We start from the raw sequence: 57,671 nt of genomic DNA on the forward strand, positions 1-57,671 counted from the left end.
ATGAACAAAACTGCTCAATCAGTATGGGAAAACTGTTTGTCTTTTATTAAAGACAACATTCAGGATCAAGCTTTCAAAACTTGGTTCGAACCGATCAAATCAGTTGAACTTACCGATAACGCATTATATATTCAGGTTCCTAGTAAATTTTTCTACGAATGGTTAGAAGAGCATTATGTGAAATTATTAAAAGTTGCTTTAACTAAAGAACTTGGTAAAAACGCAAAGTTACTCTATAAAATCAAAATGGAAAACACTTATGGTAATAAGCAACCCTTTACGGAGCAATTGCCTAGTTCAAATCGTGTTCCCATGAAACCACAAGAAGTTGATGCTCCTTTTAAAAACCTAAACCCAGAATTAAAAAATCCTTTTGTTATTCCTGGTATTAGAAATTTAAAAATTGAATCGCAACTTAATGCCAATTACAGTTTTGATAATTTCCTTGAAGGAGATTCTAATAGACTAGCTCGTTCTGCAGGTATGGCTGTTGCCAATAAACCAGGTGGGACTTCCTTTAATCCATTATTGATTTTTGGTGGTGTAGGTTTAGGAAAAACCCATTTAGCGCATGCTATTGGTGTAGAAATAAAAGACAAATACCCTGAAAAAACAGTTTTATATATTTCAGCTGAAATTTTCACACAACAATATATTGATTCGGTTAAGAAAAACAATAGAAATGATTTCATTCATTTTTATCAGCTTATCGATGTTTTAATAATTGATGACGTTCAATTCCTTTCTGGAAAATCAGGAACACAAGATGTGTTTTTCCATATCTTTAACTACTTGCATCAAAACGGAAAACAGGTAATCCTGACTTCTGATAAAGCGCCTGTAGACATGCAAGATATTGAACAACGTTTATTATCACGTTTCAAATGGGGATTGTCTGCTGAATTACACCAACCTGATTATGAAACTAGAATTTCAATCCTGAAAAATATTCTGTATCGTGATGGAGTTGAAATTCCTGAAGAGATAATTGAATATGTTGCTCGCAACATTAAATCAAATGTGCGTGAATTAGAAGGAGCAATTATTTCTCTTATTGCACAATCTTCTTTCAACAAGAAAGAAGTGACCATTGAATTGGCCAAAAGTGTAGTTGAAAAATTTGTGAAAAATGTAAAACGCGAAATTTCGATCGATTACATTCAGAAAATTGTTTCGGACTATTTTCAATTGGATTTAGAAACGCTGCAGTCAAAAACCAGAAAAAGACATGTCGTTCAGGCAAGACAACTGGCTATGTTTTTCGCCAAAAAATTCACTAAAGCCTCTTTAGCAAATATTGGTTCTCAAATTGGAGATCGTGATCACGCTACTGTTTTACACGCTTGTAAAACTGTTGACAATTTAGTTGCAACCGACAAACATTTCAAGAAATTTGTCGAAGACATTCATAAAAAATTAACGCTATAAACGCATCATGCCCGTAAAAATATTAATGGTTTGTTTAGGAAATATATGCAGGTCTCCACTTGCTGAAGGTATTTTAGCTTCAAAACTTCCTAAAAACAAATTTACTGTAGATTCCGCAGGAACTGGTCCATGGCACGTGGGTAAATCTCCCGATGCCCGTTCCATTGCTACAGCCAAAATAAACAAACTAGACATTTCAAAACAAAAAGGGAGGCAATTCAAAACTACTGATTTTGACACCTTTGATTATATCTATGTTATGGATAAATCCAATTATGATGATGTAATTGAACTGGCTAAAAATCCCGAACAAAAAAACAAAGTACAAATCATCCTGAACGAATTATTTCCAAAAGAAAATGTAGATGTTCCTGATCCTTATTTTGGATTAACAAACGGATTTGATATTGTTTACGACATGCTTGATGAAGCTTGCACCATAATTGCTGAAAAGTTAATTGCCAAGCATTCCTAAATTTTCACAAATAACATTCTAATTGAAGCCTTCTGGCTATCTTATCAAATAGAAACATAAAATCATACTTATGAAACCAACTACTTTATTAGGAAAACTTTATTTAATCCCAACTACAATGGGTGATTGTGATCCTATGGATGTGTTACCACAAACCATAAAAAGAAGTATTGATTTCATTGACCATTATATTGTTGAAAACGAAAAAACAGCTCGTAAATCAATTAAGCTTGTCAGTCCAGATAAAAAACAATCAGATTTAGTGCTTTTTGTATTAAATAAACGTACCGAAGTAAAAGAGCATCTAGAATTCATTAAACCACTATTGGAAGGTAAAAATGTAGGCTTAATGAGCGAAGCAGGTTGCCCCGGTGTTGCTGATCCTGGTGCCGTAATTGTTAAGTTAGCACACGAAAAAGGAATTCAGGTGGTACCTTTAGTTGGCCCATCCTCTATCCTACTTGCTATGATGGCTTCTGGAATGAATGGTCAAAGTTTTACTTTTCATGGATATCTGCCTATTGAAAAAGGGGAGAAAAAAACAGCCTTAAAGAATTTAGAAAAAACATCTCAAGACAAAAATCAATCTCAGATTTTTATTGAGACTCCGTATAGAAACAACAAAATGCTAGAAGATATTCTACAGGCTTTAAATCCTGAAACTTATCTATGCGTTGCCACAGATATTACTCTCCCTACTGAGTATATTAAAACAAAAAGAGCCTCTGCTTGGAAAAAAGAGACAGTCGATTTGCACAACCGACCAACAATATTTATCATTCATAAAATGTAACGTATTAGTTTACTTGATCCATTCATTGAATTTAAAGCACGAAAAAGGCAAATCTCGATAATTAGAAATCTCTTAAGTTTTCTTAATTATCGAGATTTTTTTTATTTATAAAAAAAATCTTCCAACAAATAAAACAACATAAAGACTGATTATCAGTATTTTATACCTAAATTTAACATCCCAAATCTTACACAAAATCATTAGTATAAATTTTAATCTAAATTTAATTATGAAAAACAAGATTTTAAAGGGAGGATTGGTACTGGTTATCATTTCTTTAATGCTAGCCTGTCAAATAAAAGAGGCTCCAGTAGTTATAATTGACAAAGAGGCAATTAAAACAGAAATTCAAGAATTGGAAAATGCTTTTGCTAAAGCCTATAATGAAAGAAATACTGATGGTATTATTTATTATGCTGAAGATGCAATTAGTTTTTCAAACGAAAAAAAACCTTTAGAAGGTAAAAAAGCAATTCATGAATCAATGATGGAAGATCTAAAAACTTTTCCAAAGGATGCAAAAATAAGTTTTGAAACCAAAGAAATACACGTATCAAATGATGGAAATCAGGTTGTTGAAATTGGAGGATACCAGGTTGATGACGCTAAAAATTCTAAAATGATGAGCGGAAACTTTATGAGTCTATTTGAAAAAAGGGACGGAAAATACATTTGCATTAGAGATATGGGCAATTCAGATATGCCAATGCCTAAAAAATAATATTCTACTAGTAAAGCACTTTATTTTATTTGGAGTGCTTTTTTTCTTTTCGAAGATATTCAGTTTTTATTATAGATAACTCATAAAGAAACAAAAAAAACCTAAAAAAACACTACTCTTACACAATCGTCTTGCACTTTTATCATATAATAATGTAATTTTTTAACTACAAATTAAATGTTTTTTCTATTTTAGCCAAACTAATCTTTGAACTAATTAAAATGAAAATAACTAAAAGAGACATTAACGTATTTGTATTAGGGATGCTTGCCTTCTTAGCTTTCGAAACTATCTACAATTGGGAAGAATCGAAATCTGAATTTATGAGAGGATGGAATGATGGCGGTAACACATCAGAGACCAAATCAAAGTAAAGAGATACTTATTTGAAAATCTATTATTATCATTAATTCTAATTATAAAATACTTAATTTTATAATTAGAATTAATGATTTTTTTTATGAGTAAACTTCCAAATATTGGCACAAGTATCTTTACGGTAATGTCTAAAATGGCAACCGAATATAATGCCATCAATCTTTCGCAGGGATTTCCAAATTTCCCTGTTGATGATCGATTAACAACTATTGTGGCCAATTTAGCCAAAGAGAATGTACATCAATACCTTCCTATGGCGGGCTACCCTCCTCTATTATCTAAAATCGCACTTCTTATTAAAAAATCATACGGAAGAACTGTTTGGCCGGAAACAGAAATTCTGGTAACAGCAGGAGCCACTCAAGCTATTTTTACCACGATTCAAGCATTAATCAAAACAAATGACGAAGTGATCATTTTAGATCCAAGTTATGATTGTTATGAAGCGCCTGTTTTATTATGTAATGCTAAACCGGTTCGTGTTGCTTTGAATGATGATTACACGCCCAACTGGGAAACCATAGAAAAAGCCTGTTCTTCAAGAACTAAAATGATTATTATCAATAATCCGCATAATCCTACCGGGAAAATCTTAACCGAATCGGATTTTGAGGCTTTAGAAAAATTATTACTGAAATTCCCTGAAATCATCGTACTCTCGGATGAAGTCTACGAATACATCACCTTTGAAGAGAAACACATTTCTTCACATACTCGCAGTCTACTTTTAAATCGTTGCGTTATGGTTTCCTCTTTCGGGAAGACTTTTCATATTACAGGTTGGAAAATAGGGTACCTAATTGCGCCGGAACATTTGATGATAGAAATCAAAAAGGTGCATCAATTTTTAGTATTTAGCGTAAACAGCCTGTCTCAGGTTGCCATAAGTGAATACCTAGATGTAGTTTCTGTTGAGGAAATTGGGAGTATGTATCAGGAAAAAAGAGACTATTTCCGCAATTTACTAAAAAACAGCCGCTTCAAACTTATGCCTTGTGAGGGGACTTATTTTCAGGTAGCCTCTTATGCTACTATATCAAATGAAAATGATGTTGATTTTTGTAAAAGGTTAATTACTGAACACGGAGTGGAAGCCATACCCATATCTACTTTTTATGCTGACGGGAAAGATTTGCATTTAATTCGGTTTTGTTTTGCAAAAGACAACGCTACTTTGGAAGAAGCTGCCAAAAGATTGTGTGCCATATAATCATCGGAATATTTATTTTATTATGCGTGCATACTATTTTATTTTTATTATATTTACAACTCTAAAAATTAATACGATATGAATTATACAGATAAAATGTTACGTGACGATGCCTTAAAAGGCAAAGTGATTGTAGTGACTGGTGGTGGTAGTGGTTTAGGAAAAGCAATGACACGATATTTCCTTGAATTAGGAGCTAATGTTGCCATTACATCCAGAGATTTAGAAAAACTAAAGAATACAGCAGCTGAATTAGAAGCCGAAACAGGCGGAACTTGTTTGCCTTTACAATGTGACGTTCGTCATTATGAAGAGGTAGAAAATATGTTGCAAGGTGTATTGAAAGCTTTTGGAAAAGTAGATGTATTGTTAAACAATGCTGCCGGAAATTTCATTTCACCAACAGAACGATTATCGGCTAATGCATTTGACACTGTTATTGATATTGTGTTAAAAGGAACCAAGAACTGCACACTAGCTTTTGGTAAACACTGGATCGACACTAAACAAACCTCTTCTACAATATTGAATATCGTGACTACTTATGCTTGGACAGGATCAGCTTATGTAGTGCCTAGTGCTACTGCAAAAGCAGGAGTTCTAGCAATGACAAGAAGTCTCGCTGTAGAATGGGCAAAATACGGAATCCGTACTAATGCTATTGCACCTGGACCATTTCCTACTAAAGGAGCTTGGGAAAGATTATTGCCGGGTGATCTAGCCGAAAAATTTGATATGGCTAAAAAAGTGCCATTAAAACGTGTGGGAGACCATCAAGAACTTGCCAATCTAGCAGCTTATTTAGTATCTGATTTTTCTGCTTATGTAAACGGGGAAGTTGTGGTTATTGATGGAGGTGAATGGCTGAAAGGCGCAGGACAATTTAATTTATTAGAGGCAATTCCAGAGGAACTTTGGGACCAACTTGAGATGATGATAAAAGCGAAAAAGAATAAATAAGTAAGATCTGAATTCTTTTTAAGAGAGAGAGTCGTTTAATCGGCTCTCTCTTTTTGTATTTAAAGGTTACAATCAAAGTCAATTAAAATTCTCCTTAGCCCAAATGGTAGTGTAAAGCTTTGCGGCTTGAAACGCTATTTTTTCTTGTCCTGAAAGAGCGACCAAAGGAAGCTCCTTTCAGGACTATAGAAAAAAAGTGTTTTATGCAAGAACTTCAAACAGACAGTTGGATTAGCTCCAAATGAAAACGCACTAAATCATTGAAAGATTTCCTGAAAAACAAAATCACTCCCGATTAAATTCCTATTTTTGTGGTATCAATAAAAAACACTCACATTTTATGCTTATTATAGGGATTGCAGGCGGAACAGGAAGCGGTAAAACAACCGTAGTTCATCAGATTATGAATGAATTACCGGAAAAAGAAGTGGGAATCATTTCCCAAGATTCTTATTATAAGGAAACCTCGAATTTGAGTTTTGATGAACGCGCATTAATCAATTTTGATCACCCTCGCGCGATTGATTTTGAATTATTAGTAAAACATCTAAAAGAGCTGAAAGAGAATAAAACAATTCATCAGCCCGTTTATTCTTTTGTGACTCACAATAGAACCGAAGATACTATCACAACCCACCCAAGAAAAGTGATGATTGTAGAGGGTATTTTAATTTTGTCTAATCCCGAATTAAGAGAATTATTTGATGTAAAAATATTTGTTCACGCTGACTCAGACGAACGCTTAATACGCCGTTTAAAAAGAGACATTGCGGAACGTGGTCGTGATATGGAGGAGGTTTTAAACCGTTACCAAAACACGCTAAAACCAATGCACCAACAATTTATTGAACCTACAAAAGCATTTGCAGATATCATTATACCAAACGATAAATACAATACAGTAGCCATAGATGTGGTCCGAGCGGTAATAAATCAAAAAATTCTATAATTTTATTGTATTTTTATAGCAATACCAGAAATTAATAAAAAAATCATTTCTAACGAAAATAAGAATTAGGAGCTATTTCCCGCTTTCGCCTTTATCCACGTAAAAACGTGGGATATCGGCTCTATCGGGGCTAAAAAAATAAAAAATGACGAATCCTTATAAAGGCAAGCCATGGTTTAAAATCATAGGAAACAAATACATTTGGGTCCTGTTGTTTTTTGTAGTTTGGATGATTTTCCTAGACAACTACTCTTTTTTTGACCATCGCTATTTAGACAATGAAATTGTTGAACTCGAAGACAACAAAACCTATTATCAAGATGAGATAAAGAAAGATGAAGAGCAAATAAAACAGCTCAAAAATCCAGAACAAATAGAAAAATATGCTCGGGAGAAATACTATATGAAAAAAGATAGTGAAGACATTTATATCATCGAGTTTGAAGGTGATACCTTAGAAAAAAAATAATAATTACCCAATTATAAAAACCAACAATAAAATGGCTACTAATCTATTTGAAGATTTCGAACCAGTAAGCTCGCAACAATGGAAACAAAAAATCCAGTTTGAACTAAAAGGTGCCGATTATAACGAAACTTTAATCTGGAACTCGCCCGAAGACATCAAGGTAAAACCTTTTTATCATAAAGACGAACTTTCTAAAGTACTAGCAGTAAACACTAAGGTATCGAACTTTAAAATATGCCAAAACATTTTTGTTTTTGACATTGAAAAATCAATCGAAAGAGCTTTAGACACCCTGAATCGTGGTGCCGAAAGCCTTCGTTTTACAATTGAAGATGAAAATTTAGACATTGTAAAACTTCTTGAAAAACTACCTCTAGAAAATGTAGCGGTTTATTTCAACTTAAGTTTTTTTTCAATCGATTTCGTGAAAAATATTGATGCTTTAGCCAAAGAAAAAAAGACTAAATTCTATTACAACCTTGACCCAATAGGTCAACTAGCCAAAGACGGAAACTGGTTTAACACTACAGAAAAAAACAATTTTGACAGTCTAAACTTGCTAACTTCAGCAGTAACAGACAATTCAGTAATTAGTATTGACGCAGGTTTGTATCAAAACGCCGGGGCTAATATGGTTCAGCAAATTGCTTATTGCCTAGGACAAGCCAATGAATACTTTAATAGAATTCCTATAATCAGTCAACCCATAGTTTTTCAGGTTTCGGTAGGGACTAATTATTTTTTCGAAATTGCAAAACTACGCGCTATTCGAATATTATTTAAACTTATAGCCAAAGAATACAACCACAATTTAGAATGTCATATCATTGCATCACCTACAAAACGCAATAAAACATTATATGATTATAATGTCAATATGCTACGTACTACTACTGAATGTATGTCTGCTATTATAGGCGGAGCAGATGCAGTAGCAAATTTACCTTATGACTCCTTGTATCATAAAGACAATGAATTTGGAGATCGAATTGCCCGAAATCAACTGTTGGTTCTTAAAAACGAAAGCTATTTTGACAAAGTAAACAACCCAGCTGACGGAAGTTATTACATTGAAAACATAACAAATCAATTAGCCGAAAAAGCATTGACTTTATTCAAGGACATTGAAGCTACTGGTGGATTTCTAAAACAATTAAACGAAGGAATCATTAAAAGAAAAATTCAGGAAAGCGCTGACAAGGAACAAGAATTATTTGATTCAGGAAAAGAAGTGCTTTTAGGAACTAATAAATATCCTAATAAACAAGACAGAATGAAACAGGATCTAGAGCTGTTCCCTTTTGTAAAAATTAAACCAAGAAAGACCTTGATTACTCCTATTATAGAAAAACGTCTGGCAGAGAAAACCGAACAGGAACGTCTCGCTTCAGAATAATTTCAATTCCGTAATCAATTACAATTTAAACGTGCAAATAAGAGTCAAATGATAAGAAATGACCTCAAACATATTCAATTAGAAAGTTCGAATCAAGATATAGACATTCAAGAATCTATCGCTGATGGCTTTTTAACAGCTGAAAACATAGAACTGAAAGCTACCTATACTGCAAAAGATATTGAAAAACTCAACCATCTTGATTTTGGTGCTGGCTTTACGCCAAATTTACGTGGTCCCTATACTACTATGTACGTTCGTCGTCCTTGGACAATACGTCAATACGCAGGATTTTCTACTGCAGAAGAAAGTAATGCCTTTTATAGACGAAATCTAGCAGCTGGGCAAAAAGGACTTTCTATTGCTTTTGATTTACCTACCCATCGTGGTTATGATTCTGATCATGAACGCGTAGTTGGTGATGTGGGAAAAGCAGGAGTCGCTATCGATTCTGTGGAAGATATGAAAGTACTATTCGATCAAATTCCACTAGATGAAATGTCAGTTTCGATGACTATGAACGGTGCCGTTTTACCTATTATGGCCTTTTATATTGTCGCTGCCGAAGAACAAGGTGTGAAACCTGAATTTCTTTCCGGTACGATACAAAATGACATCCTTAAAGAGTTTATGGTGCGTAACACTTATATCTACCCACCAACCCCTTCGATGAAAATCATAGCTGATATATTTGAATTCACGAGCAAGAAAATGCCTAAATTCAATTCGATATCAATCTCAGGTTATCACATGCAGGAAGCTGGTGCGACAGCCGATATTGAATTAGCATACACCCTAGCCGATGGTTTAGAATACATTAGAACGGGATTAGCGACAGGAATGAAAATCGATGAATTCGCCCCTCGCCTATCATTTTTCTGGGCAATAGGAATGAATCATTTTATGGAAATCGCAAAAATGCGTGCCGGTAGAATGATATGGTCCAAGTTAGTCAAACAATTCAACCCAAAAGACGAAAAATCACTGGCATTAAGAACACATTGTCAAACCAGTGGATGGAGTTTAACGGAACAAGATCCATTCAATAATGTAGCTCGTACTTGTATAGAAGCAACTGCAGCCGCTTTTGGAGGAACACAGTCCTTACATACAAACGCTTTAGACGAAGCAATTGCTTTACCAACGGACTTTTCAGCAAGAATTGCCAGAAACACGCAAATATATTTACAAGAAGAGACTAAAATTACTAAAACTGTTGACCCTTGGGCAGGTAGTTATTATGTTGAAAGTCTAACCAATGAAATTGCAGAGAATGCTTGGAAACTTATCGAAGAGGTAGAGGAACTGGGCGGAATGACAAAAGCTATTGAAGCTGGGATTCCGAAATTACGTATCGAGGAAGCTGCAGCTAGAAAACAAGCCCGTATAGATAGCGGACAAGATGTTATTGTAGGGGTTAACAAATACCGTCTTGAAAAAGAAGACCCATTGCAAATACTTGATGTAGACAACCAGATGGTGCGTAAGCAACAACTGGAGCAACTAGACCATATCAAAGCAACAAGAGATTCTGAAAAAGTACAGCAATCTCTAAAAAAACTAATCCATTGTGCTCAAACCGGAGAAGGTAATTTACTTGAAATAGCAGTAGATGCAGCTAGAAACCGAACTACATTGGGAGAAATTAGTGATGCTTTAGAAACGGTTTTTGGGAGATACAAAGCACAAATTAAATCCTTTAGCGGTGTGTATAGTAAAGAAATAAAAGACGACAAAAGCTTTGAAAAAGCAAAACAACTAGCCGATGCCTTTGCTAAACAAGAAGGTCGTCGCCCTAGAATTATGATTGCCAAAATGGGGCAAGACGGTCACGATCGAGGCGCTAAAGTGGTAGCTACCGGTTATGCCGATGTTGGTTTTGATGTGGATATAGGTCCGTTATTTCAAACCCCAGCAGAAGCTGCAAAACAAGCTGTAGAAAATGATGTTCACATTTTAGGTGTGTCTTCACTTGCTGCAGGACATAAAACATTAGTTCCTCAAGTAATAGAAGAGTTAAAAAAATACGGACGCGATGATATTATGGTTGTTGTAGGTGGGGTTATCCCAGCTCAGGACTATCAATATTTATTTGATGCAGGAGCAGTCGCTGTTTTTGGCCCTGGAACAAAAATTAGTGAGGCCGCAATTAAAATATTAGAAATTTTGATTCAAGAATAGCAGAACAATTTATATATTAAACAATTTTAAAACACTAGTCTTCAGGCTGGTGTTTTTTTTATATATAAATTTCCTTATAAATCTAAAAGCGTTTATTCCTGTTAAATATTAAATAAAAGGCAGTAAAACATTAACAAAAATTACATACTTAATTAACTATCAGCACCTTACAATTTCACTACCTTTACTTAAGCCAAGGCATTAATGTAAATGCAAAACTCCAAATCACAATTTTATAACATTCTGTCAACCATTGATATAAACTAATTCAAGTTAATAAAAAGGGGAAGAAAAAAAATATGCCTTAGAATTAATTATATTAAATTATATATTAATCATAAAAACAAAACATCATGAAATCATTTCTTATTTGGTTGTTAGTTCTAGGATTAACAACAACGTCATATTCGCAAATTAAAACTGATACAAATCCTCCTAAAGAGGGACCTATGAGCATCGAGAATTTACCTGGAGTAGTTATTAAAAGCGCAGGGAAGGATTTCTCCGTATATGTTCCGGACAGGAATACTGATCCAAGTGTAAGGAATCTTGAAGACACCTTCATTGCTTACGATCTTGGAAAAGATTACGAAGGATACGAAACTTATTTAGTGGTTATGGAAATCGAAAAAGGTTCATTGGCCGCAACGTATAACGAAAACGGAAAATTAATGAGTGTAGTTGAAAACTATAAAAATGTAAAATTGCCAAGTCAAGTTATATATTCAGTATATAAAAAATATCCCGGATGGGAAATTGTGAATGATAAATATCTCTATACACAAGAGGATGGAGATGTAATAAAAAAACAATACAACCTTAAAATAAAGAATGGCAAAGAAACACGTAAATTAGTGGTTCATGCTAATGGGGACATCTTGAAAGGATAAATAAATTTAATATTATATAATTATCTAGAAACTAAGAGGCTCTCAATACAATTTTGAGAAGCCTCTTTTTCTTAAAATAGAATCTGCTTGAAGTAAAATTACCTAATCAATAGAACCACCCCAAAAGAACAATACATAGTAGCTAGTAGCAATGTAAAATCTAAAAAGGAAACTACTGACTATTCATTTAATTATTTTTAACTTAATTAATTTAATACTAAATATCATGAAAACACTTATTGTAACTTTGTTAGTACTAGGACTGTCCTTATCTTCATTTGCACAGGTTAAGCCAATGAAGGATATGGATAAAATGAAAATTGAAGAATTACCTGCAGTTGTAATTAAAAGAATTGGGAATGATTTCTCGGTTTATTTACCAGACAATAACCCAGACAAAGATGTAAGAAATATCCAAGAAAAATTCATAGCTTATGATTTAGGTAAAGATTACGAAGGAGCGGAGACCTATTTATTGGTAATGGAAACTAAAAAAGGGTCTCTATCTGCCACATATAACGAAAAAGGAAAACTCGTTCGAGTAGTTGAAAATTATAAAAATGTAAAATTACCCATTGCAGTAATGATTTCCGTTTATAAAAAATATCCAGATTGGACCATTGTAAACGATAAGTTTTTATATACACAGGAAGAAGGAGATGTTCTTAAAAAACAGTATCAACTTAAAATTAAAAAAAATAAAGAAACACGTAAATTAACAGTTCGTCCAAATGGAGAAATTTTAAAGGAAAGGTAATTTATAAATCACCAAAAATAAAAAAGAGTCTTTTCAAAGTAATTTGAAAAGACTCTTTAAGATTATATATTCTAATTGTTATAAACTTACAATCGCATTATTATTTGCTATTATTAGTGAGGTATCATAACCCCCAAATGCTTTCATATAACTACTTATTGAAGTTCCGTAAGCATCTTTGATGAATTTCTTTCCTTTATACCTAAAGAAACGTTTTACAGAACCAGCTCCACCTAAATGTGCGGCAGCCAAAATTCCGGATTCGGTAACTGTAATACCGTTAATAATCACACCATCATATTTTTCGATTATATCCTGCAACTCCCATTTGTTTTTCTCCAAAAGGGCTACAAAAGCCTTTTCTTGCATTTTGGGACTGCGTAAAAAAGAAGCGACATCGTAAACGCCTACAGATTTAAGTGTTTCCACTCCAAACTGATACTTTCCTAAATAACCTAAAGAATTAATTTTTTTGTATTTTCCTTCTGACTCCTTGAAAGCTAACGCTTCTTTGAATCCTATGAATAAATTCCCAGTAAAAGGAATATGCATATTGATGTACTCTTCTTGATCCTGAGATGGAAATACGTAACCTACTTCATTTGCATTTTTAATTAGAAACCATTGGTTTGTTTCTAACTCGAAAGGTCTAAAACCTGAGCTTAAATAAGCTATAATAATAGCCAAACTTGTATAAAAATACCATTTTCTTACCATAAATTGTTTTTCTTTTAAACGCTGTCCCGTTCAAAAATTTCTGCCCGCAAAGATACATAAAAATAAACAAACCTGAATATCAGGTAGTTAAAGTTATCTAAAAACCAAAAATACATTCTTTAAACCTCTCGTTAGAAGTACTTTCCGCAAGTAGTTTAGGAATTTAAATGTTGCAAAAAAGAACTAAAAATGATATGAAAAAAATCATATTTTGATACAATTAAAGCCTGAAAATAAAATAATTTAAAATAAAACGAACAATTTTGACACTCTTATTGAATAAAATCATCCCCAAAATGAAAAGATCAATCTTACAAAATATTAATTCCTGTCAAACTTTTTTCTGCAATAGCTTTATTAAAGACAAATAATATCTAAAACTTCTTTTATTAATGAAGTTTTTAAAAGTTTATACCAAAATAATATAAAAGCAGGAAAAAATAACTAAAAATAGATTAAGTGCCACTTTAACTTGTTAAAGTGCTGAAATTCAACAGTTGGAGCTGGTATTTTAACAGTATTCAACACTGAAAAGAGGGTTTTCAAAAAGTGCGATTTCGTTTCTATTTTGGTCAGATCTACATCTAGGCTTAAATAAAGCTGTCTGTATCTTTCTGTATTTGTAGCCAAAAACAAGGTGCTTTCACCACGATTTCCGCTTATCATTCCTTCTCCTCCATAACCAATTGCAAGATTTATCCATTTTGGGATTTTTGAGTTTTTGGAAAAGGAATGTAAATTGGCCGAAAGCCAATAAGTTTGTCCGTTATAATCTTTAAGTATTTGTTCGCTTAATGAACTCCCTAATACGTTGGGTCTGTATTTTGGGTATTGAGTTGTATGAAATGAAAATTTCGGAGTTAAGCGTTGTTCTTTCCATATCAACTCTTGTGAAACATATAAAGCCGTTCCTGAAGCATTTGCCACTACATCCCCTAATGAAGCTCCCCATTCAGATGAAAAGCCGTCCATAACCTCAACAGCAGTCAAAAAAGCAAAGCCTATTCCTGCTCCATAAATTAACTGCTCCTTTTTACTAGCCCCGCTCCAATTCAGCATTTCTGAACCAAATCTTCCTAAATGATAAGCCGAAAAAGAATGTCCTACTTTATCCATCTGCAACCACTCCGAATTGTCATTTATAAAATGAAAATCTGATTTAGGGTAATCGGCATACCAAAGTTGGTTTAAGCCTATCAAAGTTGCTGATGCCACTACAGCTTCAGAAATGATAACGGCATTTCTTCTTTTGATGTTTAAAGAATCGGATGGTTTTAGAAAACTATCTGAATTACTTTGGGCTATAGAAACAAACTGCCCAAACATTAGCAGCAGTAAAAAGAATCCTGATTTTTTATAATTCAAAACTATCTTTTTACCCCTTGACTGTTGATCCAATCCGAATATTTTTTGGCATTTACATTATGCTCTTTTAAAGTTGCTGCAAATTCGTGGTATCCAAAACGATCCACACTGGCACAGAAATAAATAAAATCATTCTTCTCAGGATCTAGCACTGCTTCCAAAGCTGTAATATCAGGCATCGCTATTGGTCCTGGAGGAAGTCCAATATTCATATATGTATTATAAGGTGATGACATCGTTAAATCTTTATAAAAGACTCGTTTGATAACTTGTTCAAAATCATCAGCCTTCTTTTTGATTGCATAAATCACTGTAGGATCTGCTTGTAAAGGCATTCCTATTCTCAAGCGATTTAAATAAACGCCAGCAATTCTAGGTCTTTCATCTTTCTTTACTGATTCTTTATGAACTATTGATGCTAAGATTGTTACGTCTATTGGAGTCAGCCCTTGTTTCTCCGCTTTTGCCAGACGTTCTTTATTCCAGAAATTGCGGTATTCTTTTATCATTTTATCCCTAAACTTTAATGCCGATGTATTCCAATAGATTTCATATGTATTAGGTATAAACATTACCAAAACATTGTCTTCATTAAAATCGTTTTCTTTCAAAAACACAGAGTCTTTTATCACTTTAAGTAATGATAAACTATCAGCTTCAATTTGGGAACCAATACGACCAGCAAAATTCTCTAAACGTTCTTGATTGTTGAAGGCCAGATTTACCGGCACATTCATCCTTAAAGATTTTACTAATTCGTAGCTATTCATTCCTTTAGTAAATAAAAAACGTCCCGGTTTCACATTTTCGGGATAATTCCTTTTATTAGCCACCATTTCAAAGCGATTCATATGTTCAATGTATGGAGCAATTAAAACTTTCACCTCTTCATATGTAGCTCCAGTAGGAACATAAACATATAATTCTTTCTCTGAAAACTTTGTGTTATCTGTAAATATCTGTCTTAGTAAAACAAAACCGTAAACAATTAAGATAGATATTAATGCAATAGCACTGATCGATATAATTTTCTTTAAATTCATAAGTGGGTTTTTACTTTTTTATTGGAAAAAGAATCTACGCTTTTCCCATTTAACTGTGTTTTGATTCCTGTCGAAAGCAAAACTTCTCAGTTTGATTATTTTTTAATTAATTGGAAAACATCTTCATCCTTATAGATTCCGTTTACAAGTATCCAATCTTTTTTTGTTCCAATTTTTTGAAAGCCAAATTTAGTAAAAAGAGCTTTACTTGCTTCATTTTCGGAACTTATATTTGCATACAATTGATGTAAATTAAGATGTCTGAAAGAATACTTAATTAGTAACTCTAAAGCTTCTGAACCAATCTTTTTATTTCGATTGCCATTTGCCTGAATTACAATACCTATACCCGCTCTATTGTTCTTTGGATCAAATTCGAATAAATCAATTAAACCAATGGCCGGAAAATCCTCGTCTTGACAAATTGCTAATCGCAATTGTTTAGCCTCATAGATATCTTGATTAGCATTCTCTAGATATTGCTTTACTAAAAAACGACTATAAGGTGTCTGGGTGTTACTTACATCCCAGATATTTTCATCATTTTCCATAGCGTATACAAACTCCAAATCATTGGGTTCTAAAGCGCGTAAGTAAATCGTATCCCCTTTTAAAGTTATCATTTTTAGATTTGTAATTTTATTTATACTATAATGGTTCCTTCGAAAACAAATTTGGCAGGTCCTTTTAGATAAACATTAGTATACTGATTGTCCTTTTTATCAAAAGAAACCACTAGTTTCCCACCTTCTACATTCAAATCGATAGATGTTGACTGTGTAGCTCCCGTGGCATTCATCGCTATTGCCACAGCTGTTGCGCCAGTCCCACAAGCCAATGTTTCATCTTCTACACCTCTTTCATAAGTGCGAAGAGAAAAAGTATTATTATCTACTTTACTGACAAAATTAATATTACTTCCCTCTTTACCGTATAAATCACCGTATCGGAGAGCAGCTCCTTCTTCTTTTACATTATATTGTTTCAAATTATCCACTAATTGCACGTGATGCGGCGAACCTGTATCAAGGAATGAATAATCAGGATTGATATTAATAGAAGACACGTCTTTCATTTGTAAAGAAACAAATCCATCATCAGCAATTGTGGCTTTATGCAAACCATCTGTTGCTATGAAAATTGTACTATCTTGAATAATCTGAAGCTTTTTGGCGAAAGCCACTAAACATCTCCCTCCATTACCACACATAGAACTTTGGTTCCCGTCAGAATTATAATATACCATTCGGAAATCAGTTTCAGCATCATTTTCTAATAGAATAAGACCATCTCCGCCTATCCCGAAACGTCTGTCACATAAATGTGCAATAAGCTTTATGTTCTCTTTTGGAAAAAAACCCGTACGATTATCAATCATTACAAAATCGTTTCCTGTTCCTTGGTATTTATTAAATTCTATTTGCATCCTATTATTATTGTGTTCTACAAAAGTACAAACTATTAATGAAATGTTAATCATTGTTAAAGAGCGTTAAACTCTTTTTTACGGTATAATTTTAGCTTTATTTTTACTCCACAAATAACATAAAACCGACTCTACTATGAAAAGATTATCTAACTTATTTTTGGTTTCCTTATTGAGTGGCGCCACTACCTTAGGTGCTTACAAATTATTATTTGAGAGTAATGGTTATTTTTCGAATAACAAAAACTCCCTAACAACTCTAGCAACTGATTCTTACGGTAAAAAAGTAGGGCTGTCAGCAGGAATACTTGATTTTACTGAAGCAGCCGAAACTACTATTCACACTGTAGTTCACGTAAAAAATGTTTCTTATAAAAGCACAAACAATCCCATACTCGAATATTTTTACGGATACAAAGGAGGACAAACCCAAGAACAAATTGGGACGGGTTCCGGAGTTATTATTTCTGAAGATGGCTATATCGTGACAAACAACCACGTTGTAAAAGATGCCTCGGAAATCGAAATCACACTCAACAACAAAAAATCATACAAAGCAAAACTCATTGGAACCGATTCTAAAATGGACATTGCTCTTTTAAAAATCGATACAGGAGAGAAACTGGTTTATTCCACTTTTGGTGATTCAGATAATGTAAAAGTTGGAGAATGGGTACTGGCTGTTGGAAATCCGTACAACCTTACATCAACGGTTACAGCAGGAATAGTTTCGGCTAAAGCGCGAAATATTGGCACAAGCGGAATACAGCCTTTCATACAAACAGATGCCGCAGTAAATCCTGGAAATAGCGGAGGCGCCTTAGTGAACACAAGAGGAGAACTTATAGGCATTAATACTATGATCTCATCAATGACGGGATCTTATGTAGGATATTCATTTGCCGTTCCTTCTAATAATGCTCGAAAAATAATCGAAGACATTATGGAATTTGGTAATGTACAAAGAGGAATTCTAGGTGTTGAAGGTGGTGAATTGAACGCTACGGCTTCTAAGGAATTAGGAATTAATATCACCGAAGGCTTTTATATAAACAAGGTAAACAAAAATACTGGTGCCGAAAAATCAGGTCTTGAAAAGGGAGATATTATAATAAAACTGGATAATCAAAAAATTGCGACATATGCTGATCTTTCTGGTTATATAAATACAAAAAGACCCAATGACAAAGTTCAGCTGACATACATCAGAAACGGACAAAATAAAGTAGTAACTGTAACGCTGAGTAAAAACGAGTTTTTCAGTACGGAATTTAAAGGCATCGAGTTAGAAAATATAGATGCAGCTGACAAAAAGAAATTCCGACTCAATTATGGCGTGAAAATTAAATCCATCAACAATGAAAATTTAATGCAGTACAATGAGGAGCTAATAGGCAATATCATTTTAAGTATCGACAATGTAAAAACCACTGATATAGAAACAGTAAGTAAATTATTAGACAAAAAAGACGAAAAACAGAGTGTAAGAATCGAAATGGTCAATAAAAACGGGGAAATCATTCGAATTATCATCTAATCTTTTTAACCTTAAACGATAGAGAAAGCCAGCTTGTAAAAACAAGTTGGCTTTTTTATTGAAAATAAATCACAAAATAGTTTACGAAATCGATTGAAATGGGTATTTTTGCGGCAAATTTTAAAAAAATAACTACATAATTTTTACAAATTTTCACCTTATGAGCAACACAACTTTGTACCAACAAGAAGTTTCATTTCAAGTCGACAGACGACGTGCTGGAGTCGAATTAATCAAAATTATCAGTGATTTATGGTATGATAAATCCATTGAAATGGTTTTATTCAAAAACCAATTACTTGATAAAAATGTAAATGACATTATCAACTTGCATCAATATGCGGGTGAATTTGTTGGGAAACCTATCAATGTATTCTCTTCAGTTGAAATCGCAAGAGAGATTTTATCTATCGAATTACCACCATCAAAATTAGATATTGGTAAATTGACATATGAGTACCTTCTAGAAGAAGACAAATATCCAGACGCAAGACATTTTGTATTGGACAAATTGAAAGATGCTAAATCATCTGAGGAAATTCAACCTAAAGATGTAGTACTATACGGTTTTGGTCGTATCGGTCGTTTATTGGCACGTGAATTAATGTCTAAAACTGGAAAAGGAAATCAATTAAGATTGAGAGCCATTGTAACCAGAGATAAAAATGACGCTTCAAGCCTTGAAAAAAGAGCTTCATTATTGCGTTATGACTCTATCCACGGTGATTTTCAAGGTTCAGTTACTGCTGATCCAGAAAACAATGCACTTATCATAAACGGTACTACTGTTCATATCATTACAGCAAATTCTCCTGAAGAAATTGACTATACTGCTTACGAAATTAACAATGCTTTAATTATTGACAATACAGGTGCTTTCACTACAGAAGAGGCTTTAAGTCGTCATTTGACTTCAAAAGGTGCTGACAAAGTGTTATTGACTGCTCCAGGTAAAGGAGTTCCAAATATCGTTCACGGTGTAAACCATAATGAATACAATCCTGACGAAGTAAATATTTTCTCGGCAGCTTCTTGTACTACTAATGCTATCACACCTATATTAAAGGCTGTTGAAGACACATTAGGAGTTGTAAAAGGACACCTAGAAACGATTCACGCTTATACTAATGACCAGAACTTAGTGGATAATATGCACAAAAAATACCGTCGTGGTAGAGCTGCAGCACTTAATATGGTTATCACTGAAACAGGTGCAGGAAGTGCAGTTGCAAAAGCATTGCCATCTTTAGCTGGAAAATTAACATCGAATGCTATTCGTGTTCCTGTTCCAAACGGATCTTTGGTAGTTTTAAACTTAGAGGTAAGCAGAGAAACTTCTGTTTCTGAGCTTAATGCTATTATGAAAAAATACGCATTAGAAGGAGAATTAGTAGAGCAAATTAAATATTCAATGAATAACGAACTAGTATCTTCGGATATTGTTGGGACTTCTGCTCCATCAATCTATGACAGTAATGCTACTATCGTTTCAGCTGATGGAAAAAACATCGTTTTATACATTTGGTATGATAATGAATACGGTTACAGTCACCAAGTAATTCGTTTAGCTAAATATATTGCTAAAGTAAGACGTTTTACGTATTACTAGCCAATAGCTTACAGGTTGTCGCAAGCCATTTTTAGTTTTTAGTTTTAGTTTTAGATTGAAAATACCAGCAAGCCAACCTGGATTAAATAGAAAATCCGTCCCGTTATTATAACGAGACGGATTTTTTTATGTTTACCAAAAAGAAAATAGAAGCTAGAATAAAGAAAATAGATAGCATCAGATACAGCGCCTTCTCTACGCAATTCATTTTTGTTCTCTTTATTCTTTCCTCTTTATTCTTTTCTCTTTATTCTTTTCTCTTTCTCCAAAAACTACTCCTTCGCTTTTGTTAAATAATACACTGGAATCCCAAGTAGCATTATTAAAACACCCCAACCACTCGTACTTGTTTTAGTATACAACAAAGCAACACAAATAGCGCTAGCAACAACTATATAAAGTCCCGGTAGAAAAGGATAAGCAAAGGCTTTATAAGGTCTTTCGGCATCTGGCATTTTCTTGCGCAGAATGAAAATTCCAAGAATCGTAAGTACGTAAAATATTAAAACAATTATTACCACAAAGTCTAATAAGTCACCGTATTTCCCTGTCAAACACAAAGCTGAAGCCCATAAACACTGTACCCAAATAGACCAAGCAGGAACGCTGGCTTTATTCAATTCGGCCGCTTTTTTGAAAAACACACCGTCTTTGGCCATTGTATAATACACTCTGGCACCCGCCATAATCAATCCGTTATTACAAGCAAAAGTCGAAATCATAATCATAATAGCAATGATGTAAGTTCCTATAGAGCCAAAAATATTATTAGCTGCCACTACAGCCACACGATCTGATTCGGCCGTGGCAATATCCTGCAAAGGCACAACGGCCAGATACATTAAGTTTGCCAATACATAAATTATACTTACTGTTAAGGTCCCTAAGAATAAACTTAGACCCACGTTGCGTTTTGGGTTTTTAATTTCACCAGCTATAAAAGTCACACCTTCCCAAGCCACACTTGAGAACATCGATCCCACTAATGCAGCTGATATTGCAGATATCAATACTGTTCCGCTGATAGGCATCCAAGAACCACTCGTCACATCCATTGATTGTGAAACCCAAGCATTAGTCCAGTTAGCATCCCAAACCTCAGCTTTGGCAGCCATAAATCCAAAAATGATTAGCCCTGCTAACGACAGAATTTTGACAACAGTTAAAACGGTTTGTAAAATCTTAGAGTTCTTCACCCCGCGGCTGTTGATATAACTCAGTAAAACAATCGTTACAATCGAAACAATTTGGGCCGCGTTAAGCTTAAAATCTCCAATTTCATAGAGTATATTTTTATCACTAAACGATGGAAATAAGTAAGCCGCAAATTTAGAAAAAGCAACCCCTACAGCAGCAATCGTACCGGTTTGAATCACGGCAAAGAAACTCCAGCCATATAAAAAACCAATTAGCTTTCCGTAAGCTTCCTTTAGATATACATACTGACCACCAGCTTTGGGAAACATAGAACTCAGCTCGCCATAACTCACAGCAGCAATCACCGTAATTAATCCGGTAAGTACCCACATCGCGATAAGCCATCCTGCAGAACCCAGTTGGCGTACCATATCAGAACTCACAATAAATATTCCTGAACCTATCATCGAGCCTGCAACGAGCATGGTCCCGTCGAGAAGGCCTAACTCTCTCTTAAAATCTTCTTGGTTATTGTCTTCCATTTTTTTGGTTTGGTTATTAGTTGGCTAAAGATATACTTTTTTTCGAAAAAGAGTAAACCAGAAATAAAAGTTCCGATTAATCTTTTAAACTCTTGGCTGCCATAAAAATAATCTACTAAGAAGTTCCTAATTAATGGTATTAAATGCTCTCTAAGATTTTATTCGAAAATAGGATACACACATTAAACTATTTCATAATAATGATATCTAACTTGTGTAAATCCAAAACTGTACGTGCAAATGAAATACAAGATATCTCTATTAATAATTTTAGCAATTGCTACAATGCTATCTTTATATTCTTGTTCAAAAGATGAAAATAGTCATTCAACTATAAATACTTCAAGTTCGCCAAATATAATTTTTATAATAGCTGATGATATGGGTTGGGATGTATATGGAAAATATCCCGGTATATCAGGAATTAAAGCCACTACCCCAACCTTAGATTCCTTGGCAAGAACTGGAATAACATTTACTAATTTCTGGTCAAGTCCAGTATGCGCACCTACCAGAGCTTCTATTCTTACAGGTAAATACGGATTCCGTACAGGTGTAGGCGGTGTTCAAACTCCAAGTACTGCAGTTCTACAAAGTAACGAAACCATAATACAAAAATATATCAATGATAAAACTGTCAATAAATATGCTACAGCAATAATAGGCAAATGGCATGTAAGTGCGGCAAATCAGCTTGATGCTCCAGAGAGTTTTGGCGTGGGGTATTATTCCGGGATTTTTACTGGCGGTGTCCCTAGTTACACGAATTGGACTCAAACAAGTGGCGGTAAACAACAAAACAACACTACCTATACCACTACTCATCTTGTAAATCAATCCGTAAGCTGGATTCAACAACAAACAAAGCCCTTCTTTTTATGGCTCGCTTTTAATGCTCCTCATACCCCATTTCATAGACCACCACTAAACCTCATTACAGATCAAACTTTATCAGATAATCAAGCTAGTATAAATTCAAACCCATTTCCATATTATTTAGCATCAATTGAGGCAATGGATAAAGAAATCGCACGGCTTATTAAGTCCCTAACAGCAGCACAAAAAGAAAACACGGTTTTTGTATTTATAGGCGATAATGGAACTCCAACACAAGTTGCACAGACTCCTTACAAAACAATTGGATCAAAAGGCACTTTGTACCAAGGAGGAATCAACTCTCCATTACTAATCAGTGGAAAAAATATAACTCGAAAAAATACAGTGGAAAATGCTATGGTTCAAGGGCCTGATTTGTTCACTACTTTTGCTGATATAACAGGGGCAAGTAGTGCAAACTATCAAGACGGAATAAGTCTGAAACCTCTTTTCACCAATGCTAATGCATCAAAAAGAACCTTTGCCTATAGCGAACAATTTGGGCAATCTTCCCCAAATTCTGATGGCTATACCATAAGAAACATCAATTATAAATTAATCCATTTAGAAAACAATTCGGAAAAATTATATAATTTAAGCATTGACCCTTTTGAAGAAAAAAACTTATTACAAACCACATTAACAACAGAGGCTCAACAGAACTTGGATGAACTTCGAAAAATAAAAGCTAGTTTATAAATAAAAACCAATACAATATGAACACAATTCAATCGATTATCAAAGGATTCGCATTTAGCACAATTGCCGTACTAAGTTTTTCTAATTGCAGTAAAGACGATACTACGTCCCCAACACCCATAGGATCAACTACTATTCCTGCGGTTTACACAAAAATATATGGTGCAAACAGCATAACAACTGATGGTACCTATATAACTATAAAATCGAATGGTACTCCTGATCATAAAAGCCCTTATTATGCTACTTCAAACGCATTATATGAAGCCTATAGTGGAACAACTTTTACCGGTGTAACTTTTATGAAAAATCCTAATATCATAACCACCCAATCGTTCACGTTCAAGATTCCGCTTAATCCAAGTGTTACAGCATCACACACCCCTACAGGACTAGGCCCAATTGGAGTTGCTATAAACGGAGTTCCTTTTTACAATCAATACGCGGGGCCAAACAATCAAGAACTAACAGGAGAAATAGCCAGTTTTGACAAATACTATGGTCATCCACAACAATCAGGTCAATATCATTATCACGTAGAACCTATATATTTAACAACTATAAAATCAACTAAATCCGGATTGATGGGGTTCCTATTAGATGGCTTTCCCGTTTATGGACCACAAGATGAAAATGGAACTACAGTAACCAGCAATGCTTTAGACGCATATCATGGACATACCCACGCTACAATAGACTACCCTAATGGCACATATCACTATCATTTTACCAGCGATAGTCCTTATTTAAATGGAAATGGGTATTATGGTTCAGCCGGAACAGTATCTCAATAATGAAGTATATTCTATTAATTTTTGTATTATACTGTATCGTTTCTTGTAAACAACGCGATGAAGAGAATATACCAACCGAACAATCGAATATTGTTCCTAAAGTGTATGTTCTTATTTCATCCAGTAATATTGTTTATAAAAATGATATCGTATTTATAGATAGTCAAAAATATTCTGGATTTATCTATCAACTTTCAAACACTAATGACACTCTTGAAATTGATGGTTATGCAAATGGAAAATTACATGGGGTTTCTAAAAAATGGTTTCCCAGCAAACAATTAAAAGAAATTCGCTATTATAATAATGGTGCAAAAGAAGGAAAACAAGAAAGTTTTTGGGAAAACGGAAATAAAAAATTCTCCTTTGTTGCTAAACAAGATTATTATGAAGGTGAATTGAAAGAATGGGATGAAAACGGTAAATTGTACCATTTAGCACATTACGAAAAAGGACAAGAAGAAGGAGTCCAAAAACTATGGTATGACAACGGTAAAATAAGAGCCAATTATGTTATCCTAAAGGGAAAAAGATATGGATTATTAGGAACTAAAAATTGTAAAAATGTATCGGATAGTATTTTTAATAATCAGTAGCGCACTACTATTAAGTTGCAACAACAGCAACAAAGACTCAATTAATTTACCTTATTATAACGAACCCACTTTCACTCCAGTTTTTATTACTGATGAGGCTGAAATAGCAACGAAAATCACCCATAAAATTGAAGATTTTAAATTCTTAAATCAAGACAGTGTTTTTGTTTCGAATAAAAACATCGAGGGAAAAATTCATATCGCCAATTTTATTTTCACTACTTGTGGTAGTATTTGCCCTAATATGACTCGCAATCTAAAGGTGGTGAATGACAGTTTAGGAAATGATAGTCAAATAGTATTTCTATCTTATTCCGTTACGCCTTGGATAGACAAACCACACGTTTTAAAAAAATACAAAAATGAATATGGAATTGAGTCAAAAAACTGGCATTTTCTAACAGGAAATAAAAGCGAAATTTACAAGTTAGCTAGACAATCCTATTTTGCTGAAGAGGACATTGGCTTTTCCAAAGATGGCTCAGAATTTTTACATACTGAGCACTTTTTATTAATTGACAAAAACAAAAGAATAAGAGGTATTTATAACGGAACACTCCTTTTAGAAATGTATCAATTAATTGATGACATTCGCACATTAGAACAAGAAAATTTTGATTAATGAAAATGCAGCTTTTTTATATTCTTAGAAGAAAATAGTATTCTCTATTTCATTTTCATTGGTGGTAAATCGAATGCAGCTGATTCGTGTTCGAAACCGTTACGGTGTGAAACGTCACAAAAAGGTTTGTTAGCAGATAATCCACAACGACAAAGCCCCAAAGCCGTTCTTCCTTCTAATCCATATACATTCCCTTCGCAGTCTGTTATTTCAAAATCCCCTTCTATTTTTATAGATCCATTGCGATTGATTACTAGTTTTGTTTTGCTCATAATGCTGTTTTTTTTTTATGATTCAAAGTCCTAATTTACATTAATTACTTAGAAAAAAGAAAGTGTTTTTATTTTGAATCAACACAATTCAAGTTATCTGAATAATTCTTTTTTACCAATTCTAAGGTTTTAGTGTAGGGATAACTTCCTCCAAAACCAAGATTTTCAAGGTTTATGGAATAGAAACAATTAAATGATATCACACTGTGGACTTTTAAATCATTCGGATTATTATATTCATTGACTAAAGCATTACATCGCGTTTGGGTAAGATCACTGATCACTTCTTTTAGAATGTAATCAACATCAACATTGTACTCTTTAGCTAAAGATTTATCCAAAAAATCAAGGTATCTACCGCTAGGCTGCCCTTTTCTATAAATAGAATCAGGTCTTATCGTAAATTCGTCTAAGTAAAACGATTTAATACTGGCAATTTTAACGAAATTCGGATTATGCTCAAAATCTAATTTTCGATATAATTCTGTAAATGTTCTATTTACAGCGTCAAAATAAAGCGGTATTAAAGGCTGCCTTGTTTTATCAACCCATATTTCGTGTGTTAAATGCTCAAACCCCCATAAAACTCTCCCCTTCTCGCTGGCAAATTTAGAGCAAACCATAGTGACATCTGCAGACTTGGCCAATAAATAAACTCCAGCTTTTTTACTTCCCGGTAAAGGAATAAAATAAGGCTGTGCTAGTTTCCATTGCCCCTCAAAAGCACTTGCCGGGCAATATTCTTGGACTTCATCCTCATTTAAAAAACCCAAATCAATCGTTTTATTTTCTTCAGTATTATAAAAAGAACTTAAAGGATGTTTATCATTGGAGCCTAATGAATCAGTTCCCGTAAGGGTGTGATTCCTCATGAAAATATAAACTAAGAGAACTCCAATAACCAATACCAGAAAAATCAAAGTACCAATCATTTTTTTTGGAAATTTATAAGAACTGCTTTCTTTAGCAATTTCTCTATTGTTTAATTCCTTCTTTAACTGCTTGGTTTCTTTTAATAGGTTTTTGTGTATAATTAATTGTTCAATGTTTCTTATCGACCTCATGTACATCCCCTCAGTGGCTGAACCTGAAATCAATTTACTGAACTGGCTGGGACTGATACATAAATCAGAAGCAATTTCTCCAAAAGAAGACGTCCCGAACTTAGACGTAATAGGCTGGTAACCACCATATAGTTCTTTTAATTTCTCTTTAAAGCTGTCATTCAAATTCTCCTCCATTTATGGCGTTTTTTCTATTTTAAAATCTATTAATTGAAGTGTAAACGGGTGTAAAACCAAACAAATTAATGTAAAACAGTGTAAAAGCATAGCTTTGAAACCGAAACAAATTTTACATTAGCCGAGATAAAAAAATGAAATAAAATTTACTATCTATTTTTTTATTGTTAAAAACATACCAAATATTTAAACAATAATCCAAAACTAAACTATTTACTTATGAAACCAACAACCTTTGTTTTTATTTTACTCTTTATTTCTAATTTATGCTCCGCACAGAGTGACAAATTAAAAATTAATCTGGACGAATCAGGAAAAACCTATATAAAAGGATACATTAGGGGACAGTTTTGGGGTCGGTATAATGACATGAATCCCGGGACCACAATTAATGGCGAACCAGTAACGAATAAATTTGATTTTTCTATACGAAGGTTACGTATGGGAGTCACTGCACAACTGAGTCCCAAATTATATGTCAATTCATTATTTGGCGGAAATAACATTAATCTCTCGAACGAAAAGGCATTTGCTTTTGATGTTTTAGATTTAAATGTCGAATATGCCTTCAGCGATCAATTTGCTTTAGGAATGGGTGAAAGTTCATGGGATGGATTGAGCAGATGGACAACCAGAAGCAGCAAAACATTGATGAGTATGGACGCCCCATTGTTTTCATTACTAACCATTGATAAAAATGATGATTTAGGAAGAGGTTTAGGAGCTTGGGCAAAGGGCCAAATAGGAAAGTTTGACTATGTGTTGTCTTTAAAAAACCCTATTAGTTTTGGTGTTGAAGCCAAAGAAGGCGTAACTGATTTTGCTCTTAATAACCCAAGAGTGAGAACTTCCGCATATGCAAAATACGAATTTCTTGACAACGAAAGCAACAAAACTGCCTATAGCGGAGGAACAGGAACTTACATTGGAGAAAAAAAGATTTTCAATTTAGGAGCTGGTTTTTTATACCAAGCGAAAATGACCTCTAGCCTTAACAATGGAGTCACAAAATATTATGATTTTAAAAACTGGGCAACCGAACTATTTTATGATGTCCCTTTAAATAAAGAGAAAGGGACTGCAATTACTTCTTATTTAGGTTATTTCGACACCGATTTTGGGCCAAATTACATCCGAAACCTAGGAGCAAATGATTACACCAGCGGAGGAACTTCATTTAATGGTTCCGGTAATGATTTTCCAATGATGGGAACTGGAAATACCGTATTTTTTCAGTTTGGTTACTTACTTCCAAAAAACTTTTTGGGGAAGGAAAATTTAATTGGCAAAATACAACCCAACATTGCTATACAATATTCCAACTTTGAAGCCTTAGATCAGTCAATGCTAGTTTACGATATAGGGGTGAATCTCTTTTTTAAAGGACATTCAAACAAGCTGACTTTAAACTATCAAAACAGACCTATTTATTTAGCAAATACATTAGGAGAACTTAAAGTTGACGAAAGAAAAGGGCAAATCGTATTACAATATCAAATAGAAATTAACTAAACAAACAGCAATCATGACAGATACAGATTCAAAATCAAGCGTAAATTATAAAATTATTATTTTAGGGTTGGTCATTTTTACTTTAATGGTTAGCTTTTTAGATTTAGTTCCGGGTAACAAAGGAGTCACAATTACTGCCGCAATAGCCGTTTTGATGGCTATATGGTGGGTGTCTGAAGCCCTTCCAATAGGAATAACAAGTTTATTACCAATTATTCTATTTCCTGCCTTTGGGGTGTTAGATGGCAAGACCATTTCAAATGCTTATATCAATGATGTTATATTTTTGTTTTTAGGAGGCTTTTTTATGGCGTTAGCTCTCGAAAAATGGGGTTTACATAAACGTATCGCTCTAAAAATATTATCTAGTTTAGGCGGAAGCCCTTTTAAAATACTGTTAGGATTCATGTTAGCCTCTGCCTTTTTATCCATGTGGATGTCTAATACGGCTACTGCCATGATGATGTTACCTATCGTTTTTTCTGTAACCACAGCATTAGAAGACACTCATGGGGAACAAAAATTAGGGAAATTTACCACTGCCATATTACTCGGGGTCGCTTATGCTTGTTCTATTGGAGGGATTGCTACATTAGTTGGTACGCCTCCCAACCTATCCTTTATAAGAATATTTGAAATAATCTATCCTAGTGCTCCAGAAATTTCATTTGGACAATGGTTAATATATGCGCTACCGTTAAGCATACTGATGTTTGTTTTTGTTTTGGTGATTTTGTATTTTTTATTTCCTCCACAAAAAGATATTGAAGTATTAAACAAATCCTTTTTTAATGAAAAATACAAAGAGCTAGGAAAAGTTACCCTAGAACAAAAAAGAGTTTTTGTTTTGTTTGTATTACTGGCTTTGCTATGGGTATTTAGTAAGACATTGAGTATAGGTGAATTCAAAATTCCAGGATGGAGTGGTTTATTTCCGGAGCCTAAATTCCTAAACGACGGCACAATAGCAATATTCGTTACTATCCTCTTATTTATCACCCCTTCCTCTAAGAAAACAGAAGGATTATTGACTTGGGAGATTATAAACAAAATCCCTTGGGGAATCGTATTGCTTTTTGGAGGAGGATTTGCTTTAGCCAAAGGCTTTGTTGATTCCGGATTATCGTCATACATAGGTGAACAACTTGTGTCTGCGGGAAATTTAAGCAATATGAGTTTACTATTTACAGTTACTGGACTAATGACCTTTTTAACTGAATTTACCTCAAACACCGCAACAACAGAAATGATGCTTCCTATTGTGGCTGGACTTACCAATCAAATCCAAATCAATCCCTTATTTCTAATGATTCCTGTAACTATCGCAGCTTCTATGGCGTTTATGTTCCCTATAGCTACGCCTCCAAACGCAGTAGTTTTTGGTTCTGGAAAATTAAAAATGATGGATATGGTAAAAGCAGGTTTCATAATAAATATTGTAGGGGTTATTTTAGTCGTTTTAATATCCTATTACTGGGGCGCAATAGTATTTGACATTGACCCTAATGTTATGCCAGAATGGGCAAAAGACATTAGACTAGGAGCAACTCTTAAGTAATACTATTACTGCGATAAATTAGCAAACCTCTAGTTAGGTTTCAGGATATGCCAGCACAAATTAAAATCCGTGCTGGCATATCCATTATTTAATAAACTTCCGCTTAACCATCCACCTGATTCAACAAATTAATGCAAGTTTTAGAAAAAAAAGACGCTTTTTTAAAGAACACACTACAAATAATACATTACTATGAGCAAAGAAAAATTAAGAAGGGAAGCTTTGGTTTACCATGCCAAACCGCAACCGGGTAAGATAAAAATTGTACCAACTAAACCGTACGCAACCCAACGTGATCTGGGACTTGCTTATTCTCCAGGTGTTGCCGAGCCTTGTTTAGAAATACATAAAGATGTAGAAAACGTTTATAAATATACCGCTAAAGGAAATTTAGTAGCAGTAATTACTAACGGCACAGCTGTTTTAGGATTAGGAGACATAGGCCCTGAGGCTTCGAAGCCTGTTATGGAAGGGAAATGCTTGTTATTTAAAATTTTTGCAGATATTGACAGTATTGATATTGAATTGGACACTAAAGATATTGATAAGTTTATTGAAACGGTAAAAATTATGGCTCCTACTTTTGGAGGAATTAATCTCGAAGATATTAAAGCTCCGGAAGCTTTTGAAATTGAACGAAGATTAAAAGAAGAATTGGATATCCCTGTAATGCATGACGACCAACATGGAACAGCAATTATATCGGCTGCAGCCCTGTTGAATGCATTGGAAATAACTAAGAAAAAAATTGAAGATGTACGCATAGTAATAAGTGGCGCAGGTGCTGCTGCTATTTCTTGTACCCGATTATATAAGGCTTTTGGTGCTTCTGGAAAGAATATTGTTATGATTGACAGCAAAGGTGTAATCCGAAGTGACCGAGAAAATTTATCGGTAGAAAAACTTGAATTTGCCAGTGCCAGAAAAATTGATACCCTTGAAGAAGCAATGGTTGATGCTGATGTTTTCGTAGGACTTTCTGTAGCCGACGTGGTAAATCCTGCTATGTTAATTTCTATGGCAAAAGATCCTATTGTTTTTGCAATGGCAAATCCTGACCCAGAAATTGCTTATGATTTAGCAGTGAGCACAAGAAAAGATATTATTATGGCCACAGGAAGATCCGATCATCCTAATCAAGTCAATAATGTTTTAGGTTTCCCTTTTATTTTTAGAGGAGCATTAGACGTAAGAGCGACTAAAATAAATGAAGAAATGAAAATGGCGGCCGTAAAAGCTTTGGCTGATTTAACCCGAGAAGCTGTTCCCGAGCAAGTAAATATTGCTTACGGTGAAACCCGTCTCACTTTTGGAAGGGATTATATCATTCCAAAACCATTTGATCCTCGATTGATTTCTTCAATACCTCCGGCGGTTGCCAAAGCTGCCATGGAAAGTGGTGTAGCCAAAATGCCGATTTTGGATTGGGACAAGTACAAAGAAGAATTGTTACAGCGTTCGGGCAACGATAATAAAGTGGTTCGAATGTTACACGAAAGAGCCAAAGTACATCCTAAAACAATAGTTTTTGCAGAAGCAGATCATTTAGATGTATTGAAAGCAGCACAAATTTCTTTTGACGAAGGAATTGCAGTTCCTATTTTATTAGGACATAGAGAAACAATTTTAGAATTAAAAAAGGAAATTGAATTTGATGCCGATCTTATAATAATTGATACTCATGCTGAGGAATCAAATGCTGCAAGAAATGATTACGCCACCAAATTCTGGAAAATGCGGGAAAGAGATGGTATGACACTTTATGGCGCTACTTCAAAAATGAGAGACCGCAATTATTTTGGGGCTATGATGGTTCTTGAAGGAGATGCAGACGGAATGATTTCTGGGTATTCTAGAGCCTATTCTACTGTAGTTAGACCTATTTTTGAAGTCATAGGAAAGGCCCCAAATGTAAAAAAAGCGGCAACGGTAAATATCATAACAACAGAAAGAGGTCCAATGTTTTTAGCTGATACAGCTATAAATATCGACCCAACTGCTGAAGAGCTGGCCGATATTACCAAAATGACTGCTAGTGTGGCTAAAACATTCGGTTTCAATCCTGTCATAGCTATGCTTTCCTATTCAAATTTCGGGTCTTCAACGCATCCACATGCACTTAAAGTAAGACAGGCCGCTAAAATTCTACACACTAATACACCGGAATTAGTTGTAGACGGTGACATTCAATCTGATTTTGCTTTAAATTTGGAGTTGTTACAAAGTAGATTTCCGTTTTCAAAATTAGCGGGTAAAAAAGTAAATACCCTAATTTTTCCAAATTTAGAATCGGCAAATATCACCTATAAATTATTAAAAGAACTCAACAAGTCTGATTCAATTGGTCCCATAATGATGGGGCTTAGTAAATCAGTTCATATCCTACAATTGGGCGCCAGTGTAAATGAAATGGTTAATATGACTGCAGTTGCTGTAATTGATACGCAAGAGCGTGACAAAAGAAAAAAAGCTAAATTGAATAAGTAATATAAATGTTTGAAATGTGTTTCCACAAAACCTGAGGATAATAAAAATGAAATTTACACTCTCGCAAGACAATCCTCTTCTACTGAGAAAGAAATTGGTTTTTCTAAAGATGCCTCAGAGTTTTTACATACTGAACACTTTTTATTAATCGACAAAAACAAAAGAATAAGAGGTCTATATAACGGAACACTACTTTTAGAAATGTATAATTAATTGAAACCTTCCGTACATTGGAACAAGAAGATTTAGATTAATAAAAAAGCTGCATTATTGAAAAATGCAGCTTTTTTATAGTGTATGTAGAATATAGAATTCTCTATTTCACTTTCATTGGTGGTAAATCGAATGCTGCTGATTCGTGTTCGAAACCGTTACGGTGTGAACCATCACAAAATGGTTTGTTAACTGATAATCCACAACGACAAAGTCCCAAAGCCGTTCTTCCTTCTAATCCATATACATTTCCTTCGCTGTCAGTTATTTCAAAATCACCCTCTATTTTTATAGATCCATTGCGATTGATTACTAGTTTTGTTTTGCTCATAATGCTGTTTGTTTTTTTTAAGAGTTCAAAGATTGCAAAATATATGCTACTCCCTTAGTATAGACGTGCTTTTTTTAAGAATCCATATCTAATTTACATTAATTCTATTTTAAGGAAATAAATAAAAACTAGGTTTTATTTATTTCTTTGAGAGCACACCCTTATTGAGGAAATTTGTCTTTATAATTAAAATTCCATAAAAGAAGTATGCTGTTACGGTTTCCCGTAAAGAAACTAAAAAAAGTAGTTATAGTTTTACTTTTTCACAAACAATAAGAAAAACACAAAATTAAAAATCTTGTTATTAACTCAATATAAAACAATAAAATATGAGACAATTAATCTACAAAATAATTACTCAAATACGCACTTGCAAAATATGTGGAAAATCAGAAAAAGAATGTGAGTGCTGGTTTGGAGGAAGCTATGACAATTAAAACACTTCCTTTAAAAAAAAACGTCAGGGATAATTTAATTCTTACGCTCTAATGTTTTATGTTAATATTGAGAAACAGAGATGAATTTCCATAAAAAAACTCTCAAGTTTCCCTGAGAGTTTTTTTATTTGTTTTTATAGAACCCCTAGTAGAATATGGCTATAATTGTTCTAATACTCTATTCACCTGAGCAAAACTTTTGCTGTAATAATTTTCTTTTATTGAAGATATAATTACTCCTCCATGATTAGAAGAATGAATGAATTTTATCTCTCCATCTGTAACATCAACAACCATCCCTACATGATTAATGCGTCTTCTTCCATTCGTTTTAAAGAATATTAAATCCCCTTTTTGAGCTTCGCCTGTACTTATCACAGAACCGAAATTTGACATCTCTATAGACGATCTAGGCAACTTAATATCGAAACCTCCATAAGTGGAAACTATCAATCCAGAACAATCAAAACCTGATTTAGAGGTTCCTCCCGTTCGGTATCTTGAACCAATATTATCAGAAGCAGCTGATACCAGCTGATCTAAAAAGTTCATATCAGTAATTGATTTCCTTGAAGAATTTGGAGTTGCACTTATCTCTTCTTTAACAACTTCTGCCACAACAGCTGTTTCAGTTTTCACCTCAATACCGCGAATAGTTAAAACGGAACCTACTAAAAGTTTTTTGGCAATTTTAGGGTTTTGCTTTTCTAATTCTTTAACTGTAATACCGTATTGTTTTGCAATAGAATATTTAGTCTCCTTTGCTAATACTTTACGAGAGAATGAATCCTCAACTGTCACAGGAGTATTTACCACTAATTCTGTTTTTGATACTTGCTTATCAATTGCAACTTTATTATCAGCTGTCTTTACAACTTCTTTCCCTTTTACAGGAATTGTAATAACCTGTCCTACTTTCAAAGCCTCCGTTTCTAGAATAGGATTAGCCTTATCTATTTCAGCAACTGTAATTCCGTATTCTTTAGCAATTGCATATTTGGTTTCTCCTTTTAAAACCTCACGTGAAATTTCTTGAGTCGTCATTTCATTTTTAACTACTGCAACTTCAGTTACTGGAGCACTTGCTTTTGATATTACTTTTTCTTGGGATTTTGTTGTTTTTAATTCTTTTTGTGGCTCAGAAGTAATTGCCTTTATCTTACTGTTAGCTGCCGTTCCTGGAATTTGAATTTTTTGTCCAGTTTTTAAACCTGTTTTCTCTAACGAAGGATTGACTTCATACAATTCAGCCACACTTATTCCGTATTCTTTTGCAATACCATAAGGCGTTTCTTTAACTAGAACCTCATGCGTTGTTTCAGAAAAAGTTGTTGAATTATTTGTGGTAGTATTAGTGTTTTGAGAAACAACTGTAGGAATCAGCAAAACGGAATTGAGTTTCAAGAGTTTCTTGGCTTGTGGATTTAGGTCGTAAATTGCTTTTGGTTTTACATTGTATTGTTCAGCAATTTTGGTAATTGTTTCCCCTTTCATTATGGTATGCTTTATTTGTTTTTCTTGCGAAAAACCATAAAAACTACCTATAAAAAACATCGCTACAATCCAACTATAATTTCTCATAAACTTTATTTAAACACTAAATTTCAATCTATTAACCCTGAATTTCTTATTCAGAAAATAAATTTATATTACTTCTAAACTTCAAAATCATCAAAAAAGTATTTAGAAAAGCGAATTTAACCTATAAATACAAATGTCGCGCTTTTTTAACAACTCTTTATATCCATTTTAACATATTCGCTAATATTAAAAAATACTGCAATTATTCGGCGCTTGGGCACAGCAATTTAAAACTTACCAACCCACAAGCAAGTTTAAAATATTTTTCACTTTAAGTAAAATTCATATCAATTGCAAAATGAAACAGTTTTAATAAAATCCAATAGCTCGCATATTTAAATTCTACTTATATTTATATTACTTTTCTTAAAACACAACAAAATGAAAAAAACCTTATTAGCTTTAATACTCCTTACCAATATAGCTATTGGTTATTCTCAATTTGAAGAAACACCTAAATATTACAAAAAAATTGTCTTTACCTATCACCAAAAATCCACTATCCATATTGACAACAGAGGAATTTACGCCGACACCTTACTTTTAAACCATTATTTTCCAGATTTAAACTTCCAAAAGACAACACTTCCTCAAAATGACATAAGAACTGGAGGATTCATACAAATGAATCAATTATCAGAAGCTGATAAAAACAAACTTGTCGCCATTATTTCTAAAAGAACATATAAAATTGAAGGAAAGTACAATCTAAAAAAAAACAAGACCACTTTAAGATGTAGTAGAATAGAAATCAATGATACAAAAGCTCTAATAAAAAAACATTTAAACAAATCCTATAGAGACTTTTACTTTAAAGATATAATCGACTATAAAAAGAATAGAAGATCTGTAAACTATCAATATACAGGAATCACAGAAAACTTTGATATAGAAAAAAACAAAATTGAATGGACAACGACTGACCCCAGCATTGGAAAGTATAACACAACAAAGAACAACTTGACTTACACCAATATTGTTTTAATAAATCCAAAACTAGAAAAACACATCTCTCCAATTGTGTTATTTGGTAATTGTGAATCTGGAATCGAAAAAATTACAACTTTTGATTATACAGCAGAACTTATTTCGATTTCTTATCAATAAAAAAAAGCTCCTCTTTATCAGAGAAGCCTTTTAGAAATATATATTTTAATTATTATGCTTTACCTGCAGCAATTAAGTTTAATGCTGAACCGGCAACGAACCAACCAATTTGCCCTTCGTTGTAGGTATGGTTAGCCATAATTACATCCTTAGACCCATCAGCGTGAACGAATTCTAATGACAATTGTTTTCCTGGAGCAAAATCTACTAAATCAATGAAGTTGATAGTATCATCTTCTTGAATTTTATCGTAATCAGCTTCATTAGCAAATGTCAATCCTAACATTCCTTGTTTTTTAAGGTTTGTTTCATGGATACGAGCAAATGATTTGACTAATACTGCTTTCACACCTAGGAAACGAGGCTCCATAGCTGCATGTTCACGAGAAGACCCTTCTCCATAGTTATGATCCCCAACAACAACAGTAGGGATTCCAGCTGCTTTGTAAGCACGTGCTACAGCAGGAACTGCATCATAAACACCGGTTAATTGATTTTTAACTGAATTTGTTTTTTGGTTAAATGCGTTTATAGCACCAATCAACATATTATTTGAGATATTATCTAAATGTCCACGGAAACGCAACCAAGGTCCTGCCATAGAGATATGGTCAGTCGTACATTTTCCGAAAGCTTTGATTAACAATTTAGCTCCTGAAATATTTTTTCCGTTCCAAGCTTCAAAAGGTGCCAATAATTGCAAACGATCCGAAGTTTCACTTACAACGATTTTAACATTTGATCCATCTTCAGCAGGAGCTTGAAAACCATTATCCTTGACATCAAATCCTCTTTTGGGTAATTCATCACCAAACGGAGCTTTTAACATCACTTCTTCGCCTTTATCATTCAATAAAGCATCAGTCAACGGATTGAAATCCAATCTTCCTGAAATTGCTAATGCAGCAACCATTTCTGGCGAAGTTACAAAAGCATGTGTATTAGGGTTGCCGTCAGCTCTTTTAGAGAAGTTACGGTTGAATGAATGAACAATTGTGTTTTTCTCTTGTTTGTCAGCTCCTGCTCTATCCCATTGTCCGATACATGGTCCACAAGCATTTGTAAATACTTTAGTTCCCATTTTTTCGAAAGTGGCAATCATACCATCTCTTTCAATAGTGTACCGAATTTGTTCAGAACCAGGGTTAATTCCAAATTCAGCTTTTGGAGTGATTCCGTGTTCTACTGCTTGGTTTACAATAGAAGCAGCACGAGCCATATCTTCATAAGAAGAGTTGGTACAAGAACCGATTAATCCCCATTCTACTTTTAATGGCCACCCATTTACAGCAGCTTCCGTTTTCATTTTAGAAACTGGAGTCCCGCGGTCTGGCGTAAAAGGACCATTGATATGCGGCTCTAATTCTGACAAGTTAATTTCGATAACCTGGTCAAAATAGTGTCCCGGGTTTGCATATACTTCTGGATCTGCCGTTAAGTATGGCGCTACTTTATCAGCAGCATCCACAACATCTTGACGTCCAGTAGCCGATAAATACCTACGCATAGAATCATCGTAACCAAATGTAGATGTAGTGGCACCAATTTCGGCACCCATATTACAAATTGTTCCTTTTCCTGTACAAGACATATTTAAGGCCCCTTCACCGAAATATTCTACAACAGCTCCAGTCCCCCCTTTTACAGTAAGAATATCAGCTACTTTAAGGATGACATCTTTAGGAGCAGTCCAACCAGATAATTTTCCTGTCAACTTAACTCCAATTAGTTTGGGAAATTTTAATTCCCATCCCATTCCTGACATTACATCAACAGCATCTGCTCCACCAACACCAATAGCAAGCATTCCCAATCCACCAGCATTTACAGTATGTGAATCAGTACCTATCATCATTCCTCCAGGGAAAGCATAATTTTCTAATACTATTTGGTGAATAATTCCAGAACCAGGTTTCCAGAAACCTATTCCATATTTATCTGAAACCGATGAAAGGAAGTCAAAGACTTCACTCGATTGTTCTTTTGCAACTGCTAGATCTTTCTCAGCGCCTACTTTAGCTAAAATCAAGTGATCACAATGCACTGTCGTAGGAACAGCAACCGTTTTCTTACCTGCATGCATAAATTGCAATAAAGCCATTTGAGCCGTTGCATCTTGACAAGCTACTCTATCAGGAGCAAAATCAACATAATCAACACCCCTTTTAAAAGTTTGAGAAGGTGTTTTTTCCCAAAGGTGTGAATATAAAATTTTCTCCGTCAATGTAAGTGGTCGTCCAACTAATTCACGTGCTGCATCAACACGACTAGTCATGTTCGCATACACTTTTTTAATCATATCAATATCAAAAGCCATAATATATAGGTGTTTTTTGTTGTTCTAAATTAAACACCACAAGATACAAAAAAATTAAGTAGCTATAAAAAAAGCCTGAGTTTATAACTCAGGCTTTTTGATATATTTAATAAAAAATTGATAATTATCTTACTAATTGCTTATGTGGAGGTGCAAACTTAGTCAAGTTAATCCCTTTTACAGCAGCTTTATACTCTTCAATAGTAGGAGTTCTTCCTAAGATTGTAGATAAAACAACAACTGGAGTAGATGAAAGCAAAGACTCTCCTTTTTTACCTTCAGCATCCTCAACAACTCTTCCTTGGAAAAGACGCGTAGAAGTTGCCATTACAGTATCTCCTTTGGCTGCTTTTTCCTGGTTCCCCATACATAGGTTACATCCTGGACGCTCTAAATACAACATTTTCTCGTATGATGTACGTGCAACAGCTTTTGGTACGTTATCATCAAATTCAAAACCAGAATACTTTTGTAAAATTTCCCAGTCTCCTTCTTTCTTCAATTCATCTACGATATTGTACGTAGGAGGAGCCACAACTAGTGGTGCTTTGAACTCCACCTTACCTTGTTGCTCATCTATATTTTTAAGCATTTGAGCAAGAATTTTCATATCTCCTTTGTGAACCATACAAGATCCAATAAAACCAAGATCTACTTTTTTATCTCCACCATAAAAAGAAAGAGGTCTAATCGTATCGTGAGTATATCTTTTAGAAACATCGATGTTGTTTACGTCTGGATCTGCAATCATTGGCTCTGCAATCACATCAAGATCAACAACAACTTCAGCAAAATACTTAGCATCTGCATCTGGAGCCAATGCTGGTTTCTCGCCTGATTTGATCTCTGCTATTCGCTTATCAGCAATAGCGATCAATCCTTTCAGTACTTGTGTTGTATTATCCATTCCTTTATCAATCATGATCTGGATTCTACCCTTTGCAATCTCTAATGATTCGATCAAAGTAGCATCTTCAGAAATACAGATAGAAGCTTTCGCTTTCATCTCTGCAGTCCAGTCTGTAAATGTAAATGATTGGTCAGCTGTAAGAGTACCAATGTGTACCTCAATAACCCTACCTTGGAATACGTTATCTCCTTTAAACTGTTGAAGCATCTGGGATTGAGTCGCATGAACTACATCACGGAAATCCATATATTCCTTCATTTGCCCTTTGAACGTTACCTTCACTGATTGCGGGATAGGCATAGAAGCCTCACCTGTAGCCAACGCAAGTGCAACAGTTCCTGAGTCAGCACCAAAAGCAACACCTTTAGACATTCTAGTATGAGAGTCACCACCAATAGTAATTGCCCAATCATCAACCGTAAGGTCATTAAGTACTTTGTGTATAACATCCGTCATTGCAAGATATTCTCCTTTTGGATCACGTGCGGTAATCAAACCGAAGTCGTTCATAAACTTCATTAACCTAGGAATGTTAGCCTTAGACTTATTATCCCATACTGAAGCAGTATGACAACCTGATTGGTAAGCACCATCAACAATTGGAGAAATCACAGTTGCAGCCATTGACTCCAATTCCTGAGATGTCATAAGACCAGTCGTATCTTGTGAACCAACAATATTTACTTCCACACGCACATCTGAACCAGCGTGTAACACTTTACCCGGAGTAGTTCCAACAGCGTTTTTATTGAATATTTTTTCAACTGCAGTAAGACCTTGCCCTTCAATAGAAATTTCTTTTGATGCAGCATATACCTGAGGTATATCTATATTTAAAGTTTTAGCAGCAAATGTCTGTAGCTTTTTACCGAAAACGATAGCATAAGACCCACCTGCTTTTATAAACTCCACTTTTTGAGGAGTTAAAGACGAAGAAATATCAATCAATTCGACATCTCCGTTATAAAGCTTCTTAGTTCTCGTATTGATAGTAAGAACCGTTCCAGTAGCAACAGAATAAACCTCTTCAAGAATAGCTTCTCCAGCTTGATCAAGAACAACATTCCCCTGTGCATCTACCTTTTTTGCCCAATTTTTAAGATCAATTCCTATTCCACCTGTAACACCTACAGTTGTTAGGAAAATAGGTGAAATACCGTTTGTTCCAGCAATAATTGGAGCAATATTGATAAATGGAACATAAGGACTCGCTTTTTTACCTGTCCATAATGCCACGTTGTTTACACCTGACATTCTTGATGATCCTACACCCATAGTTCCTCTCTCAGCGATTAACATCACGCTCTTATCAGGATTCGCTTCGGCCATTGCCTTAATCTCATCTTGTGCTTCAGGAGAAATCAAACATTTACCATGTAATTCACGATCCGATCTTGAGTGCGCTTGGTTACCTGGAGAAAGTAAATCAGTTGAAATATCTCCTTCACCAGCGATATAGGTAATTACCTTAATTTCTTCTGTGATTTCTGGTAATTTAGTAAAGAATTCTGCTTGAGCATAGCTCTCTAAGATTTCCTTTGCTACAGCATTACCACTTTTATAAGCCGCTTCTAAACGATCTGTATCGGCCTCATAAAGAAAAACTTGTGTCTTTAAAACTTCAGCAGCAGCTTTAGCAATTGCAACATCAGCACCTAAAGCCAAATCAAGTAACACTTCAACAGAAGTTCCACCTTTCATATGCGATAACAACTCTAAAGCAAAAGCAGGCGTAATTTCAGCAACAACTGATTCACCTAAAATAATTTCCTTTAAAAACTTAGCTTTTACATTTGCAGCAGGAGTAGTTCCAGGAACTACATTATAAATAAAGAAGTTAAGAGAATCTACTCTATACTCGTTATTCAAATCTTTAATTTGCGAAATGATATCGCTTAATAATTCTGCACCATCAATTGGCTTTGGGTTTAGCCCTTGTGTTTTTCTTTCTTCAATCTCTTGGATGTAATCCTGATACATATTCATAATAGAAGTATTTTTTCAATTTTAATAGTAGACTCCATTGATAATTTCAACATCAAAAAGCCCATATATTTAGGTGGATTTTGTTTTTTCTAGTGCAAATTTAAGGATTTAAGCCGACAATCGAAAAAAATTTAATAGAAGTCGCCTTTTGAAAAATTATTATTGCAAAATAATAGTTTACATTGAATATAATTGAGAAAAAATCATATTACAGGCTTTATTTTGAAGAATCAACAATATTAACCTTTGTTTTTAAGAAAGTGAAAATGCCACATTCTAATGAAGAATTGACAAACTAAATAATAGATAGCATTCCCTTATAAATCACAACCCCTTTGTACAAAATCTGAACAATAGAACCTTAAAAAGGTTCCCTGTAATCAGAAACATTCAAGACAGATCCATTATGATATTTACCAAAAACATCGATATCATAAATCTCTTTCCCTACTGTTTCAACATCCCCTAAGGCATTAGTTTCCTTATAGTTTACAAATTTTTCCAGGTCAATGAAATCTTCAGAATCACTATTTCTTATTTCGTCCTGCATACTAGTGTCAACAACCCCTGGGTAAATCGCTATGATCTCAACTTCATTTCCTATCGACTCTTGCTCTACAGCTAGTACTTTTGTCATCATATCAATTGCTGCTTTTGTTGCACAATACAAAGACCAACCAAAATAAGCCTTAACAGCTGCTCCAGATGAAATATTGATTATTTTCTTTATACAATTCCAACTTTTAGTCTTTCTTAAAAAAACAGAATTAAGAACAAAAGGAGTCGTTAAATTTAATTGAATCGTACTTTGAATATCACTTACAGCACTTTTATCCAGTGTTCCAATTTTCCCTAAAGTACCAGCATTATTTATAAGGACAATTCGATTTACAGCAACAGGGTCAATTATATCCAGAATTTCAGAAAAAACAGATTCAATTCCTCCAGCTTCACTTAAATCCAATTGAACCTGAATAACATCACTATATGAAGGAGACTTGTTTACGGAACGAGCAATAGAATATATTTTATATCCATTAGCTTTATAGGCTGATACAATTCCGCTACCAATTCCTTTGTTTCCTCCAGTGATTATTAAAATATTTATCATTTCAGACAAAACAATTTATTAGAACAATTTATTAATTATCATTTCTTCCGTAATTCCTTCTGCATCGGCTTTGTAGTTCTTGATAATTCTATGACGTAGAATCCCTATTGCCACAGCTTTCACATCTTCAATATCAGGAGAGAATTTCCCATTAAAAGCCGCATGAGCTTTAGCGGCTAAAATTAAATTCTGAGAAGCCCTAGGTCCTGCTCCCCAATCTAAATAATTCTTAACAAATTCATTAGACAGTCCGTTATCCGGACGGGTTTTACTAACCAGAGTTACGGCATATTCAATTACATTATCAGCAACTGGAATTCGGCGTATCAATTGTTGAAAATCAATAATTTCCTGAGCACTAAACAATGGGTTAACTGTATTTTTTATATCGGATGTTGTACGTTTTACCACTTGAACCTCTTCTTCAAAAGAAGGGTATTCTAGTTTAATGGCAAACATAAAACGGTCTAACTGCGCTTCAGGCAAAGGATAAGTTCCTTCTTGTTCAATAGGATTTTGAGTTGCTAAAACAAAATAAGGTAAATCTAATTTGTAATTCTCTCCAGCTATAGTTACTGAGCGCTCCTGCATAGCTTCTAATAAAGCCGCTTGGGTTTTCGGAGGGGTTCTATTAATCTCGTCAGCCAGAATTATATTCGAAAAAACAGGCCCTTTTATGAATTTAAACTGTCGGTTTTCATCTAGTATTTCAGACCCTAAGATATCTGAAGGCATTAAATCCGGAGTAAATTGAATTCTTTTAAAATCTAGCCCTAAAGCTTGCGCAAGAGTATTTACCATTAATGTTTTGGCCAAACCAGGAACACCAACTAATAACGCATGTCCTCCTGAAAAAATACATAATAATATCTGATCCACCACGGCATCCTGTCCTACGATGATTTTTGCGATTTCGTTTTTTAACTCATTGCGCTTTTTAACTAAATTATGTATTGCTGCTACATCTGACATTTCGAATATATTTTAAATTAAAAAAGAGTTAGCTTTATGAAAACATAAAACTAACTCTTTTTATTTATTTTATAAAACTTATTTTTTCAACCAGTTATTTGTATATGTACAATCCCTGTATTCTCCAATTATTTTGATGTAAGTATCTTTGATCTTTTCATCAAACCATTTTCCGATTGCTGAAAACTGCTTTTCCTTTAAAGCCAACTCTTTGATTTTAATATAATCCTTAGCGTAATCAGCAGTATGTTCATTAATTCTATTAGTAACAGTAATTAATTTATAGCTTTTCTTACCTTCTTGCGGCTCATCCATAATAGGAGCCGAAATTGCGTTATCTTTTAAATTAGAAACCTGACTATAAAGTACTGGATCCATTTTAGTTAATTCAAAACGAGTATCATGAGTCTTAGGATTAATTAATGTTCCTCCATTAGCTCTAGTTTCTTTTTCGTCTGACAAAGTTCTTGCTGCTTCAGCAAAAGTAATTTCCTTGTCCTGAATTCTTTTTCGAATTAATTCTATTTTTTCCTTTGCTTCTTTTAACGACGCTTCAGTTACTGCAGGAGTAAGCAATATATGACGCAATTCTAATTCTTGTCCTTTAATTTTTTCAAGATATATAATATGAAAACCATAAATAGTTTCAAAAGGAGCTGATATTTCACCCTCCTGAAGACTAAAAGCCACATCCTTAAATTCTTTTATAAACGAAGTCTTTCTATTCATTTTATAGAATCCACCACTAGATCTTGATCCAGGATCTTGAGAATACAGTACCGCCTTTGTTGAAAAACTAGAACCTTCCAAAACTTCTTTCTTGAAACCATTCAATTTATCAATCACTTTTTGTTTTTCAGCATCCGACACTTTAGGAGTTACCACAATTTGAGCCACTTCCATTTCTGCTCCAAAAACTGGAAGATCTGAAGTTGGTATTGTTTTGAAAAAATTACGAACCTCTTCCGGAGTAATTTCTATTTCGTCAACAATCTTTTTTTGCATTTCAGATGTCAACTTATTTTCCTTTAACACATCAAAGAAATAAGTTTTAAACTCTTCTTCCGAACCTTTTTTGTAGTAATCAATAACCTTCTCCATAGAACCTACTTGTTCTACCATATAGCTTAGCCTTTCTTCCATCATCCCATTTACTTCAGCATCAGTAACTTTGATACTATCCTGAATAGCATGATGAGCATACAATTTGTCTTCCATTAGCTTCCCTAACATTTGACATCTTGTAATATCTTTTATAGACCCGCCTTGAGATGATATTTCTAAATATGATTTATCAATATCCGAATCTAAAACAATATAATCTCCAATAGTAGCAACTATACCATCTATTTTTTGTCTTTGGTTAGATTGTACTTTTTTAACAGCAACTGCTTCTTTTTCTATAATAATTTCCTGCGCTTGAATAAATGTGCTCGAAGTAAGTATTAGAAAAAAAATAAGCGCAATTTTATTATTTATAACCTTCATATGTATTGATTTTAAAAGCATTTTTAGAAATGTATTAGTAATAGTATCTAAGCTGTTATTATTTAATTCGAAACAAATTCAAAATACTCATCTCTGACATTGCCAAATATACGATTTAAGAATTGGGAAATAAAAATAAGCTTACAAACTGTTCATTTATGTTAAAGCGAACAAAAATAACAATTCAATTACATAATACAAGTTTCAACTGTACTATTAACAAAAAATTATATCCATTATTATTCCTTCTAATATTCCTTAGATGGCTAGTAGTGATTCTTGGACTAAAGACTTTAATCGTCAATACTTAACCTTGCAATAGAACCACTAATCGAATCAAAACGAAAAGCAGGCAAGATTTAATTAAAAAACCATTTATTAGACTCAAAACATAAAAAGAATCCTTTTAAAAAAACAAGTACAATTCTCATTATAAATAAATTAAACAAGAAGTTTTCAACACTACAACGTTTTCGTTGATAGCATGGAAATTTAAAAAAGTTTATCACATAAAAATTTATATAAATTAGCAGCTACACAAAACACATTATTGACAATAAATTGAATTTTTATTATATAAATAAAAGCAATTTTAACAAAATAAAAACAGATTTAATACCTATCCTAACCAAAACCAAATACCATGAAAAAACAAAAATTAAAATTTTATTTGTTCTCAATCCTAATAATAGGTTTTTACTCCTGTAATTCAAATGAAGATTTAGAGAAAGACACATCTGCCCGAAGTATTAGGAACAAAATCGTTGATGTGATACCAAACACATGTATTATATGGCCCAAATTTTATCTAAAAATACATAGCTATATCCACAGATACTCATTACCTCTTTTTTGCTTGTAGCTTTTACGACATTAGTAATGAAATCTTCTACATCTTCCAATGAATTATAAAATTTATTAGAAAATTCTCGTTTGTATTTTGCCCACATTTTTTCAGCGGGATTAAGTTCTGGACTATATGGTGGTAGAAAAACCAAAACAATATTTTCAGGAATGATTAATTTTTTTGCCTTATGAAACCTTCCATTATCCAGCACCATTATTTTGAGTTCTTTCGGATTTTCCTTTGAGAAATTATCTAAAAAAACTTGAAAATTATCAGCGTTGCAATGTGGGAGTATTAATTGAAAATGGTCTCCAGTTATGGGCGAAAAAGCTCCAGAAAGCCAAGTTGATTTAAAAACTTGTTGGAAAGCACAAATCGGCTTAACACTAATAGCAGTAACTGATTTTCCGTTTCGAGTGAACAAACCAAAACGCGATTCATCTTGAAAATACAAGTTTACAGAGTCAAAATCACCCACCGTATTTAGTGCTATTTCTTGACAGATTCGTCCGAAGTCTTTTAAAAGAGATTCCCTGATCTTCGTCTTTTTGTGACTTTTGCGGGCTACTTTTACACTTGATTTAAAATTCCTGATGCAATAATAAAGCAACGTATTGTAATTGAAAGTCTTCCTGATTCTTTTTCAATCCAATCTTTAAGCTCAACATAGCCTTGAAGTCCATTTTGAGGGTCGTTGAGTTTTGTTTCCAACATATTGTGTTCAATAGCATTAAAAGCCGACGGCTTAAAACCTGTTTTTTGATGCTTCATCAAACCCTCAATTCCAGAATTAAGGTATAATGTCCTCCAATTCTGAACGCTATTAGGGTCAACCACAGCTAATTTAGCAACCTCACGTTTAGAAATCCCTACTTTTTCGTTTTGCTTCAAAATCAGCAGAACTCTCAAACGTTGACCAATAAACGGAATAGATTGTTTGAGCAGATTTTTTATTTCTTTTTCGGTTTCCTTAATTACCAAAATTTTTGCATGCGCCATGATTACTTTTATAATATAGTCCAAATATAACATAAAAAAACCAATTATCAAAATTGGTATATATTATATTTTCGTTTGGTATGACTCATCACGACGGCCATCCCTTTAGCACAGGAAAAACAACAACTACCGCTACAGGAAAATATGTAGCAAACCCTGGCGGAGGTGTAATGATGCAGGCTTTCTATTGGGACGTCCCCTCTGGTGGAAACTGGTGGGACACGCTTAACACAAAAGTGACTGAATGGGCAAATGCAGGTATCGGTTCCATATGGCTGCCACCAGTATCAAAAGCACAAAACGGGGCTTTTTCTATGGGCTATGACCCTACCGATTACTTTGATTTTGGAAATTACAATCAAAACGGAAGTATTGAAACCCGATTCGGTTCCCGTTCCGAACTGGTAAGTTTGATTTCAAAAGTGCATGCCGAAAATATGCAAGTGTTTGCGGATATTGTAATTAATCACAACAGCGGAGGCCAATTGGAAAACAATCCATTTACTGGAACACAAACCTGGACTGATTTCACAAATGTAGCTTCAGGTAAATTCCCTAGAACTAGTGCCGATTTTCACAAAAACGCTTACGCCAATAACGATGAAGGTTTTTTTGGAGGTTTCCCCGACTTATCCCATGCCGCTCCAAATGTGCAGGATTGGCTTTGGAAAAGAGCTGACGGAGTTGGTAAATATTACAAAAACACCATGAAATTTGACGGATGGAGATTTGATTATGTAAAAGGCTTTGGTCCATGGGTGGTAAAAGATTGGAATGCTAATGTTGGTGGGTTTTCCGTGGGAGAACTTTGGGATTCAAATGTAAACACATTGGAATGGTGGGCAAATAGCGCTAACAGTTCCGTGTTTGATTTCGCGTGTTACTATAAAATGAATGACGCTTTTGACGGGAACAACCTTAATCTATTGAATGACGATATGATGTGGAAAAGGAATCCCTACAAAGCAGTTACTTTTGTCAGCAATCACGACACGGATGAAATATGGAATAAAAATTTGGCTTATGCCTATATCCTAACACACGAAGGCTACCCTACTATATTTTATAGAGATTATGAAGAATGGTTAGACAAAGCCAAATTGAACAATCTTATTTGGATCCATAATCAAAAAGCAACAGGCACAACCTCTATTCTTTATACCGATAATGATGAATACATCGCCAGAAGAAATGGTTACAATGGTAATCCTGGCTTAGTGGTTTACATTAACAATTCTTCTAATTGGGAAGAAAAATGGATTCCCACAAATTGGAGTAATGCAAAAATCAAGGATTTTACTGGAAATTCAAATTGGTACCCTACAACGCAAGGAGATAAATGGGTAAAAATACAATGCCCACCAAAAAGCTACTCAGTTTGGTCCATAAATATGTAATACAAAAGAGGCTGTCCGAATAGAGCAGCCTCTTTTCTATAAAATAATTTAATTCACAAAAGAAAAATTCATTTTAAAAAACAGAACACTAATAATAGTAACTTAATAAAAGTATACCTCATTTTGATTATACAATTTTTTTAAATGGCATTTATAAATAGTACTTTTGCAAACTATTTATATTACACATGAGCTTTATAAAAGAATTAGAACGAAGAAGAACATTCGGAATCATATCGCATCCCGATGCCGGTAAAACAACACTTACAGAGAAACTCCTCCTTTTTGGTGGTGCTATTCAAGAAGCAGGTGCTGTAAAAAACAATAAAATCAAAAAAGGAGCCACGAGTGATTTCATGGAAATTGAACGTCAGAGAGGAATTTCTGTTTCAACTTCTGTTTTGGCTTTTAATTATAAAGAAAAGAAAATAAACATTCTTGACACACCTGGACACAAGGATTTTGCCGAGGACACATTTAGAACTCTAACAGCTGTTGACAGTGTTATTGTTGTAATTGATGTTGCAAAAGGAGTCGAAGAGCAAACGGAAAAATTAGTTTCTGTATGTAGAATGCGAAAAATTCCTATTATCGTTTTCATTAATAAACTAGACCGAGAAGGAAAAGATGCGTTTGATCTAATGGATGAAGTGGAACAAAAGCTAGGTCTAAGAGTTACCCCTTTAAGTTTTCCTATAGGAATGGGGTATGATTTCCAGGGAATCTATAACTTATGGGAACAAAATATCAATTTGTTTAGCGGTGACAACCGTAAAAATATAGAAGACACAATCGCTTTTTCAGATGTGCAAAATCCTGAGTTAGAAAAAATAATAGGTCAAAAACCTGCTGATAGACTTCGAGAAGAATTAGAATTGATTGATGAAGTTTACCCTAAATTTGATCGTCAAGAATATCTAGAAGGAAAATTACAACCTGTTTTCTTTGGTTCTGCTTTGAATAATTTTGGTGTACGCGAATTATTAGATTGTTTTATCAATATTGCACCTTCACCAAGACCGAAAGAATCAGAAACACGATTAGTAGATCCTGAAGAAGAAAAAATGACTGGTTTCGTATTTAAAATACATGCCAACATGGATCCTAAACACAGAGACAGATTAGCATTTATAAAAATCGTTTCTGGTACATTTGAAAGAAACAAACCGTATTACCATGTAAGACTTAAGAAGAATCTAAAATTCTCCAGTCCGAATGCCTTTTTTGCCGAGAAGAAAGAAATCGTTGATATTTCTTATCCTGGTGATATCGTAGGACTTCATGATACTGGAAATTTTAAAATTGGAGATACCTTAACTGAAGGCGAAATAATGAGCTTTAAAGGAATCCCAAGTTTCTCTCCGGAACACTTTAGATACATTAATAATGCTGACCCAATGAAAGCGAAACAGCTAGACAAAGGGGTAGATCAGTTAATGGATGAAGGAGTTGCTCAGCTATTCACACTAGAAATGAACAATCGTAAGATTATCGGTACTGTTGGAGCACTTCAATATGAAGTTATCCAATATCGTTTAGAGCATGAATATGGAGCTAAATGTACTTATGAAAATTTCCCTGTTCATAAAGCATGTTGGGTAAAACCAGATGATGCTAAAAATGACGAATTCAAAGAGTTCAAACGTATTAAACAAAAATTTTTAGCAAAGGATAAATATGGTCAATTGGTTTTTCTTGCTGATTCTGATTTTACTATCCAGATGACTCAAAACAAATACCCAAGTGTTAAATTATTTTTCACGTCAGAGTTCGACTAGTCTATTTACAATAAATCATAAAAAAAACGCTAATCTTTCGATTAGCGTTTTTTTTTATGATTTATATTTTTTTGAAAGAACTAAACTAAAGTACTTTCTAAATTTACTGTTTTTTTCAAAAATGCTTTAAGTAACAATCTGTTTGGAGCTAAACCAGATTTAATGATGTCTTTTTTAGAATTAATTCCTTCAGGTGAAACTTCTCTATTTGGGTCTTGTTTAGAACCCATAAACCAAAGAATAAAGTTTGAGTTAGAACGAGAATATTCTGTAGTAACATTCTTCGTGTTTACTTCCTTAGTAACAACATCATTTTCAACAATTGTATTATCAATAGACTGACTAAAAGCAGAAGTACAAGATACCAAAACAAAAAGAATCGCCAAAATTAAATTGGTTCTTTTTTGAGTAATGATTTGTGTTGCTATTTGAGTCATATTGCTTTTTGTTAATTAGAGTAAGCGTTTATGCTTTATCTTACTGTAAAGAAAAGCCATATATGAATCTGAAAAAAATATACTCGGTGAATAACCCAAATACTCGGTTATCTTACAAAATTAGGATAAAAACAACGTTAACTATCTCTTTACAAAAACATAACAAACAATATCGGGAAATTAAATCCACAAATTAAAAAATTGAATCTATTGCACAATTTTCTACTAATTCAATTTAAAAAATATTAAGGAAAAATAATAAGCAAAAAAAAGGCTCCATAAATGGAGCCTTTTAATATAAACTATGCTTGACCTACAGGACCAAAATTAAGCGGTATTGGAGGTTGTTCACTTTCTTTAATTTCGCCATGAGCGGCTTCAAAACGGTGAATGTTTTCTCCTATTGCTTTTAATAATCTTTTGGCATGTTGTGGAGTCAAGACAATTCTTGATTTCACTTTGGCCTTAGGAATACCAGGCATGATACTTACAAAATCGAGAACAAACTCTGAAGAAGAATGATTGATTATTGCTAAGTTAGAATAAATTCCTTCCGCAATTTTCTCATCTAGTTCAATATTAATTTGCTCTTGTTGTTGATTAGAATTACTCATATCTTAGTAAATATATTCCTCTTTATTAGCCATCATATCATTATAATCTTCTTTAGATCCTACAATTGCATTATCATATTCTCTCATACCTGTACCGGCAGGGATTCTATGACCAACAATTACATTTTCTTTCAATCCTTCTAAGTAATCAATTTTACCTGCAACAGCAGCTTCGTTCAATACTTTAGTTGTCTCTTGGAAAGAAGCAGCAGATATAAACGATTTAGTTTGAAGTGACGCTCTTGTGATACCTTGTAAAACCGGAGTTGCAGTTGCCGTGATAACATCACGAGCTACAACAAGATTTTTATCAGTACGTTTCAAAAGAGAATTCTCATCACGCAATTCACGTGGTGAAATAATTTGTCCTTCTTTCAAATTCGTTGAATCACCAGCATCTTCAATTACTTTCATACCATATAATTTATCATTTTCAACGATAAAATCTTTAGTATGGATCAATTGATCTTCTAAGAATAATGTATCTCCTGGATCTTGAACTCTAACTTTACGCATCATTTGACGTATTACTACTTCAAAGTGCTTGTCGTTAATTTTCACCCCTTGTAAACGGTATACTTCTTGAATTTCATTAACCAAATACTGTTGAACAGCAGCAGGTCCTTTAATTCTCAAGATATCATCCGGAGTAATTGCTCCGTCAGACAATGGTACACCAGCTCTTACGAAGTCATTTTCCTGAACTAGGATTTGACTTGAAAGTTTTACTAGGTATTTCTTAATCTCACCAAATTTAGATTCAATAATAACTTCACGGTTACCTCTTTTGATTTTTCCAAAAGAAACAACACCGTCAATTTCTGAAACTACAGCTGGGTTTGAAGGATTACGCGCTTCTAATAGCTCAGTAATTCTAGGTAAACCTCCAGTAATATCTCCTGATTTAGAAGAACGACGTGGAATTTTCACTAATACTTTACCTGCTTTAATTTTCTCTCCGTTTTCAACCATTAAGTGAGCTCCAACAGGTAAGTTATAAGAACGAATCAACTCCCCATCTTTACCATAAACTAATAAAGTAGGAATTAATTTTTTAGCTCTTGACTCAGAAATTACTTTTTCTTGGAAACCAGTTTGCTCATCAATTTCAACCAAGAACGATTGTCCTTGCTCTAAATCTTCGTAAGCAATTTTACCAGTAAACTCAGAAACAATAACTCCATTATATGGATCCCATTTACAGATTACATCACCTTTAGCAACAGACTGTCCGTCTTTCACAAAAATGCTTGAACCGTAAGGAATATTATGTGTATTTAATAAAATACCAGTTTTTTCGTCAATTAATTTTAACTCAGTAGAACGAGATACAACGATATCAACAGCGTTTCCATCATTATCTTCTCCTTTAACAGTTTTTAAATCTTCAATTTCTAATTTACCATTAAATTTAGTAATGATACTAGACTCTTCAGATATACCACCCGCAACCCCTCCAACGTGGAAAGTACGTAATGTCAACTGTGTACCTGGTTCCCCAATAGATTGTGCAGCAATTACTCCAACTGCTTCACCTCTTTGAGTCATTTTACCAGTAGCTAAGTTTCTACCATAACATTTAGCACAAATTCCTTTCATAGCCTCACAAGTCAAAGGAGAACGAACCTCTACACTCTCGATAGGAGAAGCTTCGATTGTTTTCATAATTGCCTCAGTGATTTGTTGACCTGATTGAATTAATACTTCATTAGTTAAAGGATTAACAACATCTTGCAATGCAACACGTCCTAAAATTCTTTCTCCTAATGATTCAACTATTTCTTCATTCTTTTTCAATGCCGAAACTTCAACACCTCTTAAAGTACCACAATCTTCAATGTTAACAATAACATCTTGTGAAACATCATGAAGTCTTCTAGTTAAGTATCCAGCATCTGCCGTTTTCAAGGCAGTATCCGCAAGTCCTTTACGCGCACCGTGAGTAGAAATAAAGTACTCAAGAATCGAAAGTCCTTCCTTAAAGTTAGAAAGAATCGGGTTTTCAATAATTTCACCACCACCAGCAGTCGATTTTTTAGGCTTAGCCATCAATCCACGCATACCAGTTAACTGACGAATTTGTTCTTTGGAACCCCTTGCTCCAGAATCAAGCATCATATACACCGAGTTGAAACCTTGTTGGTCTTCTCTAATGTTTTTCATTGCTAATTCTGTAAGCTCAGCATTTGCTGAAGTCCATACATCAATAACTTGGTTGTAACGTTCGTTATTTGTAATAAGACCCATATTATAATTAGCAGAGATACCTTCAACTTGCTCTCTAGCATCTGCAATTAATTTTGGTTTTTGTTCTGGAATTCTAATATCACCTAATGAGAATGATAATCCACCTCTAAAGGCAAATTTGTACCCCATATCTTTCATATTATCCAAAAAGGCAGCCGTTTCAGGTACACTTGTTGAATTTAATACGTGACCGATAATATCTCTAAGATTTTTCTTAGTCAATACATCATTGATATATCCAGCTGCTTCTGGTACTACTTCATTAAATAATACACGTCCTGCAGTTGTTTGTATAATTTTAAACACTAATTCTCCAGCGTCATTAAAATCTTTAGCTCTAATTCTAACACGAGCATTCAATTCTAATCTTCCTTCGTTTAATGCAATATTTACTTCCTCAGCAGAATAGAAAGTCAAATCTTGACCTAATATTTTCTTTTCTGGTGTAGATAATCTTTCTTTGGTCATATAGTATAGACCCAAGACCATATCCTGAGAAGGTACCGTAATTGGCGCACCATTTGCAGGATTCAGAATGTTATGAGAAGCCAACATTAATAATTGTGCTTCAAGGATAGCTTCTGGTCCTAAAGGTAAATGTACCGCCATTTGATCCCCATCAAAATCCGCATTAAATGCCGTACAAACTAAAGGATGCAATTGGATTGCTTTTCCTTCAATTAATTTTGGTTGGAAAGCTTGAATACCAAGTCTGTGCAAAGTAGGAGCACGATTCAGTAATATAGGGTGTCCTTTAATTACATTTTCAAGGATATCCCAAACTACAGGCTCTTTTTTGTCTATTATTTTCTTAGCTGATTTTACAGTTTTTACAATTCCTCTTTCTATCAATTTACGGATAACGAAAGGTTTGTATAATTCGGCTGCCATATCTTTAGGGATACCACATTCGAACAATTTCAATTCAGGTCCAACAACAATTACCGAACGAGCAGAATAATCCACACGTTTTCCAAGTAAGTTTTGACGGAAACGTCCTTGCTTACCTTTAAGGGAATCAGATAATGATTTTAATGGTCTGTTTGATTCTGTTTTAACAGCAGATGCTTTTCTTGTATTATCAAATAATGAATCTACAGATTCTTGCAACATACGTTTTTCGTTTCTTAAGATAACTTCTGGAGCTTTAATCTCCATTAATCTTTTCAAACGGTTATTACGGATGATTACACGACGGTATAAATCATTTAAATCTGAAGTTGCAAAACGACCTCCATCAAGCGGCACAAGTGGGCGTAATTCCGGTGGTATAACAGGAACAACTTTCATAATCATCCATTCAGGACGGTTTTCACGGTTCAAGTTAGACTCACGGAAAGACTCAACTACTTGTAATCTTTTTAATGCTTCAGTTTTACGTTGTTTAGACGTTTCATTGTTAGCACTATGTCTTAATTGGTAAGACAATTGATCAAGATCAATTCTAGCCAATAAGTCCATAATACATTCAGCTCCCATTTTGGCAACAAACTTATTTGGATCGAAATCATCCAAATATTGATTGTCAGCAGGAAGAGTGTCTAATATATTCAAATATTCTTCTTCTGTAAGGAAGTCTAATCTTTGAACTGATTCACCTTCTCCATTTTTAGCAATACCTGCCTGGATTACTACGTATCTCTCGTAGTAAATAATCATATCTAATTTCTTAGATGGAAGACCAAGGATATAACCAATTTTGTTTGGAAGTGAACGGAAATACCAAATATGAGCAATTGGCACAACAAGGTTGATGTGACCTACTCTATCTCTACGTACTTTTTTCTCAGTAACTTCTACTCCACAACGGTCACAAATAATTCCTTTGTAACGGATTCTTTTGTATTTACCACAAGCACATTCAAAATCCTTAACTGGTCCAAAAATTCTTTCACAAAAAAGACCGTCACGCTCTGGTTTGTGCGTACGGTAGTTGATTGTTTCTGGCTTTAAAACTTCACCTCTTGATTCTTTCAAGATAGATTCAGGAGAAGCAAGACCGATTGAAATTTTATTAAACCTTTTTATAGGGTTTTTATCTTTATTGTTGTTATTTCTATTATTCATCATAGTTTTTACTATTGATTTATTTGCAATTAAAAATTGATTTTGTTTAGTCTAAAGTCAATTGTCGTAAAGTTTTAAAGTCTAGAATGACTTTGGGCTTTGGACTTTCAAACTTTCGACTTAAAACTACCTCGAATTACTTCTCTAAACTTCAAATAAAATTCTTTGAAGTGCTATTTATAAAACCTAATGTTTATATAAAAAATCGGAACGGGTTACGGGTATAAATCCTAAAAACTTATATAAATGAGTAATCAGTCCCAATAAAATCAGGACTGAAAACTACATATTATCATTTATTCTTCTAAACGAATGTCAAGTCCAAGACCTTTCAATTCATGCATCAATACATTGAATGATTCAGGTAATCCTGGTTCTGGCATAGATTCACCCTTAACGATTGCTTCGTAAGTTTTAGCTCTACCAATAACATCATCAGACTTCACAGTCAAGATTTCTCTAAGTGTACTTGATGCTCCATAAGCCTCAAGTGCCCAAACTTCCATCTCTCCAAAACGTTGACCTCCAAATTGAGCTTTACCTCCAAGTGGTTGTTGTGTAATCAACGAGTATGGTCCTATTGAACGTGCGTGCATCTTATCGTCAACCATATGTCCTAATTTCAACATATAGATAACACCAACTGTTGCTGCTTGATGGAAACGCTCTCCAGTTCCACCATCATAAAGATGTGTATGTCCAAAACGTGGTATTCCAGCTTCGTCAGTCAATTCATTAATTTGATCTAAAGTAGCACCATCAAAAATAGGAGTAGCAAATTTTCTACCCAAGTTTTGTCCAGCCCAACCAAGAACAGTTTCATAAATTTGACCAATGTTCATACGTGAAGGTACACCTAATGGGTTCAACACGATATCAACTGGTGTTCCGTCTTCAAGGAAAGGCATATCTTCATGACGAACGATACGTGCAACAATACCTTTGTTACCGTGACGTCCAGCCATTTTATCCCCAACTTTTAGTTTACGTTTTTTAGCAATATAAACTTTAGCTAATTTCAAAATTCCAGCTGGCAATTCATCACCAACAGTAATTGTGAATTTTTCTCTTCTCAAAGCACCTTGTAGGTCGTTCAGCTTAATTTTATAGTTATGAATTAAATCATTAACCATTTTATTAGTAGCATCATCAGCAACCCATTGTCCTTTGCTTAAGTGAGCAAAATCTTCAACAGCATAAAGCATTTTTTGAGTATATTTTTTACCTTTTGGTAAAACCTCTTCACCCAAATCATTCATTACACCCTGAGAAGTTTTTCCGTTTACGATAGTGAATAGTTTTTCAACTAATTTGTCTTTCAATTCAACAAATTTCACTTCAAACTCCATTTCAAGTGCTCCTAAAGCATCTTTATCTTGAGTACGTTTACGTTTATCTTTTACCGCTCTAGCGAATAATTTTTTGTCAAGAACTACACCATGTAAAGATGGAGACGCTTTTAATGAAGCATCTTTTACATCACCTGCTTTGTCCCCGAAGATTGCACGAAGCAATTTCTCTTCCGGAGTAGGATCTGATTCCCCTTTTGGAGTAATTTTTCCGATAAGAATGTCACCAGGTTTAACCTCGGCTCCAATTCTAATCATACCATTTTCATCTAAATCTTTAGTAGCTTCTTCAGAAACGTTTGGTATATCATTCGTTAATTCTTCGTTACCTAATTTAGTATCTCTCACTTCTAATGAATAATCATCAACGTGAATAGAAGTAAATATATCGTCACGAACTACTTTTTCAGAAATTACAATCGCATCCTCGAAGTTGTACCCTTTCCATGGCATAAACGCTACTTTTAGGTTACGACCTAAAGCAAGTTCACCATTTTGAGTTGCATATCCTTCAGATAATACTTGACCAAGAACAACTCTATCCCCTTTTCTTACGATAGGCTTAAGGTTGATACTTGTACCTTGATTGGTTTTTCTAAATTTAATTAGATTGTATGTTTTCTCATCTTCTTCAAAACTTACCATTCTTTCTTCCTCAGAACGATCGTATTTGATTGTGATGATGTTTGCATCTACATATTCGATAACTCCATCTCCTTCAGCATTAATTAATACTCTAGAATCAGAAGCAACTTGACGCTCTAAACCAGTTCCAACAATAGGAGCTTCAGGACGAATTAATGGTACGGCCTGACGCATCATGTTAGATCCCATCAGGGCTCT

General features: G+C 34.1%; 47 protein-coding genes (1 of these 47 running past the window's edge). 26 read left to right on the forward strand and 21 right to left on the reverse strand.

The window, feature by feature from the left end:
- The 13 genes from dnaA to FLAK523_RS00065 all read left to right on the forward strand — a co-directional run bounded on the left by dnaA (position 1) and on the right by FLAK523_RS00065 (position 12,607).
- Positions 1–1,428, forward strand: coding sequence for a chromosomal replication initiator protein DnaA (gene dnaA / locus FLAK523_RS00005; protein WP_248905065.1), 1,428 nt, complete (start codon positions 1–3; stop codon positions 1,426–1,428).
- A 7-nt stretch (positions 1,429–1,435) separates the two neighbouring features.
- Complete coding sequence (locus FLAK523_RS00010; RefSeq protein WP_248905067.1) at positions 1,436–1,903, forward strand: low molecular weight protein-tyrosine-phosphatase; 468 nt, start codon at positions 1,436–1,438, stop codon at positions 1,901–1,903.
- Positions 1,904–1,973: 70 nt separating this feature from the next.
- Complete coding sequence (locus tag FLAK523_RS00015) at positions 1,974–2,696, forward strand: SAM-dependent methyltransferase (protein WP_248905069.1); 723 nt, start codon at positions 1,974–1,976, stop codon at positions 2,694–2,696.
- A 229-nt stretch (positions 2,697–2,925) separates the two neighbouring features.
- Positions 2,926–3,417, forward strand: coding sequence for a DUF4440 domain-containing protein (locus tag FLAK523_RS00020; RefSeq protein ID WP_248905071.1), 492 nt, complete (start codon positions 2,926–2,928; stop codon positions 3,415–3,417).
- 221 nt (positions 3,418–3,638) lie between these two features.
- Positions 3,639–3,791 carry a hypothetical protein gene (locus FLAK523_RS00025; protein WP_248905073.1) on the forward strand — a complete coding sequence of 51 codons (153 nt, stop codon included), beginning with the start codon at positions 3,639–3,641 and terminating at the stop codon, positions 3,789–3,791.
- Between the two features lie 86 nt (positions 3,792–3,877).
- Positions 3,878–5,005, forward strand: a complete 1,128-nt coding sequence (locus FLAK523_RS00030; protein ID WP_248905074.1) for a methionine aminotransferase — start codon at positions 3,878–3,880, stop codon at positions 5,003–5,005.
- Between the two features lie 78 nt (positions 5,006–5,083).
- Entirely contained in the window at positions 5,084–5,965 is an 882-nt protein-coding gene (locus FLAK523_RS00035; RefSeq protein WP_248905076.1) for an SDR family oxidoreductase, read from the forward strand.
- 340 nt (positions 5,966–6,305) lie between these two features.
- Positions 6,306–6,914, forward strand: coding sequence for a uridine kinase (udk, locus tag FLAK523_RS00040; protein WP_248905078.1), 609 nt, complete (start codon positions 6,306–6,308; stop codon positions 6,912–6,914).
- A gap of 145 nt (positions 6,915–7,059) precedes the next feature.
- Positions 7,060–7,383 carry a septum formation initiator family protein gene (locus tag FLAK523_RS00045; protein ID WP_248905080.1) on the forward strand — a complete coding sequence of 108 codons (324 nt, stop codon included), beginning with the start codon at positions 7,060–7,062 and terminating at the stop codon, positions 7,381–7,383.
- 31 nt (positions 7,384–7,414) lie between these two features.
- The gene (locus tag FLAK523_RS00050; protein WP_248905082.1) at positions 7,415–8,779 is read left to right on the forward strand and encodes a methylmalonyl-CoA mutase subunit beta; all 1,365 of its coding nucleotides are present in this window, start codon (positions 7,415–7,417) and stop codon (positions 8,777–8,779) included.
- A 48-nt stretch (positions 8,780–8,827) separates the two neighbouring features.
- A complete protein-coding gene (gene scpA, locus FLAK523_RS00055; protein ID WP_248905084.1) occupies positions 8,828–10,960 on the forward strand; it encodes a methylmalonyl-CoA mutase in 2,133 nt (710 codons plus the stop codon).
- A 353-nt stretch (positions 10,961–11,313) separates the two neighbouring features.
- On the forward strand, positions 11,314–11,850 hold the full coding sequence (locus tag FLAK523_RS00060) for a hypothetical protein (RefSeq protein ID WP_248905086.1): 537 nt from the start codon (positions 11,314–11,316) through the stop codon (positions 11,848–11,850).
- A 226-nt stretch (positions 11,851–12,076) separates the two neighbouring features.
- Entirely contained in the window at positions 12,077–12,607 is a 531-nt protein-coding gene (locus FLAK523_RS00065) for a hypothetical protein (RefSeq protein ID WP_248905088.1), read from the forward strand.
- Between the two features lie 78 nt (positions 12,608–12,685).
- Here FLAK523_RS00065 and FLAK523_RS00070 read toward each other — a convergent pair whose 3' ends face one another.
- From FLAK523_RS00070 to dapF, 5 genes are all read right to left on the reverse strand, one after another.
- Positions 12,686–13,324, reverse strand: a complete 639-nt coding sequence (locus FLAK523_RS00070; protein WP_248905090.1) for a peptidoglycan-binding protein LysM — start codon at positions 13,322–13,324, stop codon at positions 12,686–12,688.
- A gap of 444 nt (positions 13,325–13,768) precedes the next feature.
- On the reverse strand, positions 13,769–14,650 hold the full coding sequence (locus tag FLAK523_RS00075; protein WP_248908110.1) for a DUF2279 domain-containing protein: 882 nt from the start codon (positions 14,648–14,650) through the stop codon (positions 13,769–13,771).
- Between the two features lie 41 nt (positions 14,651–14,691).
- Positions 14,692–15,732: an endolytic transglycosylase MltG gene (gene mltG / locus FLAK523_RS00080; RefSeq protein WP_248905092.1), complete on the reverse strand. Its 1,041-nt coding sequence runs from the start codon at positions 15,730–15,732 to the stop codon at positions 14,692–14,694.
- 95 nt (positions 15,733–15,827) lie between these two features.
- Positions 15,828–16,355: a GNAT family N-acetyltransferase gene (locus tag FLAK523_RS00085; protein WP_248905094.1), complete on the reverse strand. Its 528-nt coding sequence runs from the start codon at positions 16,353–16,355 to the stop codon at positions 15,828–15,830.
- Between the two features lie 20 nt (positions 16,356–16,375).
- The gene (dapF, locus tag FLAK523_RS00090) at positions 16,376–17,158 is read right to left on the reverse strand and encodes a diaminopimelate epimerase (protein ID WP_248908111.1); all 783 of its coding nucleotides are present in this window, start codon (positions 17,156–17,158) and stop codon (positions 16,376–16,378) included.
- A gap of 136 nt (positions 17,159–17,294) precedes the next feature.
- On the opposite strand from dapF, the gene FLAK523_RS00095 reads away from it, so the two are divergent.
- On the forward strand, positions 17,295–18,695 hold the full coding sequence (locus FLAK523_RS00095) for a trypsin-like peptidase domain-containing protein (RefSeq protein ID WP_248905096.1): 1,401 nt from the start codon (positions 17,295–17,297) through the stop codon (positions 18,693–18,695).
- A gap of 160 nt (positions 18,696–18,855) precedes the next feature.
- Positions 18,856–20,304, forward strand: a complete 1,449-nt coding sequence (locus FLAK523_RS00100; RefSeq protein ID WP_248905098.1) for a glyceraldehyde-3-phosphate dehydrogenase — start codon at positions 18,856–18,858, stop codon at positions 20,302–20,304.
- A gap of 272 nt (positions 20,305–20,576) precedes the next feature.
- On the opposite strand, the gene FLAK523_RS00105 is transcribed toward FLAK523_RS00100, so the two are convergent.
- Entirely contained in the window at positions 20,577–21,983 is a 1,407-nt protein-coding gene (locus FLAK523_RS00105) for an APC family permease (RefSeq protein WP_248905099.1), read from the reverse strand.
- A 240-nt stretch (positions 21,984–22,223) separates the two neighbouring features.
- Between FLAK523_RS00105 and FLAK523_RS00110 the strand changes: the two genes are divergently transcribed.
- The 4 genes from FLAK523_RS00110 to FLAK523_RS00125 are packed head-to-tail and all read left to right on the forward strand — an operon-like array spanning position 22,224 to position 25,570.
- Positions 22,224–23,558 carry a sulfatase-like hydrolase/transferase gene (locus FLAK523_RS00110; protein ID WP_248905102.1) on the forward strand — a complete coding sequence of 445 codons (1,335 nt, stop codon included), beginning with the start codon at positions 22,224–22,226 and terminating at the stop codon, positions 23,556–23,558.
- A 17-nt stretch (positions 23,559–23,575) separates the two neighbouring features.
- A complete protein-coding gene (locus tag FLAK523_RS00115) occupies positions 23,576–24,352 on the forward strand; it encodes a YHYH protein (protein WP_248905104.1) in 777 nt (258 codons plus the stop codon).
- Positions 24,352–24,948, forward strand: a complete 597-nt coding sequence (locus tag FLAK523_RS00120; RefSeq protein WP_248905106.1) for a toxin-antitoxin system YwqK family antitoxin — start codon at positions 24,352–24,354, stop codon at positions 24,946–24,948. Before FLAK523_RS00115 ends, FLAK523_RS00120 begins: the two co-directional genes overlap by 1 nt.
- A complete protein-coding gene (locus tag FLAK523_RS00125; RefSeq protein ID WP_248905108.1) occupies positions 24,917–25,570 on the forward strand; it encodes an SCO family protein in 654 nt (217 codons plus the stop codon). Before FLAK523_RS00120 ends, FLAK523_RS00125 begins: the two co-directional genes overlap by 32 nt.
- A 44-nt stretch (positions 25,571–25,614) precedes the next feature.
- On the opposite strand, the gene FLAK523_RS00130 is transcribed toward FLAK523_RS00125, so the two are convergent.
- Together FLAK523_RS00130 and FLAK523_RS00135 are read right to left on the reverse strand one after the other, a co-directional pair.
- On the reverse strand, positions 25,615–25,842 hold the full coding sequence (locus FLAK523_RS00130) for a CDGSH iron-sulfur domain-containing protein (RefSeq protein ID WP_248905110.1): 228 nt from the start codon (positions 25,840–25,842) through the stop codon (positions 25,615–25,617).
- Positions 25,843–25,910: 68 nt separating this feature from the next.
- Positions 25,911–27,083 (reverse strand): hypothetical protein, encoded by a 1,173-nt coding sequence (locus tag FLAK523_RS00135; protein ID WP_248905112.1) that lies wholly within the window; start codon positions 27,081–27,083, stop codon positions 25,911–25,913.
- Positions 27,084–27,302: 219 nt separating this feature from the next.
- On the opposite strand from FLAK523_RS00135, the gene FLAK523_RS00140 reads away from it, so the two are divergent.
- The 4 genes from FLAK523_RS00140 (at position 27,303) to FLAK523_RS00155 (ending at position 32,853) form a co-directional block, all read left to right on the forward strand.
- Positions 27,303–28,595: an OprO/OprP family phosphate-selective porin gene (locus FLAK523_RS00140; RefSeq protein ID WP_248905114.1), complete on the forward strand. Its 1,293-nt coding sequence runs from the start codon at positions 27,303–27,305 to the stop codon at positions 28,593–28,595.
- 13 nt (positions 28,596–28,608) lie between these two features.
- Positions 28,609–30,153: a DASS family sodium-coupled anion symporter gene (locus FLAK523_RS00145; protein WP_248905116.1), complete on the forward strand. Its 1,545-nt coding sequence runs from the start codon at positions 28,609–28,611 to the stop codon at positions 30,151–30,153.
- A 192-nt stretch (positions 30,154–30,345) separates the two neighbouring features.
- Positions 30,346–32,640, forward strand: a complete 2,295-nt coding sequence (locus FLAK523_RS00150) for an NADP-dependent malic enzyme (protein ID WP_248905118.1) — start codon at positions 30,346–30,348, stop codon at positions 32,638–32,640.
- Positions 32,641–32,649: 9 nt separating this feature from the next.
- A complete protein-coding gene (locus tag FLAK523_RS00155; RefSeq protein WP_248905120.1) occupies positions 32,650–32,853 on the forward strand; it encodes a hypothetical protein in 204 nt (67 codons plus the stop codon).
- Positions 32,854–32,956: 103 nt separating this feature from the next.
- On the opposite strand, the gene FLAK523_RS00160 is transcribed toward FLAK523_RS00155, so the two are convergent.
- Positions 32,957–33,184 carry a CDGSH iron-sulfur domain-containing protein gene (locus tag FLAK523_RS00160; protein ID WP_248905122.1) on the reverse strand — a complete coding sequence of 76 codons (228 nt, stop codon included), beginning with the start codon at positions 33,182–33,184 and terminating at the stop codon, positions 32,957–32,959.
- A 596-nt stretch (positions 33,185–33,780) separates the two neighbouring features.
- On the reverse strand, positions 33,781–35,202 hold the full coding sequence (locus tag FLAK523_RS00165; protein WP_248905124.1) for a peptidoglycan endopeptidase: 1,422 nt from the start codon (positions 35,200–35,202) through the stop codon (positions 33,781–33,783).
- A gap of 381 nt (positions 35,203–35,583) precedes the next feature.
- Here FLAK523_RS00165 and FLAK523_RS00170 point away from each other — a divergent pair, with 381 nt between their 5' ends.
- A complete protein-coding gene (locus tag FLAK523_RS00170) occupies positions 35,584–36,309 on the forward strand; it encodes a hypothetical protein (protein ID WP_248905126.1) in 726 nt (241 codons plus the stop codon).
- A gap of 52 nt (positions 36,310–36,361) precedes the next feature.
- On the opposite strand, the gene FLAK523_RS00175 is transcribed toward FLAK523_RS00170, so the two are convergent.
- The 7 genes from FLAK523_RS00175 to FLAK523_RS00205 all read right to left on the reverse strand — a co-directional run bounded on the left by FLAK523_RS00175 (position 36,362) and on the right by FLAK523_RS00205 (position 46,972).
- A complete protein-coding gene (locus tag FLAK523_RS00175; RefSeq protein ID WP_248905128.1) occupies positions 36,362–38,626 on the reverse strand; it encodes an aconitate hydratase in 2,265 nt (754 codons plus the stop codon).
- Between the two features lie 124 nt (positions 38,627–38,750).
- The gene (locus FLAK523_RS00180; RefSeq protein WP_248905130.1) at positions 38,751–41,522 is read right to left on the reverse strand and encodes a bifunctional aconitate hydratase 2/2-methylisocitrate dehydratase; all 2,772 of its coding nucleotides are present in this window, start codon (positions 41,520–41,522) and stop codon (positions 38,751–38,753) included.
- A 361-nt stretch (positions 41,523–41,883) separates the two neighbouring features.
- Positions 41,884–42,633: an SDR family NAD(P)-dependent oxidoreductase gene (locus FLAK523_RS00185; protein ID WP_248905132.1), complete on the reverse strand. Its 750-nt coding sequence runs from the start codon at positions 42,631–42,633 to the stop codon at positions 41,884–41,886.
- An 18-nt stretch (positions 42,634–42,651) separates the two neighbouring features.
- Entirely contained in the window at positions 42,652–43,605 is a 954-nt protein-coding gene (locus FLAK523_RS00190; protein ID WP_248905134.1) for a MoxR family ATPase, read from the reverse strand.
- A 78-nt stretch (positions 43,606–43,683) separates the two neighbouring features.
- Positions 43,684–45,114 carry a peptidylprolyl isomerase gene (locus FLAK523_RS00195; protein ID WP_248905135.1) on the reverse strand — a complete coding sequence of 477 codons (1,431 nt, stop codon included), beginning with the start codon at positions 45,112–45,114 and terminating at the stop codon, positions 43,684–43,686.
- 767 nt (positions 45,115–45,881) lie between these two features.
- The gene (locus tag FLAK523_RS00200; protein ID WP_248905137.1) at positions 45,882–46,550 is read right to left on the reverse strand and encodes an IS630 family transposase; all 669 of its coding nucleotides are present in this window, start codon (positions 46,548–46,550) and stop codon (positions 45,882–45,884) included.
- Positions 46,511–46,972 carry a hypothetical protein gene (locus tag FLAK523_RS00205; protein ID WP_248904568.1) on the reverse strand — a complete coding sequence of 154 codons (462 nt, stop codon included), beginning with the start codon at positions 46,970–46,972 and terminating at the stop codon, positions 46,511–46,513. Before FLAK523_RS00205 ends, FLAK523_RS00200 begins: the two co-directional genes overlap by 40 nt.
- A 47-nt stretch (positions 46,973–47,019) precedes the next feature.
- Here FLAK523_RS00205 and FLAK523_RS00210 point away from each other — a divergent pair, with 47 nt between their 5' ends.
- Both FLAK523_RS00210 and FLAK523_RS00215 read left to right on the forward strand, forming a co-directional pair.
- A complete protein-coding gene (locus tag FLAK523_RS00210; RefSeq protein WP_248905139.1) occupies positions 47,020–48,336 on the forward strand; it encodes an alpha-amylase in 1,317 nt (438 codons plus the stop codon).
- Between the two features lie 188 nt (positions 48,337–48,524).
- Positions 48,525–50,114, forward strand: a complete 1,590-nt coding sequence (locus FLAK523_RS00215) for a peptide chain release factor 3 (RefSeq protein WP_248905141.1) — start codon at positions 48,525–48,527, stop codon at positions 50,112–50,114.
- Positions 50,115–50,194: 80 nt separating this feature from the next.
- On the opposite strand, the gene FLAK523_RS00220 is transcribed toward FLAK523_RS00215, so the two are convergent.
- The 4 genes from FLAK523_RS00220 to rpoB all read right to left on the reverse strand — a co-directional run.
- The gene (locus FLAK523_RS00220; RefSeq protein WP_248905143.1) at positions 50,195–50,551 is read right to left on the reverse strand and encodes a hypothetical protein; all 357 of its coding nucleotides are present in this window, start codon (positions 50,549–50,551) and stop codon (positions 50,195–50,197) included.
- A 302-nt stretch (positions 50,552–50,853) separates the two neighbouring features.
- Positions 50,854–51,165 carry a DUF3467 domain-containing protein gene (locus FLAK523_RS00225; protein WP_248905145.1) on the reverse strand — a complete coding sequence of 104 codons (312 nt, stop codon included), beginning with the start codon at positions 51,163–51,165 and terminating at the stop codon, positions 50,854–50,856.
- A 3-nt stretch (positions 51,166–51,168) separates the two neighbouring features.
- Entirely contained in the window at positions 51,169–55,482 is a 4,314-nt protein-coding gene (gene rpoC / locus FLAK523_RS00230) for a DNA-directed RNA polymerase subunit beta' (RefSeq protein ID WP_248905147.1), read from the reverse strand.
- Positions 55,483–55,775: 293 nt separating this feature from the next.
- Positions 55,776–57,671, reverse strand: the final stretch of a protein-coding gene (gene rpoB, locus FLAK523_RS00235) for a DNA-directed RNA polymerase subunit beta (RefSeq protein ID WP_248905149.1). 1,917 nt of this gene lie beyond the right edge of the window; the window shows 1,896 of its 3,813 coding nt (coding positions 1,918–3,813); its start codon lies beyond the right edge, outside the window; the stop codon is at positions 55,776–55,778.

This window comes from Flavobacterium sp. K5-23, assembly GCF_023278045.1.
Classification (GTDB): domain Bacteria; phylum Bacteroidota; class Bacteroidia; order Flavobacteriales; family Flavobacteriaceae; genus Flavobacterium.

What these genes read in the sequence shown, in the direction of transcription:
- dnaA (WP_248905065.1), top strand. Translation starts at nt 1, where the DNA reads ATGAACAAAACTGCTCAATCAGTATGGGAAAACTGTTTGTCTTTTATT.
- FLAK523_RS00010 (WP_248905067.1), top strand. Translation starts at nt 1,436, where the DNA reads ATGCCCGTAAAAATATTAATGGTTTGTTTAGGAAATATATGCAGGTCT.
- FLAK523_RS00015 (WP_248905069.1), top strand. Translation starts at nt 1,974, where the DNA reads ATGAAACCAACTACTTTATTAGGAAAACTTTATTTAATCCCAACTACA.
- FLAK523_RS00020 (WP_248905071.1), top strand. Translation starts at nt 2,926, where the DNA reads ATGAAAAACAAGATTTTAAAGGGAGGATTGGTACTGGTTATCATTTCT.
- FLAK523_RS00025 (WP_248905073.1), top strand. Translation starts at nt 3,639, where the DNA reads ATGAAAATAACTAAAAGAGACATTAACGTATTTGTATTAGGGATGCTT.
- FLAK523_RS00030 (WP_248905074.1), top strand. Translation starts at nt 3,878, where the DNA reads ATGAGTAAACTTCCAAATATTGGCACAAGTATCTTTACGGTAATGTCT.
- FLAK523_RS00035 (WP_248905076.1), top strand. Translation starts at nt 5,084, where the DNA reads ATGAATTATACAGATAAAATGTTACGTGACGATGCCTTAAAAGGCAAA.
- udk (WP_248905078.1), top strand. Translation starts at nt 6,306, where the DNA reads ATGCTTATTATAGGGATTGCAGGCGGAACAGGAAGCGGTAAAACAACC.
- FLAK523_RS00045 (WP_248905080.1), top strand. Translation starts at nt 7,060, where the DNA reads ATGACGAATCCTTATAAAGGCAAGCCATGGTTTAAAATCATAGGAAAC.
- FLAK523_RS00050 (WP_248905082.1), top strand. Translation starts at nt 7,415, where the DNA reads ATGGCTACTAATCTATTTGAAGATTTCGAACCAGTAAGCTCGCAACAA.
- scpA (WP_248905084.1), top strand. Translation starts at nt 8,828, where the DNA reads ATGATAAGAAATGACCTCAAACATATTCAATTAGAAAGTTCGAATCAA.
- FLAK523_RS00060 (WP_248905086.1), top strand. Translation starts at nt 11,314, where the DNA reads ATGAAATCATTTCTTATTTGGTTGTTAGTTCTAGGATTAACAACAACG.
- FLAK523_RS00065 (WP_248905088.1), top strand. Translation starts at nt 12,077, where the DNA reads ATGAAAACACTTATTGTAACTTTGTTAGTACTAGGACTGTCCTTATCT.
- FLAK523_RS00070 (WP_248905090.1), bottom strand. Translation starts at nt 13,324, where the DNA reads ATGGTAAGAAAATGGTATTTTTATACAAGTTTGGCTATTATTATAGCT.
- FLAK523_RS00075 (WP_248908110.1), bottom strand. Translation starts at nt 14,650, where the DNA reads ATGTTTGGGCAGTTTGTTTCTATAGCCCAAAGTAATTCAGATAGTTTT.
- mltG (WP_248905092.1), bottom strand. Translation starts at nt 15,732, where the DNA reads ATGAATTTAAAGAAAATTATATCGATCAGTGCTATTGCATTAATATCT.
- FLAK523_RS00085 (WP_248905094.1), bottom strand. Translation starts at nt 16,355, where the DNA reads ATGATAACTTTAAAAGGGGATACGATTTACTTACGCGCTTTAGAACCC.
- dapF (WP_248908111.1), bottom strand. Translation starts at nt 17,158, where the DNA reads ATGCAAATAGAATTTAATAAATACCAAGGAACAGGAAACGATTTTGTA.
- FLAK523_RS00095 (WP_248905096.1), top strand. Translation starts at nt 17,295, where the DNA reads ATGAAAAGATTATCTAACTTATTTTTGGTTTCCTTATTGAGTGGCGCC.
- FLAK523_RS00100 (WP_248905098.1), top strand. Translation starts at nt 18,856, where the DNA reads ATGAGCAACACAACTTTGTACCAACAAGAAGTTTCATTTCAAGTCGAC.
- FLAK523_RS00105 (WP_248905099.1), bottom strand. Translation starts at nt 21,983, where the DNA reads ATGGAAGACAATAACCAAGAAGATTTTAAGAGAGAGTTAGGCCTTCTC.
- FLAK523_RS00110 (WP_248905102.1), top strand. Translation starts at nt 22,224, where the DNA reads ATGAAATACAAGATATCTCTATTAATAATTTTAGCAATTGCTACAATG.
- FLAK523_RS00115 (WP_248905104.1), top strand. Translation starts at nt 23,576, where the DNA reads ATGAACACAATTCAATCGATTATCAAAGGATTCGCATTTAGCACAATT.
- FLAK523_RS00120 (WP_248905106.1), top strand. Translation starts at nt 24,352, where the DNA reads ATGAAGTATATTCTATTAATTTTTGTATTATACTGTATCGTTTCTTGT.
- FLAK523_RS00125 (WP_248905108.1), top strand. Translation starts at nt 24,917, where the DNA reads ATGTATCGGATAGTATTTTTAATAATCAGTAGCGCACTACTATTAAGT.
- FLAK523_RS00130 (WP_248905110.1), bottom strand. Translation starts at nt 25,842, where the DNA reads ATGAGCAAAACAAAACTAGTAATCAATCGCAATGGATCTATAAAAATA.
- FLAK523_RS00135 (WP_248905112.1), bottom strand. Translation starts at nt 27,083, where the DNA reads ATGGAGGAGAATTTGAATGACAGCTTTAAAGAGAAATTAAAAGAACTA.
- FLAK523_RS00140 (WP_248905114.1), top strand. Translation starts at nt 27,303, where the DNA reads ATGAAACCAACAACCTTTGTTTTTATTTTACTCTTTATTTCTAATTTA.
- FLAK523_RS00145 (WP_248905116.1), top strand. Translation starts at nt 28,609, where the DNA reads ATGACAGATACAGATTCAAAATCAAGCGTAAATTATAAAATTATTATT.
- FLAK523_RS00150 (WP_248905118.1), top strand. Translation starts at nt 30,346, where the DNA reads ATGAGCAAAGAAAAATTAAGAAGGGAAGCTTTGGTTTACCATGCCAAA.
- FLAK523_RS00160 (WP_248905122.1), bottom strand. Translation starts at nt 33,184, where the DNA reads ATGAGCAAAACAAAACTAGTAATCAATCGCAATGGATCTATAAAAATA.
- FLAK523_RS00165 (WP_248905124.1), bottom strand. Translation starts at nt 35,202, where the DNA reads ATGAGAAATTATAGTTGGATTGTAGCGATGTTTTTTATAGGTAGTTTT.
- FLAK523_RS00170 (WP_248905126.1), top strand. Translation starts at nt 35,584, where the DNA reads ATGAAAAAAACCTTATTAGCTTTAATACTCCTTACCAATATAGCTATT.
- FLAK523_RS00175 (WP_248905128.1), bottom strand. Translation starts at nt 38,626, where the DNA reads ATGGCTTTTGATATTGATATGATTAAAAAAGTGTATGCGAACATGACT.
- FLAK523_RS00180 (WP_248905130.1), bottom strand. Translation starts at nt 41,522, where the DNA reads ATGAATATGTATCAGGATTACATCCAAGAGATTGAAGAAAGAAAAACA.
- FLAK523_RS00185 (WP_248905132.1), bottom strand. Translation starts at nt 42,633, where the DNA reads ATGATAAATATTTTAATAATCACTGGAGGAAACAAAGGAATTGGTAGC.
- FLAK523_RS00190 (WP_248905134.1), bottom strand. Translation starts at nt 43,605, where the DNA reads ATGTCAGATGTAGCAGCAATACATAATTTAGTTAAAAAGCGCAATGAG.
- FLAK523_RS00195 (WP_248905135.1), bottom strand. Translation starts at nt 45,114, where the DNA reads ATGCTTTTAAAATCAATACATATGAAGGTTATAAATAATAAAATTGCG.
- FLAK523_RS00205 (WP_248904568.1), bottom strand. Translation starts at nt 46,972, where the DNA reads ATGTTATATTTGGACTATATTATAAAAGTAATCATGGCGCATGCAAAA.
- FLAK523_RS00210 (WP_248905139.1), top strand. Translation starts at nt 47,020, where the DNA reads ATGACTCATCACGACGGCCATCCCTTTAGCACAGGAAAAACAACAACT.
- FLAK523_RS00215 (WP_248905141.1), top strand. Translation starts at nt 48,525, where the DNA reads ATGAGCTTTATAAAAGAATTAGAACGAAGAAGAACATTCGGAATCATA.
- FLAK523_RS00220 (WP_248905143.1), bottom strand. Translation starts at nt 50,551, where the DNA reads ATGACTCAAATAGCAACACAAATCATTACTCAAAAAAGAACCAATTTA.
- FLAK523_RS00225 (WP_248905145.1), bottom strand. Translation starts at nt 51,165, where the DNA reads ATGAGTAATTCTAATCAACAACAAGAGCAAATTAATATTGAACTAGAT.
- rpoC (WP_248905147.1), bottom strand. Translation starts at nt 55,482, where the DNA reads ATGATGAATAATAGAAATAACAACAATAAAGATAAAAACCCTATAAAA.